The organism is Geodermatophilus sp. SYSU D00867, from assembly GCF_054050315.1.
Window position 1 is genome coordinate 1 of sequence record NZ_JBJGZC010000017.1, and the last position, 55,203, is coordinate 55,203.

58 protein-coding genes, 1 tRNA gene and 1 pseudogene (1 of these 60 only partly in view) are annotated in these 55,203 nt (G+C 76.4%); 18 read left to right on the forward strand and 42 right to left on the reverse strand.

Annotated elements, in window-relative coordinates; all coding sequences use genetic code 11:
* Nucleotides 1-354 precede the first annotated feature (354 nt).
* The 12 genes from ACI8AK_RS16440 to ACI8AK_RS16495 all read right to left on the reverse strand — a co-directional run bounded on the left by ACI8AK_RS16440 (nucleotide 355) and on the right by ACI8AK_RS16495 (nucleotide 11,317).
* A complete protein-coding gene (locus tag ACI8AK_RS16440; protein ID WP_456957121.1) occupies nucleotides 355-1,878 on the reverse strand; it encodes an FHA domain-containing protein in 1,524 nt (507 codons plus the stop codon).
* Complete coding sequence (locus tag ACI8AK_RS16445; protein WP_387985261.1) at nucleotides 1,878-2,312, reverse strand: hypothetical protein; 435 nt, start codon at nucleotides 2,310-2,312, stop codon at nucleotides 1,878-1,880. Before ACI8AK_RS16445 ends, ACI8AK_RS16440 begins: the two co-directional genes overlap by 1 nt.
* Nucleotides 2,313-2,368: 56 nt before the next feature.
* Nucleotides 2,369-3,925: a hypothetical protein gene (locus tag ACI8AK_RS16450; protein ID WP_456957122.1), complete on the reverse strand. Its 1,557-nt coding sequence runs from the start codon at nucleotides 3,923-3,925 to the stop codon at nucleotides 2,369-2,371.
* Nucleotides 3,926-4,085: 160 nt separating this feature from the next.
* Nucleotides 4,086-4,868: an isoprenyl transferase gene (locus ACI8AK_RS16455; RefSeq protein ID WP_456957124.1), complete on the reverse strand. Its 783-nt coding sequence runs from the start codon at nucleotides 4,866-4,868 to the stop codon at nucleotides 4,086-4,088.
* Entirely contained in the window at nucleotides 4,858-5,649 is a 792-nt protein-coding gene (recO, locus tag ACI8AK_RS16460) for a DNA repair protein RecO (RefSeq protein ID WP_387985269.1), read from the reverse strand. Before recO ends, ACI8AK_RS16455 begins: the two co-directional genes overlap by 11 nt.
* Nucleotides 5,649-6,563: a GTPase Era gene (gene era / locus ACI8AK_RS16465; protein ID WP_387985271.1), complete on the reverse strand. Its 915-nt coding sequence runs from the start codon at nucleotides 6,561-6,563 to the stop codon at nucleotides 5,649-5,651. Before era ends, recO begins: the two co-directional genes overlap by 1 nt.
* A 130-nt stretch (nucleotides 6,564-6,693) precedes the next feature.
* Complete coding sequence (locus ACI8AK_RS16470; protein ID WP_456948456.1) at nucleotides 6,694-7,026, reverse strand: cytidine deaminase; 333 nt, start codon at nucleotides 7,024-7,026, stop codon at nucleotides 6,694-6,696.
* A 6-nt stretch (nucleotides 7,027-7,032) separates the two neighbouring features.
* Nucleotides 7,033-8,364: a hemolysin family protein gene (locus ACI8AK_RS16475; protein WP_456957126.1), complete on the reverse strand. Its 1,332-nt coding sequence runs from the start codon at nucleotides 8,362-8,364 to the stop codon at nucleotides 7,033-7,035.
* Between the two features lie 4 nt (nucleotides 8,365-8,368).
* A complete protein-coding gene (ybeY, locus tag ACI8AK_RS16480) occupies nucleotides 8,369-8,872 on the reverse strand; it encodes an rRNA maturation RNase YbeY (RefSeq protein ID WP_456948458.1) in 504 nt (167 codons plus the stop codon).
* Between the two features lie 5 nt (nucleotides 8,873-8,877).
* The gene (locus tag ACI8AK_RS16485) at nucleotides 8,878-10,011 is read right to left on the reverse strand and encodes a PhoH family protein (protein ID WP_387985280.1); all 1,134 of its coding nucleotides are present in this window, start codon (nucleotides 10,009-10,011) and stop codon (nucleotides 8,878-8,880) included.
* Nucleotides 10,012-10,098: 87 nt separating this feature from the next.
* Nucleotides 10,099-10,926, reverse strand: a complete 828-nt coding sequence (locus tag ACI8AK_RS16490) for an enoyl-CoA hydratase/isomerase family protein (RefSeq protein ID WP_456957128.1) — start codon at nucleotides 10,924-10,926, stop codon at nucleotides 10,099-10,101.
* A gap of 31 nt (nucleotides 10,927-10,957) precedes the next feature.
* Nucleotides 10,958-11,317: a histidine triad nucleotide-binding protein gene (locus ACI8AK_RS16495; RefSeq protein WP_456957129.1), complete on the reverse strand. Its 360-nt coding sequence runs from the start codon at nucleotides 11,315-11,317 to the stop codon at nucleotides 10,958-10,960.
* A 117-nt stretch (nucleotides 11,318-11,434) separates the two neighbouring features.
* Between ACI8AK_RS16495 and ACI8AK_RS16500 the strand changes: the two genes are divergently transcribed.
* The 3 genes from ACI8AK_RS16500 (at nucleotide 11,435) to ACI8AK_RS16510 (ending at nucleotide 14,723) form a co-directional block, all read left to right on the forward strand.
* On the forward strand, nucleotides 11,435-12,382 hold the full coding sequence (locus ACI8AK_RS16500; RefSeq protein WP_456957131.1) for a putative selenate ABC transporter substrate-binding protein: 948 nt from the start codon (nucleotides 11,435-11,437) through the stop codon (nucleotides 12,380-12,382).
* 62 nt (nucleotides 12,383-12,444) lie between these two features.
* Complete coding sequence (locus tag ACI8AK_RS16505) at nucleotides 12,445-13,122, forward strand: phosphonate ABC transporter ATP-binding protein (RefSeq protein ID WP_456948461.1); 678 nt, start codon at nucleotides 12,445-12,447, stop codon at nucleotides 13,120-13,122.
* Entirely contained in the window at nucleotides 13,119-14,723 is a 1,605-nt protein-coding gene (locus ACI8AK_RS16510; RefSeq protein ID WP_456948462.1) for a PhnE/PtxC family ABC transporter permease, read from the forward strand. Before ACI8AK_RS16505 ends, ACI8AK_RS16510 begins: the two co-directional genes overlap by 4 nt.
* A gap of 6 nt (nucleotides 14,724-14,729) precedes the next feature.
* Here ACI8AK_RS16510 and ACI8AK_RS16515 read toward each other — a convergent pair whose 3' ends face one another.
* From ACI8AK_RS16515 to hrcA, 3 genes are read right to left on the reverse strand one after another with little or no spacing between them, the layout of a single operon-like run.
* A complete protein-coding gene (locus ACI8AK_RS16515) occupies nucleotides 14,730-15,503 on the reverse strand; it encodes a 16S rRNA (uracil(1498)-N(3))-methyltransferase (RefSeq protein WP_456957133.1) in 774 nt (257 codons plus the stop codon).
* The gene (gene dnaJ, locus ACI8AK_RS16520) at nucleotides 15,500-16,633 is read right to left on the reverse strand and encodes a molecular chaperone DnaJ (RefSeq protein ID WP_387985296.1); all 1,134 of its coding nucleotides are present in this window, start codon (nucleotides 16,631-16,633) and stop codon (nucleotides 15,500-15,502) included. Before dnaJ ends, ACI8AK_RS16515 begins: the two co-directional genes overlap by 4 nt.
* A gap of 14 nt (nucleotides 16,634-16,647) precedes the next feature.
* On the reverse strand, nucleotides 16,648-17,667 hold the full coding sequence (gene hrcA, locus ACI8AK_RS16525; protein ID WP_387985299.1) for a heat-inducible transcriptional repressor HrcA: 1,020 nt from the start codon (nucleotides 17,665-17,667) through the stop codon (nucleotides 16,648-16,650).
* A gap of 216 nt (nucleotides 17,668-17,883) precedes the next feature.
* Here hrcA and ACI8AK_RS16530 point away from each other — a divergent pair, with 216 nt between their 5' ends.
* Together ACI8AK_RS16530 and ACI8AK_RS16535 are read left to right on the forward strand one after the other, a co-directional pair.
* Entirely contained in the window at nucleotides 17,884-18,240 is a 357-nt protein-coding gene (locus tag ACI8AK_RS16530) for a type II toxin-antitoxin system VapB family antitoxin (protein ID WP_456904155.1), read from the forward strand.
* Entirely contained in the window at nucleotides 18,240-18,707 is a 468-nt protein-coding gene (locus ACI8AK_RS16535) for a GNAT family N-acetyltransferase (protein ID WP_387985302.1), read from the forward strand. Before ACI8AK_RS16530 ends, ACI8AK_RS16535 begins: the two co-directional genes overlap by 1 nt.
* Nucleotides 18,708-18,710: 3 nt before the next feature.
* On the opposite strand, the gene ACI8AK_RS16540 is transcribed toward ACI8AK_RS16535, so the two are convergent.
* The 3 genes from ACI8AK_RS16540 to hemW form a co-directional block, all read right to left on the reverse strand.
* Nucleotides 18,711-19,316, reverse strand: a complete 606-nt coding sequence (locus ACI8AK_RS16540; protein ID WP_387985304.1) for a response regulator transcription factor — start codon at nucleotides 19,314-19,316, stop codon at nucleotides 18,711-18,713.
* A complete protein-coding gene (locus ACI8AK_RS16545; protein WP_456957135.1) occupies nucleotides 19,313-20,425 on the reverse strand; it encodes a sensor histidine kinase in 1,113 nt (370 codons plus the stop codon). Before ACI8AK_RS16545 ends, ACI8AK_RS16540 begins: the two co-directional genes overlap by 4 nt.
* 141 nt (nucleotides 20,426-20,566) lie before the next feature.
* Nucleotides 20,567-21,790, reverse strand: coding sequence for a radical SAM family heme chaperone HemW (hemW, locus tag ACI8AK_RS16550; protein WP_387985309.1), 1,224 nt, complete (start codon nucleotides 21,788-21,790; stop codon nucleotides 20,567-20,569).
* A 48-nt stretch (nucleotides 21,791-21,838) separates the two neighbouring features.
* On the opposite strand from hemW, the gene ACI8AK_RS16555 reads away from it, so the two are divergent.
* Together ACI8AK_RS16555 and ACI8AK_RS16560 are read left to right on the forward strand one after the other, a co-directional pair.
* Nucleotides 21,839-22,621 (forward strand): enoyl-CoA hydratase-related protein, encoded by a 783-nt coding sequence (locus ACI8AK_RS16555; RefSeq protein WP_456957137.1) that lies wholly within the window; start codon nucleotides 21,839-21,841, stop codon nucleotides 22,619-22,621.
* 26 nt (nucleotides 22,622-22,647) lie between these two features.
* Nucleotides 22,648-22,803: a hypothetical protein gene (locus ACI8AK_RS16560; protein WP_387985315.1), complete on the forward strand. Its 156-nt coding sequence runs from the start codon at nucleotides 22,648-22,650 to the stop codon at nucleotides 22,801-22,803.
* Between the two features lie 57 nt (nucleotides 22,804-22,860).
* On the opposite strand, the gene ACI8AK_RS16565 is transcribed toward ACI8AK_RS16560, so the two are convergent.
* The 4 genes from ACI8AK_RS16565 to ACI8AK_RS16580 form a co-directional block, all read right to left on the reverse strand.
* Nucleotides 22,861-23,235, reverse strand: a complete 375-nt coding sequence (locus tag ACI8AK_RS16565) for a PH domain-containing protein (protein WP_387985318.1) — start codon at nucleotides 23,233-23,235, stop codon at nucleotides 22,861-22,863.
* 49 nt (nucleotides 23,236-23,284) lie between these two features.
* Complete coding sequence (gene selB, locus ACI8AK_RS16570) at nucleotides 23,285-25,045, reverse strand: selenocysteine-specific translation elongation factor (protein ID WP_456957139.1); 1,761 nt, start codon at nucleotides 25,043-25,045, stop codon at nucleotides 23,285-23,287.
* Nucleotides 25,036-26,346, reverse strand: a complete 1,311-nt coding sequence (selA, locus tag ACI8AK_RS16575) for an L-seryl-tRNA(Sec) selenium transferase (RefSeq protein ID WP_456957141.1) — start codon at nucleotides 26,344-26,346, stop codon at nucleotides 25,036-25,038. The genes selB and selA overlap by 10 nt, the downstream gene beginning before the upstream one ends.
* A 37-nt stretch (nucleotides 26,347-26,383) precedes the next feature.
* A tRNA-OTHER gene (locus ACI8AK_RS16580) sits at nucleotides 26,384-26,479 on the reverse strand.
* Nucleotides 26,480-26,502: 23 nt separating this feature from the next.
* Here ACI8AK_RS16580 and selD point away from each other — a divergent pair.
* The 3 genes from selD to ACI8AK_RS16595 are packed head-to-tail and all read left to right on the forward strand — an operon-like array spanning nucleotide 26,503 to nucleotide 28,815.
* Entirely contained in the window at nucleotides 26,503-27,510 is a 1,008-nt protein-coding gene (gene selD / locus ACI8AK_RS16585) for a selenide, water dikinase SelD (RefSeq protein WP_456957143.1), read from the forward strand.
* 10 nt (nucleotides 27,511-27,520) lie between these two features.
* Nucleotides 27,521-28,486, forward strand: coding sequence for a zinc-binding dehydrogenase (locus ACI8AK_RS16590; protein ID WP_456957145.1), 966 nt, complete (start codon nucleotides 27,521-27,523; stop codon nucleotides 28,484-28,486).
* A gap of 14 nt (nucleotides 28,487-28,500) precedes the next feature.
* Nucleotides 28,501-28,815, forward strand: coding sequence for a hypothetical protein (locus ACI8AK_RS16595; protein WP_387985332.1), 315 nt, complete (start codon nucleotides 28,501-28,503; stop codon nucleotides 28,813-28,815).
* Here ACI8AK_RS16595 and ACI8AK_RS16600 read toward each other — a convergent pair.
* From ACI8AK_RS16600 to lepA, 4 genes are all read right to left on the reverse strand, one after another.
* Entirely contained in the window at nucleotides 28,784-30,532 is a 1,749-nt protein-coding gene (locus ACI8AK_RS16600) for an MFS transporter (RefSeq protein WP_456957147.1), read from the reverse strand. The two genes, ACI8AK_RS16595 and ACI8AK_RS16600, sit on opposite strands and share 32 nt — an antisense overlap.
* Entirely contained in the window at nucleotides 30,501-31,202 is a 702-nt protein-coding gene (locus ACI8AK_RS16605) for an LppX_LprAFG lipoprotein (protein WP_387985337.1), read from the reverse strand. Before ACI8AK_RS16605 ends, ACI8AK_RS16600 begins: the two co-directional genes overlap by 32 nt.
* A 123-nt stretch (nucleotides 31,203-31,325) precedes the next feature.
* Entirely contained in the window at nucleotides 31,326-31,982 is a 657-nt protein-coding gene (locus tag ACI8AK_RS16610; protein WP_387985340.1) for an MOSC domain-containing protein, read from the reverse strand.
* Nucleotides 31,979-33,808: a translation elongation factor 4 gene (lepA, locus tag ACI8AK_RS16615; protein WP_387985342.1), complete on the reverse strand. Its 1,830-nt coding sequence runs from the start codon at nucleotides 33,806-33,808 to the stop codon at nucleotides 31,979-31,981. Before lepA ends, ACI8AK_RS16610 begins: the two co-directional genes overlap by 4 nt.
* Nucleotides 33,809-33,988: 180 nt before the next feature.
* On the opposite strand from lepA, the gene rpsT reads away from it, so the two are divergent.
* Complete coding sequence (gene rpsT / locus ACI8AK_RS16620) at nucleotides 33,989-34,249, forward strand: 30S ribosomal protein S20 (RefSeq protein ID WP_387985345.1); 261 nt, start codon at nucleotides 33,989-33,991, stop codon at nucleotides 34,247-34,249.
* Between the two features lie 85 nt (nucleotides 34,250-34,334).
* Here rpsT and holA read toward each other — a convergent pair whose 3' ends face one another.
* The 10 genes and pseudogenes from holA to ACI8AK_RS16670 all read right to left on the reverse strand — a co-directional run bounded on the left by holA (nucleotide 34,335) and on the right by ACI8AK_RS16670 (nucleotide 45,713).
* Nucleotides 34,335-35,336, reverse strand: a complete 1,002-nt coding sequence (gene holA / locus ACI8AK_RS16625; RefSeq protein ID WP_456957148.1) for a DNA polymerase III subunit delta — start codon at nucleotides 35,334-35,336, stop codon at nucleotides 34,335-34,337.
* A gap of 313 nt (nucleotides 35,337-35,649) precedes the next feature.
* Nucleotides 35,650-37,755: pseudogene (locus ACI8AK_RS16630) on the reverse strand (ComEC/Rec2 family competence protein); the annotation flags it as partial.
* Nucleotides 37,752-38,666: a ComEA family DNA-binding protein gene (locus tag ACI8AK_RS16635; protein WP_456957150.1), complete on the reverse strand. Its 915-nt coding sequence runs from the start codon at nucleotides 38,664-38,666 to the stop codon at nucleotides 37,752-37,754. The pseudogene ACI8AK_RS16630 and the gene ACI8AK_RS16635, both read right to left, overlap by 4 nt.
* 135 nt (nucleotides 38,667-38,801) lie before the next feature.
* On the reverse strand, nucleotides 38,802-39,656 hold the full coding sequence (locus ACI8AK_RS16640; protein ID WP_387985353.1) for a DegV family protein: 855 nt from the start codon (nucleotides 39,654-39,656) through the stop codon (nucleotides 38,802-38,804).
* A 70-nt stretch (nucleotides 39,657-39,726) separates the two neighbouring features.
* Nucleotides 39,727-40,479 (reverse strand): histidine phosphatase family protein, encoded by a 753-nt coding sequence (locus ACI8AK_RS16645; RefSeq protein WP_456902556.1) that lies wholly within the window; start codon nucleotides 40,477-40,479, stop codon nucleotides 39,727-39,729.
* Nucleotides 40,476-41,069 (reverse strand): ribosome silencing factor, encoded by a 594-nt coding sequence (gene rsfS / locus ACI8AK_RS16650; RefSeq protein WP_387985357.1) that lies wholly within the window; start codon nucleotides 41,067-41,069, stop codon nucleotides 40,476-40,478. Before rsfS ends, ACI8AK_RS16645 begins: the two co-directional genes overlap by 4 nt.
* The gene (gene nadD, locus ACI8AK_RS16655) at nucleotides 41,066-41,785 is read right to left on the reverse strand and encodes a nicotinate-nucleotide adenylyltransferase (RefSeq protein WP_456957152.1); all 720 of its coding nucleotides are present in this window, start codon (nucleotides 41,783-41,785) and stop codon (nucleotides 41,066-41,068) included. Before nadD ends, rsfS begins: the two co-directional genes overlap by 4 nt.
* Nucleotides 41,786-42,082: 297 nt before the next feature.
* Nucleotides 42,083-43,531, reverse strand: a complete 1,449-nt coding sequence (locus ACI8AK_RS16660; protein ID WP_456902554.1) for a vWA domain-containing protein — start codon at nucleotides 43,529-43,531, stop codon at nucleotides 42,083-42,085.
* Nucleotides 43,531-44,418, reverse strand: a complete 888-nt coding sequence (locus ACI8AK_RS16665; RefSeq protein WP_387985364.1) for an AAA family ATPase — start codon at nucleotides 44,416-44,418, stop codon at nucleotides 43,531-43,533. Before ACI8AK_RS16665 ends, ACI8AK_RS16660 begins: the two co-directional genes overlap by 1 nt.
* 26 nt (nucleotides 44,419-44,444) lie before the next feature.
* Entirely contained in the window at nucleotides 44,445-45,713 is a 1,269-nt protein-coding gene (locus ACI8AK_RS16670; RefSeq protein WP_456957154.1) for a glutamate-5-semialdehyde dehydrogenase, read from the reverse strand.
* 65 nt (nucleotides 45,714-45,778) lie between these two features.
* Between ACI8AK_RS16670 and ACI8AK_RS16675 the strand changes: the two genes are divergently transcribed.
* The 4 genes from ACI8AK_RS16675 to ACI8AK_RS16690 are packed head-to-tail and all read left to right on the forward strand — an operon-like array spanning nucleotide 45,779 to nucleotide 48,984.
* A complete protein-coding gene (locus ACI8AK_RS16675) occupies nucleotides 45,779-46,735 on the forward strand; it encodes a metal ABC transporter substrate-binding protein (RefSeq protein WP_456957156.1) in 957 nt (318 codons plus the stop codon).
* Nucleotides 46,732-47,535 carry a metal ABC transporter ATP-binding protein gene (locus ACI8AK_RS16680; RefSeq protein ID WP_387985370.1) on the forward strand — a complete coding sequence of 268 codons (804 nt, stop codon included), beginning with the start codon at nucleotides 46,732-46,734 and terminating at the stop codon, nucleotides 47,533-47,535. Before ACI8AK_RS16675 ends, ACI8AK_RS16680 begins: the two co-directional genes overlap by 4 nt.
* 1 nt (nucleotide 47,536) lies before the next feature.
* Complete coding sequence (locus ACI8AK_RS16685; protein WP_456957158.1) at nucleotides 47,537-48,577, forward strand: iron chelate uptake ABC transporter family permease subunit; 1,041 nt, start codon at nucleotides 47,537-47,539, stop codon at nucleotides 48,575-48,577.
* The gene (locus ACI8AK_RS16690; RefSeq protein ID WP_387985374.1) at nucleotides 48,574-48,984 is read left to right on the forward strand and encodes a Fur family transcriptional regulator; all 411 of its coding nucleotides are present in this window, start codon (nucleotides 48,574-48,576) and stop codon (nucleotides 48,982-48,984) included. The genes ACI8AK_RS16685 and ACI8AK_RS16690 overlap by 4 nt, the downstream gene beginning before the upstream one ends.
* On the opposite strand, the gene ACI8AK_RS16695 is transcribed toward ACI8AK_RS16690, so the two are convergent.
* The gene (locus ACI8AK_RS16695) at nucleotides 48,975-49,466 is read right to left on the reverse strand and encodes a MarR family winged helix-turn-helix transcriptional regulator (RefSeq protein ID WP_387985377.1); all 492 of its coding nucleotides are present in this window, start codon (nucleotides 49,464-49,466) and stop codon (nucleotides 48,975-48,977) included. The genes ACI8AK_RS16690 and ACI8AK_RS16695 overlap by 10 nt on opposite strands.
* A gap of 72 nt (nucleotides 49,467-49,538) precedes the next feature.
* Between ACI8AK_RS16695 and ACI8AK_RS16700 the strand changes: the two genes are divergently transcribed.
* Genes ACI8AK_RS16700 through ACI8AK_RS16710 form a run of 3 tightly spaced genes read left to right on the forward strand, consistent with a single transcriptional unit; the run spans nucleotide 49,539 to nucleotide 50,875 of the window.
* On the forward strand, nucleotides 49,539-50,195 hold the full coding sequence (locus ACI8AK_RS16700; RefSeq protein WP_456957160.1) for a maleylpyruvate isomerase family mycothiol-dependent enzyme: 657 nt from the start codon (nucleotides 49,539-49,541) through the stop codon (nucleotides 50,193-50,195).
* Entirely contained in the window at nucleotides 50,192-50,506 is a 315-nt protein-coding gene (locus tag ACI8AK_RS16705; protein WP_110007157.1) for a hypothetical protein, read from the forward strand. Before ACI8AK_RS16700 ends, ACI8AK_RS16705 begins: the two co-directional genes overlap by 4 nt.
* A gap of 33 nt (nucleotides 50,507-50,539) precedes the next feature.
* The gene (locus ACI8AK_RS16710) at nucleotides 50,540-50,875 is read left to right on the forward strand and encodes a hypothetical protein (RefSeq protein WP_387985383.1); all 336 of its coding nucleotides are present in this window, start codon (nucleotides 50,540-50,542) and stop codon (nucleotides 50,873-50,875) included.
* Nucleotides 50,876-50,884: 9 nt separating this feature from the next.
* Here ACI8AK_RS16710 and ACI8AK_RS16715 read toward each other — a convergent pair whose 3' ends face one another.
* The 5 genes from ACI8AK_RS16715 to rpmA all read right to left on the reverse strand — a co-directional run.
* On the reverse strand, nucleotides 50,885-51,667 hold the full coding sequence (locus ACI8AK_RS16715) for an isocitrate lyase/PEP mutase family protein (protein WP_387985385.1): 783 nt from the start codon (nucleotides 51,665-51,667) through the stop codon (nucleotides 50,885-50,887).
* 70 nt (nucleotides 51,668-51,737) lie between these two features.
* Entirely contained in the window at nucleotides 51,738-52,220 is a 483-nt protein-coding gene (gene def, locus ACI8AK_RS16720) for a peptide deformylase (RefSeq protein WP_456902547.1), read from the reverse strand.
* A complete protein-coding gene (gene proB, locus ACI8AK_RS16725; protein ID WP_456957161.1) occupies nucleotides 52,217-53,353 on the reverse strand; it encodes a glutamate 5-kinase in 1,137 nt (378 codons plus the stop codon). The genes def and proB overlap by 4 nt, the downstream gene beginning before the upstream one ends.
* Nucleotides 53,350-54,843, reverse strand: a complete 1,494-nt coding sequence (gene obgE / locus ACI8AK_RS16730; protein WP_456957163.1) for a GTPase ObgE — start codon at nucleotides 54,841-54,843, stop codon at nucleotides 53,350-53,352. Before obgE ends, proB begins: the two co-directional genes overlap by 4 nt.
* Nucleotides 54,844-55,001: 158 nt before the next feature.
* Nucleotides 55,002-55,203: the 3' portion of a 50S ribosomal protein L27 gene (rpmA, locus tag ACI8AK_RS16735; protein ID WP_387985394.1), read on the reverse strand. 56 nt of this gene lie beyond the right edge of the window; the window shows 202 of its 258 coding nt (coding positions 57-258); its start codon lies off the right edge, out of view; its stop codon occupies nucleotides 55,002-55,004.

Sequence of the window (55,203 nt, forward strand, 5' to 3'; positions counted from 1 at the left end):
CCTCCTGGCCCTCCTCACCTCCTGGCCCTCCTCACCTCCTGGCCCTCCTCACCTCCTGGCCCTCCTCACCTCCTGGCCCTCCTCACCTCCTGGCCCTCCTCACCTCCTGGCCCTCCTCACCTCCTGGTGGTCCCTGCCCCCGGTCGTCCCCGCTCCGACCGCTCGTGCTCTGCACACACCGGTGGGCAGAGCACGAGCGTGCGCAGGACCCCTCCCCCTCCCCGGCCCCCGGGCGCCGCGCCCTGACCGGTACAGAGCTCCACCGCGGGCGGGGCACCCGCGGGAGTCCCGGAACGCGACGGCGCCCGCCTCCCCGGGTGGGGAGACGGGCGCCGGAGCGGAGCGGGGTGCGGGTCAGTACCCGCCGTGCTGCGACTCGAAGGCGAACTGGCGACCGCCCATGCGGACCGCCGTGCCCGGGGTCAGCCGGATCGGCTGGTGCGGCACCAGCGAGGACCAGCCCGGGGCGCCGCGCGGGGCGACGAGCGTGCCGTTGGCCGAGCCGACGTCGACCAGCAGCACGTCCCAGCCCTCGAGCCGGATCTCGGCGTGGTGCCGGCTGACGCCGCCGGTCTGGTCGAGGACCAGCAGCGGCCGCACCCGGCCGGAGACGACGCGCTCGTCGGTCTCCGGCTCGCGGCCGAGCAGGTAGTCCATGTCCAGGCTCACCGTGGCGCCGTCGTCGAAGACGAGCAGCCCCAGCGGCGGGCGCACGCCCTCGACGACGACCGCCGTCTGCTGCGTCGTGCGGATGCCGCACAGCGCGCAGAACCCGGCCCGCGGGTCGTTGAGGTGGCCGTTCTTGCACAGGATGCCCTTGACCGTGGGCCGCTCGTCCTCCGGCTCCGCGGCGGCGGGCGCCGGCTCCTGGCCCGGGGTCGGCAGCGGCTGCCGCGCCGGCTCCGCCTCGGCGGCGGCACCGAACAGCAGGGACGACCGCTCCGGCGCCGGCAGCTCCACCGGCGCGGGCGGCGGCGCGACCGGAGCCGGGTCGACGGCGGGTGCCGGGGCCGCGAGGGGTGCCGGGGCCGCGTGCGCGTGCCCGGCGGAGTCGTGACCGGCGTGGTCGTGACCGGCGGAGGCGTGGCCGGCGTGGTCGTGGCCGGCCGGGGCCCCGGCGGGCGCGGCGGGCACCGGACGGGCCGGCGGCTTGGCCGTCGACAGCGGCACCCGGGCGTGCGGTGCCGGCAGCCGGACCTGCATGGTGCCCGACGGCGCCGGGGCGGCGGCCGAGGGCGCGGGGGCCGGTGAGAGCACCGCGGCCGCGCCGGGGACCGCGCCGGCCTCGAGGTCGGCGAGCGGGTGCGGCGCGGTGTCGGCGGGCGAGCCGGCCGACAGGTGCAGCGGGGCCGGCGGCCAGGTGACGAAGCGGTCGAGCACGAGGGTGCCGTTGTCCAGCTTCTCCCCCTGGGCCGGCGTGAGCCGCAGCCCCAGGTCGGGCACCTCGGCGCTGCCGCCGCCGACGAGCACGAGCGTCAGCCCGTCCTCGGTGGCGGCGGCGACCGCGAACGACGGCGGCTCGGTCACGGTGCCGAGCCAGGTCCGCAGCTCCTCGTGCAGCCGGCGGCCCGGGGCGCGGGAGCCGGCCGCCGACAGCCGGCGGCACAGCGCGACCAGCTCGCCGACGTGCGCGTCGCCGGCCGGGGCGGCCACGGGCGCGGGCGGGACCGGGGCCGAGCCCCAGCCGACCAGCGCCGGCCGGGCCGCCGGGGCGGCGGGGCCGGACGGCTGCGTGGTGACCCCGACGACCAGGAGCACCCCGGGCATCCGGACGACGAGGTCGGGACCGGGGGCGACCCGGACGGCGACCTGGTCGAACGGCGGCACGGTGGCCGGTGCGCCGGTCGTCCCGGTGAGCGGAGGCGTGGGGGCCGACATCAGACGAGCCTCCCGCCGTTGATCCGCCAGTGGATGAACGGCACGCGCATCGGGCCGTTGGCGACCAGCCACACGATCAGCCAGGTGCTGACGAAGTGGACGGCGAACGCCGGGCCGGGCAGCGAGTCGATCCACGGGATCGCACCGCCGGCGAAGAGGAACCACACGAGCAGGCCCTCGGGGATGCCGGTGAGCAGGCCGAACAGCGTCGGCCAGTCCTTCTCCCACCGGAACTGCTGGATGCCGTGGTAGACGAGCTCCCACAGCACGCCGAGCACCAGCACGACGAGCAGCACGGAGAAGGTGGCGCCGTAGGAGGCGCCGAGCGAGGCCCCGGTCGGGAGCACCGGGGTGATGATCAGGGTCCAGATCGAACCGACCACGGCCAGCAGGAAGATCCTGGTCTGGATGCGGCCGTTCAGGGTGGGCAGCACGGCGTCGTCTCTCTCGGTCGTCGCGGACGTCGGTCGGCGGGGTGAGGGCGGGTCGGTCAGATCTGCTCGTTCCGGACCCACTTCCACCACTGGCTGGTCGACCGGCCCGGCCCGAGCTTCTGCGCGAAGCCCTGCGCGATCAGGTCGTCGGCGATCTCCTGCGCGGCGATCTGCAGGCCGAAGAACGTGTCGACGCCGGGGAACGGGCCGCCGAGGGTGGCGCTGCCGGAGGCGTAGACCTTGCCGCCGTTCCGCGTGCCGGTGACCTCGAAGTTCCGCTGGACGTCGAGCCGGCCCACCGGGTTGCGGGTGGCGTTGGAGTGGTCGAGCAGGTCGGCCAGGACGCGGTGCTCGCGGATGTCGGCCTCGAGGCCGGTGCAGTCGATGACGGCGTCGAAGGTGCCGGTGTGCGGGCCCTGGTCCGGGGTGCTGACGGTGACCTCGACGAGGTCGCCGGCCGGCTTCATCTCCTCGATCCGGCCGATCATCACCCGGTACCAGCCCTCGGCGCGGCCGCGCTCGAGCTGCTCCTTCCAGTCCCGGCGGACGGGGGTGTTGGTGCCGCCCATCTCCTCGTACAGCCGCTTCCGGTCGGCGCCCTCGCTCTTGCGCACCTGCTGCTTGAGCTGGCCGCCCCACACCGACTTCGGGTAGTTGAAGCCCTGGTAGGCCCAGCCGTCGGCGCCCTTGCGGCGCTTGAGGATGCCGGTGCCGTGCGGCCTGTCCACGTAGGTGCGGAACAGGTGGACGATCTGGGTCTGCAGGCCGAGCCGGTCGCGGTCGTCGATCAGCCGCTGCAGGACGCGCGAGGCCACGATGCCGCCGCCGCGGACGAGGACGGTGCCCGGGCGCTGGTGCAGCCGCTCGTAGACCTGCTCGTGCCGCTCGTAGGCGTTGACGACCCTGCCGTAGTCGTTGTGCTCGTTGCGGTAGCGCTGCAGGTCGGGCAGGAACTTCAGGCCCGGGTAGCCGACGGCCACGTGCACCCAGGTGCTGCGGTAGGCGATCCGCTTGGTCGGCGTCGCGCCCTCGGGCGGGGTCAGGATGGTGAAGTACCCCCCGCCCACGCGGCGCCGGACCATGCGGACCTGGCCGTGGACGACCATCTCCGGGTACCGGATCCGGTACATCTCCTTCTCCATCGACTCGAACGCGTGCCCCGCCTTGGGCGTGTAGTAGTTCGCGAAGATCGGCTCGACCAGCACGTTCCAGGCCTGCTTGAGGTTGCCCTGCAGGGCCTCGCGGATGGCGTAGCTCGGGAAGCCCCAGATGTTGTCGGGGCAGGACGACGAGTCCGACCGCAGCCGCTCGCCGCGCGGGATCTGGGAGACCGTCGTCAGGTACTCGTAGCTCTCCCACGGCGTCTTCAGCGGGGTGAGCACGCGCATGGCGCTCGTCGGGACACCGCAGATCCGCAGGTAGTCGACCGTGACGAACGAGCCGATGCCGCCACCGAAGGTGACGAACGGGACGTCGACGACGGGGATGCCGGCGTCGGCCAGCATCTGGTCGGTCCAGAAGTCACTGGCGATCAGCTGGTCGTTCAGGTCACCGGGCTGCGGTGGTGCTGCCGGGGTCCGGGCGTGCTGGGACGCGATCGTGCTCTCGCTCACGGTGGGGGCTTCCGTCCTCTGTCGGGGGAGCCGCCACTGTCAGGGGGCGCGCACGCACTGTCAACGGATTCCGGCGCGGCAGCCGGAACCGCGTCCCGGCCTGCACGGACGTCCGGGGAGCGGTCCGGACGGTCCCCGTCGCGGACCCGCGGACGGGGGCCTACGCCTTGCCGAAGCGGCGCTGGCGACGGGCGTACTCCTCGCACGCCGCCCACAGGTGCCGGCGGTCGAAGTCCGGCCAGAGGGTGTCGAGGAAGACGAACTCGGCGTAGGCCGACTGCCACAGCAGGAAGTTGCTCGTCCGGTTCTCCCCGGAGCTGCGCACGAACAGGTCGACGTCGGGCATGTCCGGCTCGTCGAGGAAGCGGGCGACGGTGTCCTCGTCGACCTCGCCCGGGTCCAGCCGGCCGGCGGCGACCTCGCGGGCGATGGCCGCGGCGGCGTCGGCGATCTCGGCGCGGCCGCCGTAGTTGACGCACATGGTCAGCGTGAGGACGTCGTTGTCCCGGGTGAGGTCCTCGGCGACCTCGAGCTCCCGGATGACGCTGCGCCACAGCCGCGGCCGGCGGCCGGCCCAGCGCACCCGGACCCCGAGGTCGTGCATCTCGTCGCGTCGGCGGCGGATGACGTCGCGGTTGAAGCCCATGAGGAAGCGGACCTCCTCGGGGCTGCGCCGCCAGTTCTCCGTGGAGAAGGCGTAGGCGCTGATCGCCTTCACGCCGAGCTCGATGGCGCCCTCGACGCAGTCGAACAGCGAGGACTCCCCCGCCTCGTGCCCGGCCGTCCGGGGCAGGCCGCGCTCCTTCGCCCAGCGGCCGTTGCCGTCCATGACGATCGCGACGTGCCGGGGCACCTTGTCGGCGGGCAGCTCGGGCGGGCGGACGCCCGAGGGGTGCGGGTCCGGCGCCTTCACCTGCCGCGGCGCCGGGACCTCACGCCTCACTCAGCAGGCTCACTTCCCGGCGCGGGGCCGACGGGTCCGAGCGGTCGACCAGCGGCAGGGAGCGCAACCCACGCTCGAGGTGCCACTGCAGCAGCGCGGCGACCAGCCCGCTGCCCTCGCGGCACTGCGCGGCCTCGCTGGCCTCGGCGGTGGCCCAGTCGCCGGACAGCAGCGCCTCCAGGTGCCCGATGGTGACGGGGTTGGGCCTGCCCGCTCCGGCGGGGCGGCAGTCGAGGCACACCGAGCCGCCCGCGGGGACGGAGAAGTGCCGGTGCGGCCCCTCGAGGCCGCAGCGGGCGCAGTCGCCGAGCGCCGGCTCCCAGCCGGCCACCGACATCGCGCGCAGCAGGAAGGCGTCGAGCACCAGCCCGGCCGGGTGGGTCTGCTCGGCCAGCGCCCGCAGCGCGCCGACGACGAGCAGGAACAGCCGCAGCGAGGGCTCCTTCTCCTCCGCGGTCAGCCGGTCGGCGGTCTCGAGCACCGCGGTGCCGGCGGTGTAGGCGCGGTAGTCCGCGGCGATGACCGAGCCGTAGGAGCGGATGGACTCCGCCTGGCTGACGATGTCGAGGTTCCGGCCGGTGTAGAACTGCACGTCCACGTGGCTGAACGGCTCGAGCCGGGCGCCGAACTTGCTCTTGGTGCGGCGCACGCCCTTGGCCACCGCGCGCACCTTGCCGTGCCGGCGGGTGAGGACCGTGACGATGCGGTCGGCCTCCCCCAGCTTCTGGGTGCGCAGGACGATCCCCTCGTCGCGGTACAGCGACTTCGGCGTGGTGCTCATCAGTACCCGAGCCGGTTGAGCTTCTTGGGGTCGTCCTGCCACTCGCCGAGCACGGTGACGTGCAGGTCGAGGTGGACGCGCGCGCCGAGCAGCTGCTCGAGCCCGGCGCGGGCCTCGGTGCCGATCGCCTTGATGACCGACCCGCCCCTGCCCAGCAGCATCGGCTTCTGGCTGGGGCGCTCACAGTGCAGCAGCGCGTGCACCTCGACCAGCTCCGCGCCCTCCCGCTTGGGGTCGGGCCGACGGTTGAGCTCCTCGACGGTGACGGCGAGCGAGTGCGGCACCTCCTGGAACACCTTCTCCAGCGCCGCCTCGCGGATGAGCTCGGCGATCTGGCGGTCGGTGTCCTCGTCGGTGGTCTGCTCCTCGGGGTACAGCGGCGGACCCTCCGGCAGCAGGCCGACCAGCAGGTCCTCCAGCAGCTCGACCTGGTCGCCCGCGACCGCGCTCACCGGCACGACCTCGGCGGCCTCGACGAGCTGGCTGGCGGCCACCAGCTGCTCGGCGACCTGCTTCCTCGACGCGGCGTCGGTCTTGGTCACGACGACGACCACCGGCGCCGTGACCTCCTTCAGCTGGCGGGCGATGAAGCGGTCACCGGTGCCCACCGGCTGGTCGGCCGGGATGCAGAACACCACGACATCGACCTCGGACAGCGTGTCCCGGACGACGTCGTTGAGCCGGCGGCCCAGCAGGCTCCTGGGCTTGTGCAGGCCGGGGGTGTCGACGAGGACGAGCTGCCCGCCGGGCCGGTGCACGACGCCGCGGATCGCGTGCCGGGTGGTCTGCGGCCGGTTGCTGACGATGCCGACCTTCTCGCCGACCATGGCGTTGGTCAGCGTGGTCTTGCCCGCGTTGGGCCGGCCGACCAGGCAGGCGAAGCCGCTGCGGTACGGCTGGTCCGGCGTGCTCACCGGCCCAGTCTCCCACTGCGTGACGACATCGTCGGCCCACCGGCCGACACCGCGGCCACGTGCCGTCCGCCACAGGCGTGGAGCCCCACGGCCGCTCCTCGCGGAGGCCTCCGGCCCCCACTCGTCGCGGTCACGCCGTGGTGCGGAGCATCCCGTCGGGCCCGGCGAGGTGCACCGGCGCCGACGGCGTCAGGTCGTGCACGGCGGCCAGGCCCTCCTGCTCGACGGCGTCGGCGTCGGACACGATCGCCGCCGCCTCCAGGCCCTCGACGCCGCTGGAGACCGCCGCGGCGACGGCCGCCTGCAGCGCGGACAGCCGCAGCGAGGGCAGCGCGACGCTGGCGGCCACGTAGGTGCGCCCGTCGGTGTCGCGGACCGCGGCGCCCTCCGGGGCGCCGGTGCGGCCGCGCGCGGAGCGGGCGAGGGTGACGAGCTTGGCGTCCTCGGGCTGCAGGTCGGGCACGAGGGCTCAGCTTTCCACGCCGGCCGGGACCTCGGCCCGGGTGGCCCCGGACTGGTGCCCGGGATCGGCGTCGGGCACCCGCGTGACGACGATCGTGTCGATGCGGTTGCGCCGCCCGCCGGTGCTCTCGGCGACCAGCCGCAGCCCCGCGACCTCCGCCGACGACCCCTCGATCGGCACCAGCCCGAGCTCGCGGGCGAGCAGGCCGCCGACGGTCTCGACGTCGTCGTCGCGGGGCAGCTCGACGTCGAACAGCTCGGCGAGGTCCTCGACCGGCAGCCGGGCGGTGATCCGCACCGACCCGTCGTCGAGGTGCTCGACCGGCGGCCGCTGGACGGCGTCGTGCTCGTCGGCGATCTCGCCGACGATCTCCTCGAGGATGTCCTCGATGGTGACCAGCCCGGCGAAGCCGCCGTACTCGTCGACGACGATCGCGATGTGGGTGCGGCGGGCCTGCATGTCGCGCAGCAGCTCGTCGACCGGCTTGGACTCCGGCACGAACGCCGGCGGGCGCATGAGCTCCTCCACCTTCGGGCCACGCCCGTCGCCGAGGTTCTGCGACCGGCGCACGAGGTCCTTGAGGTAGACGACGCCGACGACGTCGTCGACGTTCTCCCCGATCACCGGGATGCGGCTGAAGCCGCTGCGCAGCGCCAGGGCCAGCGCCTGCCGGACGGTCTTGGTGCGCTCGATCCACACGACGTCGGTGCGCGGCACCATGACCTCGCGGGCGATGGTGTCGCCGAGCTCGAACACCGAGTGGATCATGTTCCGCTCGCCGGACTCCACGACGCCGCGCTCCTCGGCGAGGTCGACGAGCTCGCGCAGCTCGACCTCGGTGGAGAACGGGCCGTCCCGGTAGCCGCGGCCGGGGGTGATCGCGTTGCCGATCAGGATCAGCAGCGTCGTGACCGGGCCGAGCACCCGGCCCAGCAGCCGCACCACCCCGGCGGTGGTCAGGGCGAGGGGGTAGGCGTGCTGACGGCCCAGCGTCCGCGGCCCGACGCCGACCAGCACGTAGCTGACGACGGTCATCACGCCGGCGGCGGCGAGCACCGCCTGCCAGCCCATGCCCAGCACGCGGACCAGGACGACGGCGACCAGCACCGCGGCGACCATCTCGCAGACGATCCGCAGCAGCAGGAGCAGCGCCACCAGGCGGGCGCGCTCGTCGAGGACCCGCTCGAGGGTGGCCGCCCGCCGGACGCCGTCGCGGCGCAGCTCCTCGACCCGCGCCGCGGACACCCGCTGCAGGGCGGCGTCCATGGCGCCGAAGAGTCCGGCCAGCGGCACCAGGCAGATCGCGACCACCAGCAGCGTGACCGTACCGGCGCTCATCGCGTCACCGCGTCCCGGGACCCCGTTCGGCCGGCTCGCCGGTGACCGGCTGCCGCGGCGCCGCGCGCCAGCCCTCCAGCAGGCGGGTCTGCAGGCCGAACATCTCCCGCTCCTCCTCGGGCTCCATGTGGTCGTAGCCGAGCAGGTGCAGCACGCCGTGGGTGGCCAGCAGCAGCAGCTCGTCGTCCATGGAGTGGCCGGCGGCGCGGGCCTGCCGGACGGCGACCGAGGGGCACAGCACGACGTCGCCGAGCAGCGCGGGGCCGGGGTCGGGGTCGTCGGGGCGGGCGGTGTCGAGCTCGTCCATGGGGAAGGCCAGGACGTCGGTCGGGCCCTTCTCCCCCATCCAGCGCTCGTGCAGCACGGACATGTAGTCCGGGTCGACGCACAGCACCGACAGCTCGGCCATCGGGTTGACGCCCATCTCGGCGAGGACGTACCGGCAGATGCCGGTCAGCTCGGCCTCGTCGACGGCGATCTCGGACTCGTTGGCGACCTCGACGGGCACGGCGGTCAGCTCCCCTGCCGGCGGGTCGGCCGCGCGGGCCGGGCCGGGCCGGCGGGACGGCCGGCGCCCTGCTGGTGGGCGGCGTCCCACCGCTCGTAGGCGTCCACGATGTCGCCGACCAGCCGGTGACGGACGACGTCGGAGCTGGTCAGGTTGGCGAAGTGCACGTCGTCGATGCCGTCGAGGATCTCGCGCACGACCTTGAGGCCGCTCTGCGCGCCGCCGGGCAGGTCGACCTGCGTGACGTCACCGGTGACGACGATCTTCGAGCCGAAGCCGAGCCGGGTGAGGAACATCTTCATCTGCTCGGCGGTCGTGTTCTGCGCCTCGTCGAGGATCACGAACGCGTCGTTGAGCGTGCGGCCGCGCATGTAGGCCAGCGGCGCGACCTCGATGGTGCCGGACTGCATGAGCCGCGGGATCGACTCGGGGTCGACCATGTCGTGCAGCGCGTCGTAGAGCGGGCGCAGGTACGGGTCGATCTTCTCGCTGAGCGTGCCGGGCAGGTAGCCCAGCCGCTCGCCGGCCTCGACCGCGGGGCGGGTGAGGATGATCCGGTTGACCTGCTTGGTCTGCAGCGCCTGCACGGCCTTGGCCATCGCCAGGTAGGTCTTGCCGGTACCGGCGGGACCGATGCCGAAGACGACCGTGTGCGCGTCGATCGCGTCGACGTAGCGCTTCTGGTTCAGCGTCTTGGGCCGGATCGTGCGGCCGCGGCGGCTGATGATGTCGAGGCTGAGGACGTCGGCCGGCCGCTCGGAGCCGCCGCTGCGCAGCATGCCGATGACCCGGCGCACCGAGTCCGGGCGCAGCGCCTGGCCGGTGCCGAGCAGCGCGATGAGCTCGTCGAACACGCGGACGGCGAAGGCGTTGTCGGCCGGCTGCCCGGTCACGGCGATCTCGTTGCCGCGGACGTGCACGTCGGCGTCGAGCTCGGACTCGACCAGCCGGAGCAGCTCGTCACCGGAGCCGAGCAGGGCGACCATCGAGACGGAGTCGGGGACCGTGATGGTGGCGCGGACCGCGGCGGGGGTGGCGCTCGCGAGGGTGCTGGCGCTGTCCGCGGCGACGGCCTGCGCGGAGGCCTCGCGGGACGTGGGGGCGCCCGGCACGGGGACGTTCGGGGAGGTGTCGGGCAAGAACCCTCGACCCTGCCTTCCTGGCACGGGGACTGAACGGCTCGACTCTACCCGCGCCCCGCCACCGGAACCGCGCTCGCAGGCGGGTCACCGCCCCGAGTAGGTCGCCTTCCCCGGCCCGTCGGCCAGGAAGGAGGCGACGGCGCCGCGCAGGTCGTCGGTGGCGAACAGCGGCCCGGAGACCTGCGGGGTGATCTCGTCGGCGGCCCGCGCGCCGTGCCGCACCGCCGTCGTCACGAGGCGCTTGGTGGCCGCGTGCGCGAGCGTGGGGCCGGCGGCGACCCGGCGCGCGTAGTCGCGGGCGGCCTCGGCGAAGCCGTCGTCGGGCAGCACCCGGTTGACGACGTCCCACCGCTCCAGCACCGCGGCCGGGTAGCGCTCGCCGGTGAAGATGAGTTCCTTCGCCCGCGCCGGGCCGGCCCGCTCGGCCAGCCGCTGCGGCCCGCCCATCGACGGGGTGAGCCCGACGCGGATCTCGAGCAGCCCGAACGAGGCCTTCTCCGCGGCCAGCAGCACGTCGCAGGCCAGCGCCAGCTCGAAGGCGGCGGTGAGGGTGAGCCCGTGCGCGGCGAACACGGTGGGGACGGGCAGGTCCTCGAGGGTCTGGGCGATGCGCAGCAGCCGCGCCCACAGCGCCGCGCCGCGCTGCGCGGGCTCGGGCCCCTCGGCGATCTCCTGGAAGGCGTGCACGTCGACGCCCCCGGAGACGACCTTCCCGCGGGCCTCGAGCAGCACCGCGCGGGCGCGGTCGGGCCGGCCGGGCGCGGTGAGGGCGACCAGCTCGGCGGCGACCCGCTCGAAGGCGGCGAACACCGACTCGTCGAAGAGGTTGAGCGGCGGTGCGTCCAGCACGACGACGGCGACGTCGCCGTCCCGCTCGATTCGGACGGGGGCGGCGCTGCCGGCGTCGGTCATGCCGGCCACCCTGCCAGGCGGCCCGCCCGGCTCAGCCCGGGGGCCAGTGCAGGTCGCGGCCGCCGAGGACGTGCAGGTGCAGGTGGTGGACGGTCTGCCCGGCCTGCGGGCCGGTGTTGGCCACCAGCCGGTAGCCGGGCTCGGTGCCGTCCTCGCTGGCCAGCCCCTCCTGGATCGCCACCGCGTGCGCCGCGGCCACCACGTCGGCGAGCAGCTGCGGGTCGGCGCCGACGAGCAGCCCCACCGTCGCGTGGTGCTGCTTGGGGATGACCAGCACGTGCGTGGGCGCCTGCGGGTTGACGTCCCGGAAGGCCAGCGTGCGGTCGGTCTCGTGCACGACGTCGGCCGGGATCTCCCCGGCGACGATCCGGCAGAACAGGCAGTCGGTCACGCGCCGACACTAGGACGCGCGCCGCCCGGGCACGCGCGACACGATGGGCCGGTCCCCCTCCCCCGCCCGTCCCCGGAGGTGCCCCGTGCCCGTCCCCCCGCGGCCCAGCAGGACGTAGTGACCAGCTGCAGCGCTCTCCGGTCGGGGAGCCCCGGAGTCCACCCGTCCCGCCGCGCGTTCCTCGCCGGCACCGCTCTCGCCCTCGCCACCGCCGCGTGCGGCCGCTCCTCCCCCGTCGGCGCCGCCCCCTCCTCCGGCGCGACGGCCACCATGCGCATCGGCGCGATCCCCGACCAGGACCCCGAGGTCCTGCAGCGCCTCCACGGCACCCTCGCCGACTCGATGTCCGCCGCGCTCGGCCTCGACGTCACCTACGTGCCGGTCACCGACTACGCCGCCGCGGTCTCCCTCTTCCGCACCGGCGACCTCGACCTCGTCTGGTTCGGCGGGCTCACCGGGGTGCAGGCGCGGCTGCAGGCGCCGGGTGCGCGGCCGGTCGCCCAGCGCGACATCGACACGGCGTTCCACTCGCTCTTCGTGGTCCACACGGCCACCGGTCTCGCGCCGTCGGACGACCTGCGCCCGCTGGCCGGGCTGCGGTTCACCTACGGCAGCGAGACCTCGACGTCGGGCCGGCTGATGCCCGCGTACTTCCTGCAGCAGGCCGGCGTCGACCCGCAGGGCTTCCCGGGCGGGCCGGGGTTCTCCGGCTCGCACGACGCGACCATCCAGCTCGTCGCCTCGGGCACCTACCAGGCGGGGGTGCTCAACGAGCAGGTGTGGACCTCCCGCTCCGAGGCGGGCGCGGTGGACCCGGCGGTCGTGCGGTACGCCCGGACCCCGGCCTACCACGACTACCACTGGCTGCTCGGCCCGCGGGTGCCCGAGCGCTTCGGCGACGACGTCGCCGGGCGGCTCACCGGCTACTTCACCGGGCTGTCGGCCGGGGACCCGGACGACGCCGCGGTGCTCGAGCTGTTCGGCGCCGGCTCCTTCGTCCCGGCGCGGGCCTCTGACCACGACCGGATCGAGGAGATCGGCCGCGGCCTGGGGCTGGTCACCTGAGCGCCGTCCTCCGGCTGACCGGCGTCACCGTCCGGTTCGGGGCGGCGACCGCGCTGGAGTCCGTGGACCTCACCGTCGGTCCCGGCGAGCGGGTCGCCGTCGTCGGGGCCTCGGGCGCCGGGAAGTCGACGCTGCTGGCCGTGGCCAACGGCGCGGTGCCGCCGTCGTCCGGCACGGTCGAGGTGCTCGGGCAGGACCCCGCGGCCCTGCGCGGGCGGGCGCTGCGCCGGCTGCGCGCGCGGGTGGGGACCGTCCACCAGCACCTCGAGCTGGTGGGTCCGCTGCGCGTGGTGCACAACGTCAACGCCGGCCGGCTCGGCGGGTGGCCGGCGGCCCGGGCGGCGTGGTCCCTGCTGCGGCCGCAGGGCCTGCCCGAGGTCCTCGCCGCCCTGGAGCGGGTGGGGCTAGCCGACCGCGTCTTCGACCGCACCGGCGCCCTGTCCGGCGGGCAGCGCCAGCGGGTCGCCGTCGCGCGGCTGCTGGTGCAGGACCCCGAGCTGGTCCTGGCCGACGAGCCGGCCTCCGCGCTGGACCCGGCGCTGTCCGGCCGGGTGCTGGAGCTGCTGGGCGGGCCGGCGTCCCGGGGCGGCGCCCTGCTGGCCGCGCTGCACGACCCGGCGCTCGCGCTGCGGTGCTGCGACCGGGTGGTCGGGCTGGCCGCCGGCCGGGTGGTCCTCGACGTCCGCGCCGCCTCGCTGTCGGTCCGCGACCTGGCCGACTTCTACGGGGCGGCCGCGTGACCGCGGTGCTGTCCCGCCCGGCGGCGCCGCCGCTGCGGCGGGACCGGCGCCGCTGGGCGTGGGGGCTGGCCGCGCCGGCCGCCGTCGGCTGGGCGCTCGCGAGCGCGCTGGACGGCGGGGTGCTCAACCCGGCCGGCGGCACGCAGCTCGGCCGGTTCGCCGGGGCGGCGCTGTCCCCGGCGCTCGACGGCGCCTTCCTCGGCGTGCTCGGCACCGCGGCCCTGGTGACGGTCGCCTACGCCGTCCTGGGCACCGCGCTGGCCCTGGTCCTCGGCGCGGCGGGGGCGGTGCTGCTCACCCGCACCACCTGGGGCGGCCGGCGGCTGGGCTGGGCGGCGGCCCGCGGCGCGCTCGCGGTGCCGCGCGGTCTGCACGAGGCGGTGTGGGGCCTGCTGCTGGTGAACCTGCTCGGGCTGGACCCGTGGGTCGGCGTGCTGGCGATCGGCCTGCCCTGCGGCGCCGTGACCGCGAAGGTGTTCGCGGACCTGCTCGACGAGGTGCCCCGCGGGCCGTACGACGCGCTGCTCGCGCAGGGCTCGGGACGGGTCGCCGCCGCGCTGTACGGGCTGGTCCCCCAGGCGGCCGGCGGGCTGCTGTCGTACGCGTTCTACCGCCTGGAGTGCGCGGTCCGGTCCGCCGTCGTGCTGGGGCTGGTCGGCGCCGGCGGGCTGGGCTACCAGCTGTCGCTGTCGTTCTCGTCGCTGCGCTGGCCCGAGGTCTGGACCGCCGTCCACGCGCTGGCCCTCCTGTGCCTCGCCGCCGACGTCGCCGGGCGCGCGGTGCGCCGCCGGGTGGCCGCCCCGAGGCGGCGCGCCGGCACCCTCTCCCGCGACCGCGTGCTGACCGCGGCGGCGCTCGCGGTGCCGGCCGCCGTCGCGTGGGCGTGGTGGTTCCTGGCGCTGTCGCCGGCGTCGCTGGTGTCCGCGCGCGCCCGCGAGCAGGCCGGCTACGTGCTCGGCGCGGCCTGGCCCCCGGCCGGTGGCGGCGACCTGCTGCGGGAGGTCGCCCGGCAGGCGGTCGTCACGCTGCAGACGTCGGTGCTGGCGATCGCGGTGGCGACGGCGGGCGCGGTCCTGGTGGCCGGGCCGGCCGCGCGGCTCGCTGGGCGGTCGGCGCCCGGGCGGGTCGCCGGGGCGCTCGCGCGCGCGGCCCTGCTGCTGCTGCGGGCGGTGCCCCCGCCGGTGTGGGCGCTGGTCCTGCTGTTCGTGCTGCTGCCCGGCGTCCTGCCCGGGGCGCTCGCGCTCGGGGTCTACACGCTCGGGGTGCTCGGGCGGCTGTCCGCCGAGGTGGTGGAGGAGGCCGACGCCCGGCCGCGGTCGGCGCTCACCGCCCTGGGCGCCCGCCCGGCGGGGGCGTGGCTGTACGGGGTGGCGCCGCAGGCGGCCGGGCCGGTGCTGGCGTTCGCGCTGTACCGGTGGGAGGTCGCCGTCCGGGACACGCTGCTGGTCGGGCTGCTCGGCGCCGGCGGGCTGGGCGCGCTGCTGGCCTCGCGCCTGGCGGTCTTCGACTGGCCCGCCGTGACGACGGTGCTGCTGGCCACGATCGCGCTGACCCTCGCCGTGGACCTGGTCAGCGAGCGGGCGCGGCGGGCCCTGCGCTGAGCGTGCTCAGGCCCAGCGGGTCCGGACCGACAGGGCGGCCAGCGCCGCGGCGCCGGCGGTGGAGGTCCGCAGCACCTCCGGCCCGAGCCGCACCGGCTGGGCGCCGGCCGCGCGCAGGGCCACGACCTCGCCGTCGGTGAGCCCGCCCTCGGGGCCGACGACGACGGCGACCGTGCCGCTGGCGGGGACATCCACCCCGGCGAGGGGACGGCGGGCCTGCTCGTGCAGCACCAGCGCGAGGTCGACGTCGGCGAGCTCCCCGCACACCTGCCGGGTGGTCATGAGGTCGCCGATCTCGGGGACCCGCGGCCGCCGCGACTGCTTGGCCGCCGCCCGGGCCGCGGCCCGCCACTTCGCCAGGCCCTTCTCGACGCGGTCCTCGCGCCAGCGGGTGACGCAGCGCGCGGCCGCCCACGGGACCACCCGGTCGACGCCGAGCTCGGTGGCCAGCTCCACGGCCAGCGGGCCGCGGTCGCCCTTGGGCAGGGCCTGGACCAGCACGAACTCCGGCTCGGCCGGGGGCACGTCGTGGCGGGCGGTGACCTGCACGCGCAGCCCGGCCGGCCCGGCGTGGAGCACGGTGCCCTCGACGACCGCGCCGCGGCCGTCGCCGACCCGCACCGCCTCGCCGGCGGCCAGCCGCAGCACGTCGACGGCGTGCCGGCCCTCGGCGCCGCCGACGAGCACCTCGTCCGCCCCGTCACCCGCCAGCTCGTCGAGGAGGAACAGCGGGGAGCCGTCGAGGGCCGGCCGGGCGTCGTCGGGGGCCGGGACGCTCACTTGAACGAGTTCCGGACCCGGGAGAACAGGCCGCCCTGCGTCTCCGCCGGGCCGGGGCGGTCCTCGCCGCGCAGCACCGCCAGCTCGCGCAGCAGCTTCTCCTGCTCGGCGTCGAGTCGCGTCGGCGTCTGGACGTCGACGTGCACGTGCAGGTTGCCCCGGCCGGTGGCCCGCAGCCGTGGCGCGCCCTGGCCGCGGAGGGTGAGGACGGTGCCCGCCTGGGTGCCGGGGCGGACGTCGACGTCGGTGTCCTCGCCGTCGAGCAGGGTCAGCGGCAGCGTGGTGCCCAGCGCCGCGGCCGTCATCGGCAGCGCGACGTGGCAGTGCAGGTCCTCGCCGTCGCGGGTGAACACCGGGTGCGGGCGCTCGCGGATCTCCACGTACAGGTCGCCGGCGGGGCCGCCGCCGGGGCCGACCTCGCCGCGGCCGGTGAGCCGGATCCGCATGCCGTCCTCGACGCCGGCGGGCACCTTGACCTGGATGTCCTGCCGTGCGCGGACCCGGCCCTCGCTGCCGCACTCGGGGCAGGGGTCGGGGATGACCTGGCCGGTGCCGGCGCAGGTCGGGCACGGCCGGCTGGAGACGACCTGGCCGAGGAACGAGCGCTGCACGCTCTGCACCTCGCCGCGGCCGGAGCAGGTGACGCAGGTGGTCGGGTGGGTGCCCGGCGCGGTGCCGGCGCCGGCGCAGGTGCCGCACAGGACGGCGGTGTCGACGGTGATCGTCTCGGTGGTGCCGAAGACCGTCTGCTCGAGGTCGAGCTCCAGCGCGATCAGGGCGTCGTCGCCGGCGCGGACGCGGCTGCGCGGCCCGCGCGTGCCCATCCCGCCGCCGAAGAAGGCGTCCATGATGTCGCCGAGCCCGCCGAAGCCGGCCCCGCCGAACGGCGAGCCCGCGGCGGCGCCGGCGCCGCTGTCGAACGGGTCCCCGCCGAGGTCGACGATGCGCCGCTTGTCCGGGTCGGTCAGCGCCTGGTAGGCCCGGCTGACCTCCTGGAAGCGCTCCTTGGCCTCCGGGTCGGGGTTGACGTCGGGGTGCAGGTCCCGCGCCAGCCGCCGGTAGGCCTTCTTGATGTCGGCGTCGGAGGCGCCCCGGGAGAGCCCGAGCACGCCGTAGTAGTCGGTTGCCATCAGGGGTCGAGACCTCAGCTCCCGGCCAGCAACTGGCCGACGTAGCGGGCCACGGCTCGCACCGCGGCCATGTTGCCTGGGTAGTCCATGCGGGTCGGGCCGACGATGCCCAGCCCGCCCAGCGCCCGGTCACCGGTGCCGTACCCCACCGAGACGACCGACGCACCGGCCAGCGCCTCGTGGGCGTTCTCCTCGCCGATGCGCACGAGCACCGCGCCGCTGCTGTCGACCTCGCTGATCAGCTTGAGGACGACGACCTGCTCCTCCAGTGCCTCCAGCAGCGGGCGCAGGCTGCCCGGGTCGAGCGCGACGCGCGCCAGGTTCGCCGTCCCGCCGATGACGAGACGGTCCTCCCCCGGCTCGACCAGGGTCTCGACCAGCGCGGCGCTGACCGCGGCGACCAGCGCCCGCAGGTGCTCCGGCGCGGTCTCGACGAGGTCGGGGACCTTGCTGCCGGCGTCGGCGAGCCGGGCGCCGGTGAACGCGGCGTTGAGCGTGGCGCGCAGGTCCGAGACGTCGTCGCGGCTGACGTCGACCGGGCAGTCGACGACCCGCTGCTCGACGCGGCCGGTGTCGGTGATGAGCACCAGCAGCAGCCGCGAGCCGGTCAGCTGCACCACCTCGAGGTGGCGGACCGCGCTGCGCGACAGGGTCGGGTACTGGACGACGGCGACCTGGTGGGTCAGCTGGGCGAGCAGGCGCACCGTGCGGCCGAGGACGTCGTGCAGGTCGACCGCGCCGTCGAGGAACCGCTCGATGGCGCGGCGCTCGGCGGGCGACAGCGGCTTGACCGCCGAGAGCCGGTCGACGAACAGCCGGTAGCCCTTGTCGGTGGGCACCCGCCCGGCGCTGGTGTGCGGCTGGGTGATGTAGCCCTGCTCCTCGAGGACGGCCATGTCGTTGCGGATGGTCGCCGGCGAGACCCCGAGGTCGTGCCGCTCGGCCAGGGCCTTGCTGCCCACGGGGTCGTTGGTGGAGACGAAGTCCTGCACGATCGCCCGCAGGACCTGCAGGCGCCGTTCGTCGTGCGCCACGGTGACACCTCCCCGAACCGGTCGACGTCGCCGTGCGGGGAGCCGCGGGGGCTCCGGCCCGCCCTCGCCGGGTGCCCGGCCGGGTTGGCACTCGCACGGACCGAGTGCCAATCCAGCATACGACCAGGGAGCCGTTCCGTCGCGGACGTGACGGGGTCCACCACCCGGTGGGGGCCCGGCACGGCGGGCGGCGGGCCGATACGCTCGGACGCGTCGGTGCCGGTACGGGGCAGGTGTTGGACGGAGGTCGGGTCCCTGATCTTCAAAGCGGTGCGGAACGGGCGCCCCTATCCCGAGCACGGGTTGTCCACCAGGGACTGGGCGATGATCCCGCCCCGGCAGATCCGGCTCGACACCCTCGTCACCACCAAGCGCGAACTGGCGCTGGACACCCTGCTCGCCGACGACTCGACCTTCTACGGCGACCTGTTCCCGCACGCCGTCCAGTGGCACGGCGACCTCTACCTCGAGGACGGCCTGCACCGCGCGCTGCGGGCGGCCCTGCAGCAGCGCTCGGTCATCCACGTCCGGGTGCTCGACCTCGACGCGCTGATGCCCGCCAACCTGGCCTGATGGACCCGGCCCGGCTCGACGGCGGGGTGCTGCTGCGGGAGGCGACCGCCGGGGACCTGCCCGCAGTGGTCGCGCTGTTGGCCGACGACCCGCTGGGCGCGACCCGGGAGTCGGCCGACCCCGTCCCGTACGAGCGGGCGTTCGCCGCCGTCGACGCCGACCCCGCGCACCTGCTGGTCGTGGCCGAGGACGCCGGCGCCGTCGTCGGCACCCTGCAGCTGTCGTTCCTGCCCGGGCTGTCCCGCGGCGGCGCGCTGCGCGCACAGGTGGAGGGCGTGCGGGTGGCCGCGGCCGCCCGCGGGCGGGGGCTCGGCGAGGCGATGCTGCGGTGGTGCGCCGCGGAGTCCCGCCGCCGCGGCGCCGCCCTGCTGCAGCTGACCACCGACGTCCGCCGCCCCGACGCGCACCGCTTCTACGAGCGGCTGGGCTTCGTCGCCTCACACGTCGGCATGAAGCTGGAGCTCTAGCCGCTACAGCCAGCCCTTGTCGGCGGCGACGCGGGCGGCCTCCACCCGCGTGCGGGCGCCGGTCTTGCCGATCGCCGAGGACAGGTAGTTGCGCACCGTGCCCTCGGACAGGAACAGCCGCCGGGCGATGTCGGCGACGGTGGCGCCGTCGGCGGCCTCCCGCAGCACGTCGGCCTCGCGCGCGGACAGCGGCGTCGCGCCGATCGCCAGCGCGGCGGCGGCCAGTTCCCGGTCGATCACCCGCTCCCCCGCGACGACGGCGCGGATCGACCGGGCGAGCTCGGCGACCGGCGCGTCCTTCACCAGGAAGCCCGCCGCGCCCACCTCCATGGCGCGGCGCAGGAACCCCGGCCGGCCGAAGGTGGTGAGGACGACGGCGCGCACGCCCGGCAGCTCGGCGGCCAGCTCGCGGGCGGCCTCCAGACCGTCCCGCCCGGGCATCTCGATGTCGAGCAGCGCGACGTCGGGGGCGTGCTCCCGGGCGGCGGCCAGCACCTCGTCGCCCCGGCCCACCTCGGCGACGACGGTGATGTCGGGCTCCAGCTCCAGCAGCGCCCGCAGCGCGCCGCGGACCATCGACTGGTCCTCGGCCACCAGCACCCGGATCACCGGGCCACCGCCGCGTGAGCCGGCACCAGCGGCAGGACCGCGCGCAGTTCGTAGCCGCCGTCGCGGCCGGCGCCGCCGGTGAGCCGGCCGCCGAGCGCCCCCACCCGCTCGGACAGGCCGGTGAGCCCGGAGCCGGGCCCGGTGTCGTCGGCGGGGCCGCGGCCGTCGTCGGTGACGGTGAGCACCGCGTCGGTGCCGTCGTCGGCGAGGGTGACGGTGACCGTCCGGGCGCCGCTGTGCCGCAGCACGTTCGTCGTCGCCTCGCGGACCACCCAGCCCAGGGCGGCGTCGACCGGGCCGGGCAGCACGGGCACCCGGTCGGGCAGGCGGGCGGCGATCCCCGCGCCGGACAGCGCCGCGCGCGCCTCGGCCAGCGCCTGCGCGCAGCTGACCTGGCGGTAGCCGCTGACCGCGTCGCGGACCTCGGCCAGCGCGCGGCGGGCGGCGGCCTCGACGTCGGCCATCTCGGTGCGCGCCCGTGCCGGGTCGACCTCGGCCAGCCGCCCGGCGAGCTCGCTCTTGAGCGCGATGAGCGACAGGCTGTGGCCGAGCAGGTCGTGCAGGTCGCGGGCGAAGCGCAGCCGCTCCTCGGCGACCGCGTTGCGCGCCAGCTCCTCGCGGGCCGCGGCGAGCTCGGTGTTGACCTCGACCAGGTGGCGGGTGCCGCGCATCGCGAACGCCGTGAGCAGACACATCACCGGGAGGATGAACAGGTTCGCGAGCTGGCCGTCGGCCGCGACGACCCCGGCGCACACCGCGGCGGCGGCGAGCACCGCCGGCCACACCCAGCGCCGCGGCAGTGCCGCCGCCGAGGCCGCCGACACGTAGATCAGCAGACCCGCCCACGCCGGGCCAAGCCAGACGGCGAGGCCGGCACCGAGCGCCGCGATCACCGCCAGCCGGCCGAGCGGTCCGCCCGGGTCGCAGCTGGTGAACGACCGGCGGAACACGTCGAGGTAGACGGCGGTGAACACCAGCAGCGCGGCGCCGGCGACCACCCGGACCGCCGTCGGCCGGTCGGTGGTCAGCAGGTCGGCGAGGGGGAAGGCCTGGAACAGCAGCCAGGGCAGGGACCAGCCGATCTGCCGCCACCGGGAGTGGGCGTCCACGGCGCCCGACCGTAGACCTGCCGATCCCGGTACCGGACGTGCCGGACGTCGTCGGCCCGGGCTGACATCCGTCAGGTGCTGTCCCCGCCTTCCGCGCGCGAGAGGCAGAGGTGCTGCCTCTCGCGCGCGAGAGGCGGAGCCTCAGTCCGTCAGGTCCCGGACGACGGCGTCGGCGAGCAGGCGGCCGCGGTCGGTGAGCACCGCCCGGCCCCCGGCGTGCGCGGCGGGCTCCAGCAGGCCGCGGGCGACGGCGTCGGCGGCGCGGGCCCGGCCGGTGTCGGACAGCGCGGTCAGCGGCAGCCCGTCGCGCAGCCGCAGGCCGAGCATGACCGTCTCCAGCGCGCGGTCGGCGGGCTCGAGCACCTCGCGGTCGGCCACCGGGCCCTCCCCCGCCGCCAGCCGCTGCGCGTACGCCGCCGGGTGCTTGACGTTCCACCAGCGCACGCCGCCGACGTGGCTGTGCGCGCCCGGGCCCACGCCCCACCAGTTGGCGTTGGCCCAGTACAGCTCGTTGTGCCGGCAGCGGGCGGCGTCCCCGCGCGACCAGTTGCTGACCTCGTACCAGTCGAACCCGGCGCCGCGCAGCACGGTGTCGGCCTGGACGTAGCGGTCGGCGAGGACGTCGTCGTCGGGCATCGGCAGCTCGCCGCGGGCGATGCGGCGGGCCAGCCGGGTGCCGTCCTCGACGATGAGCGCGTACGCGCTGACGTGGTCGACCGGCGCGGCCAGGACGGCGTCGAGCGAGGCGGCCCAGTCGGCGTCGGTCTCGCCCGGCGTGCCGTAGATCAGGTCCAGGTTGACGTGCTCGAAGCCGGCCGCGACCGCCTCCCGCGCGGCCTGCGCCGCGCGCCCCGGGGTGTGCCGCCGGTCGAGGACGGCGAGCACGTGCTCGGCGGCGGACTGCATCCCGAGGCTGAGCCGGGTGAAGCCGGCCGCGCGCAGGGTCGCCAGCGACCGCGGGGTCACCGACTCGGGGTTGGCCTCGGTGGTCACCTCGACGCCGTCGGCGACCGGGAACAGCTCGCGGACGGCGGCCAGCACGGCGGCGAGGTCCTCGGCGGGCAGCAGCGTCGGGGTGCCGCCGCCGACGAAGACGGTGGAGACCGTCGGCAGGTCGGGGCCGAGGACCCGCGCGGCGCGGTGCAGCTCGGCGATCGCGGTGCCCGCGTACTCGGCGCGGTTGGCGCCGGGGCCGAGCTCGTCGGAGGTGTAGGTGTTGAAGTCGCAGTAGCCGCAGCGGGTGGCGCAGAACGGCACGTGCACGTAGAGGCCGAACGGCGTCGTCGTCAGGTGCTCGCGGGCACCGACCGGCAGGTCGTCGTCCGCGGGCGGACGCGCCGGCAGCAGCGGCAGGGTGGTGGTCATCTGCTCCCAGTGTGCCGCGCCCCCGCCACCCCGGGGCAGGATGCCCGGGTGAGCTCTGCGCCCGTGGACGAGGACCGGCTGCTGCAGGTGACCGTCGCGGGGGGCGTGGCCCGGCTGGTGCTGGACTCCCCCGGCAACCGCAACGCGCTCTCCCGGGCGCTGCGCGCGCAGCTGCGCGAGGCCCTCGACGCCGCGCTCGCCGACGACGCGGTGCGCGTGGTCGTGCTCGACCACGCCGGGCGGGTGTTCTGCTCGGGGATGGACCTGTCCGAGGCGGCCGGCGCCGGGGCCGGGGACCAGGGGGTGCGCGAGCTCCCCGACCTGCTGCGGACGATCTGGACCGCCCCCAAGCCGGTGGTGGCCGCGGTGCGCGGGCCGGCGCGGGCCGGCGGGGTCGGCCTGGCCGCGGCCTGTGACGTCGTGGTGGCCGCGTCCTCGGCGACGTTCGGCATGTCGGAGGTGCGGCTCGGGCTGGTGCCCGCCGTCACCTCCGCGGTCGTGCTGCCGCGGATGCTCCCGCACGTGGCGCACCGGCTCATGCTCACCGGCGAGGTGTTCGACGCCGCCACCGCCGCGGCCGGCGGGCTGGTGGACCTGGTGGCACCCGACGACGGGGTCGACGCCGCCGTCGACGGGCAGGTGCTGGCGCTGGCCGCCGGGTCGCCGTGGGCGCTGGCCGAGACCAAGCGGCTGCTGCGCGCCGGCGGGCTCCGCGGCTCCTTCGACGACCTGCTCGAGCTCTCGGCGCGGGCCTTCGCCGGCGAGGACGGTCAGGAGGGCATCGCCGCGTTCCGGGAGAGGCGCCCGGCGCGCTGGGTCCCCTCGCTGTAACCGGTCCGGCGCGGGATGCTGCGGGCGTGACCGTTCCCGAGGACCCGCGCGAACGCTTCCGCACCCTGCCCGAGCCGGTCGACCTCGAGGACACCGTGGAGACCGTCGACGCCTCCTCCGCGCAGCCGGTGCTGACGGAGAGCGACGAGCGCGACGCGCTGCTCCGCCAGGCCGGCGGCTGACCTGTCCCGTGCGCGGTCGTGCTCTGCCCCGCGGGTGTGTGCAGAGCACGACTGCGCTCAGAGCACGTAGGTGGCGATCATCTGGCCGAGCTGGCGGATGTCGGAGTTGCCCTTGAACTCCAGCCGCACCTTGCCCAGCCCGCTGAACCACAGGTCCAGCTCGGCGTCGAGGTCGAAGGTGCCCGCGGTCTCCACCGAGAAGGCCTGGATCCTGCTGTAGGGCAGCGAGGTGAAGTCCTTCTTGCGGCCGGTCATGCCCTGGACGTTCACCGCGATCAGCCGCTTGTCGGTGAAGACGACGAAGTCCCGCACCGTCTTGAACGCGAAGTACAGCTGCTCGCCCGGGATGAGCAGCGGGGCGACGTCGCCGGCGACGTCCTGGGGGTTGCACTGGCTCAGCTTGAACACCGAGCCGCTGGAGAAGTCGATCACCGGGACACGCTAGGTCAGCGGAACGTCACGGCCCGTGTCCCACGCCGGGTCAGCGGAGCCGGCGGGTGGCGTCGGGCAGCCGCTGGGTGACCTCGCGCGCGTCGAGCCACTCCATGAGCGGTACGGCCACCCGCCGCGTCGTCCCCCACGCCGAGCGCGCCTGGCTGAGCGTGAACGGCTGCGGCACCGCGGCCAGCCGCGCGCGGGCGGCCTCCTCCACGCCCGGCGCCAGGTAGACGCCGTCGGCGATGCGCACCAGCTGCCCGTCGCGCACCGCGGCCGCCAGCTCGCGGGGTCCGAGGCGGGCGGCGCGCAGCTCGTCGGCGTCCGGGGCGGCGAACGGATCGGCGGCCAGCCGCGCCCGGATGGCGTCGACCGCCCGCTGCACCGCCGGCGGCAGGCCGGCGGCGGCCACGACGACCCGGCCCTCGCGCAGCGCCAGCGGCGGCCGCACGACCAGGGCCACCAGGTCGTCGTCGGGCAGGTCCAGCTCCCGGCGGACGACGGCGACCGGCGGCCCGGGCTCCAGCGGGTGCGCCTGCCGGTGCGCGGCCACCAGCCCCGGCACCCGTCGGGCCAGCTCGCCGACCAGCCCCGGCGCCAGCAGCCACGGTCCGGCGCGGACGGCGTCGCCGGGCACCGGCCAGCCCATCGCGGTGAAGTCGTCGGCGCGCACCACCCGGCGGCGGGCGAGGTCGGCGGCGGCACCGGCCGGCCCGGCCTGCTGGCGGCCCAGCTCGCCGGCCCGCTGCCGGGCCGCCCCGCGGCGGCGCAGCTCCGGCGGCGCGACGTCGCGGACGTCGGCGCCGAGCACCCGCCGGGCCCCCGGGTCGCGCAGCAGGACCCGGTCCCCCACCCGCAGCGGCAGGGGGGCGGCCAGCCGCAGCCGCACCGCCCGCCCGTCGAGCGGGCGCAGCCGCACCGGCACCGCCGCCGAGCCGACGTGCAGCACCGCCTCGGCCGGCAGCCGCCCCTCGGGCGCGCGGGCCAGGACGACGTCGGCCTCCGCGGTGGTCCGGAACGCGCCGGGGGTGAGCAGCGCGTCGCCGCGGGAGAGGTCCTCGACGGCGATCCCGCGCAGGTTCAGCGCCACCCGCGCGGTCGCCGTCGCCCGCTCCACCGGACGGCCCAGCGACTGCACGCCGCGCACGCCCACCTCGCGGTCGCCGAGCCGCAGCCGGTCGCCGGGTGCGACGGACCCGGCGGCGAGCGTCCCGGTGACCACGGTGCCGGCGCCGCGGATCGGGAACGCGCGGTCGATCCACAGCCGCACCGGCGCCTCGGCGTCCGGCGCGGGCAGCCCGGCCAGCAGCGCCTCGAGGGCGGCGGTCAGCTCGGCGACGCCGCGGCCGGTCGGCGCGCTCACCGCCACGCCGGGGACGGCGCCCATCGACGTCGCGGCCAGCCGCTCGGTGGCGTCGGCGAGCACGGGCGCGGGGTCGGCGAGGTCGGCCTTGGTGACGGCGAGCAGCGCGTGCCGCACGCCGAGCGCGTCGAGGACGGCGACGTGCTCGGCGGTCTGCGACGACCAGCCGTCGTCGGCGGCCACCACGACCAGCGCGGCCGGCACGGACCCGACGCCGGCGAGCATGTTGCCGACGAACCGCTCGTGCCCCGGCACGTCGACGACGGCCAGCACCCGGCCCGAGGGCAGCGTCGTCCAGGCGAAGCCGAGGTCGATGGTCAGACCGCGGCGGCGCTCCTCCTCCCACCGGTCGGGCTCCATGCCGGTGAGCGCGCGGACCAGCGTCGACTTGCCGTGGTCCACGTGCCCGGCGGTGGCGATCACGTCCATGCCGCTCAGGGCCACCGCTGCGCCACCTCCAGCACCGCGGCGGCGAGGTCGTCGTCGGCCGACGGCGGCACGCTGCGCAGGTCGAGCAGGGTGCGCCCGTCGGCCACGTACCCGACGACCGGCCGCGCACCCCGCCGCAGCGGCTCGGCGAACGGCTCGGGCAGCGAGACCGCCGCGCTGGGCAGCGGGTGCTCGGGCGCCCCTCCCCCGCCGACCCGGGCGGCGGAGTCGACGGCGTGCGCGTCGACCCCGGCGGCGGCCAGCCGGCCGGCCAGCGCGCGCGCCCGGGCGCGCAGCCCGTCCACGTCGGCGGCGAGCATCTGCTGCACCGGAGGCTGCGGGCCGCGCAGGGTGGCCTCCAGCGCGGCGAGCGTCGTCTTGTCCACCCGCAGCGCCCGGTACAGCGGGTGCCGGCGCAGCCGCTGCACCAGGTCGGCGCGGCCGAGCACCAGGCCGGCCTGCGGGCCGCCGAGCAGCTTGTCCCCGCTGGCGAGCACCAGGTCGGCGCCGTCGGCCAGCGTCGTCTGCAGGTCCGGCTCGTCGGGCAGCGCCGGGTGCGGCCGCAGCAGCCCGGAGCCGACGTCGGCCACCAGCGGCACGCCGCTGTTCGCCAGCGCCTCGGCCAGCTCGTGCACCGGCACGGCCCGCGTGAAGCCGCGGACGACGAAGTTCGACGGGTGCACCTTGAGGACCGCGCCGGTGTCGTCGTGCAGGGCGTCGCGGTAGTCGTCGAGGGTCACCCGGTTCGTCGTCCCCACCTCGCGCAGGCGGGCGCCGGTCGACTCGAGCAGGGCGGGGATGCGGAAGCCGTCGCCGATCTCGACCAGCTCGCCGCGGGCGATGACCAGCTCGCCGCCCAGCGCCGTGGCCACCAGCGCCAGCGCGGCCGCGCAGTTGTTCACCACGATCGCGGCCCCGGCGGCGGGGACGGCGGCCAGCAGCGCGGCGATCGCCGCCTCGCCGCGCGGCCCGCGGCGGCCGGTGGACAGGTCCAGCTCGACGTCGGTGGTGCCGCTGGCCGCGACCACCGCCTCGACGGCCGCGGCCGACAGCGGTGCCCGCCCGAGGTTGGTGTGCACGAGGACGCCGGTGGCGTTGAGCACCGGGCGCAGGGCGGACGCGGTCGACGGCAGGCCGGCGAGGACGGCGGCGACCGCGTCGTCGGGCGCGAGCTCGCCCGCGCGGATGCGGGACTGCACGGTGCGGACGGCGTCCTTGACCAGCTCCCGGCCCAGGCGCGAGGCGGCGTCGGCCAGCGCCGGGTCGGCCAGCAGCGTGTCGGTGCGGGGCACTGCCCGCCGCGGGTCGGCGCTCATCGCTGCGGAGCGTATGCGCGCCGGCCCGCGGGGAGGCTGGCGGAGGCGGACGGGAATCGAACCCGCCTGACCGAGCTGCTCGGCCACGTCGGCTTTAGAGGCCGCGGGGGCCACCAGGCGCCCTGACGCCTCCGCCGGCCAGCCTACGGTGGGGCCGTGACCAGCGCGCCCGCACGGATCCGCCTCACCCAGTACGCGCACGGCGGCGGCTGCGCCTGCAAGATCCCGCCCGGGGAGCTCGAGGCCGTCGTCGCGGGGCTCACGCACACCGGCCCCGTCGACCCGGCCGCCGAGCTCGTCGTCGGCCTCGGCGACGGCGACGACGCGGCCGTCGTCCGCACCGCCGGCGGGCAGGGGCTGGTGCTCACCACCGACTTCTTCACCCCGGTCGTCGACGACGCGTACACCTTCGGCCGGATCGCCGCGGCGAACGCGCTGTCCGACGTCTACGCGATGGGCGGCACCCCGGTGGTCGCGGTCAACCTGCTCGGCTGGCCGCGGGACGTGCTGCCCGCCGAGCTCGCCGCCGAGGTGCTGCGCGGCGGGCTCGAGGCGGCGCAGGAGGCCGGCTGCCACGTCGGCGGCGGGCACTCGATCGACGACCCCGAGCCCAAGTACGGCATGGCCGTCACCGGCGTCCTCGACCTCGACCGGGTCATCCGCAACGACGCCGCCGTCGCCGGGACGCCGCTGTCGCTGACCAAGCCGCTGGGCGTCGGCGTGCTCAACAACCGGATGAAGGCCACCGGCGAGGTCAGCGAGGAGGCGGTGGCCTCGATGACCGCGCTCAACCGGGACGCCTCGCGCGCCGCCCTGGCCGCCGGCGTCCGCGCGGGCACCGACGTCACCGGCTTCGGCCTGCTCGGTCACCTGTACAAGATGGCGCGCGCCAGCGGGGTGACCGCAGTGGTCGACGCCGCCGCCGTCCCCTACCTGGCCGGCGCCCGCGAGGCGCTGGCCGCGGGGTTCGTCTCCGGCGGGACCCGCCGCAACCTCGACTGGGTGCGCCCGCACACCGACCTGTCCGCCGTGGGGGAGGACGAGGCGCTGCTGCTGGCCGACGCACAGACCTCCGGCGGGCTGCTGCTGGCCGGCGAGGTGCCCGGCGCCCCGGTGATCGGCGAGTTCGTCCCGCGGCAGGAGCACGTCCTCGTCGTCCGCTAGCGTCCGCCGCATGCGCGCCGTCTTCGTCTCCACACCCTCGCCCGACGACCCGCTCTCCGTCCTGGAGGTCGGCGACCGGCCCGAGCCGGAGGTTCCCGACGGCTGGACGACGGTGCAGGTCGAGGCCGTCTCCCTCAACCACCACGACCTGTTCAGCCTGCGCGGCGTCGGCCTGCCCCAGGAGCGGATGCCGATGATCCTGGGCACCGACGCCGCCGGGCTGGACGAGGACGGCAACGAGGTCGTCGTCCACGGCGTCGTCGCCAGCCCCGGGTGGACCGGCGACGAGACGCTCGACCCGAAGCGCACGCTGTTCTCCGAGCTGTACCAGGGCACGATGGCCGAGCGGGTCGCCGTCCCCCGGCGCAACGTGCTGCCCAAGCCCGCGGAGCTGTCCTTCGCCGAGGCCGCCTGCCTGCCCACCGCCTGGCTGACCGCCTACCGGATGCTGTTCGTCCGCTCCGGTCTGCGGCCCGGCCAGACGGTGCTCGTGCAGGGCGCCAGCGGCGGCGTCGCCACCGCGCTGGTCGTCCTGGGGCGGGCCGCCGGCTACCGGGTGTGGGTGACCGGCCGCAGCGAGGAGAAGCGCGCGGCCGCGCTCGAGCTCGGCGCCGACCGGGCCTTCGAGACCGGCGCCCGGCTGCCCGAGCGGGTCGACGGCGTCATGGAGACGGTCGGCAAGGCGACCTGGAGCCACAGCGTCAGGTCCCTGAGGCCCGGCGGCGTCATCGTCACCTCCGGCGCCACCACCGGCTACGACCCGGGCGCCGAGCTCAACCGGGTGTTCTTCACCCAGCTGTCGGTGGTCGGGTCCACCATGGGCACCCGCGACGAGCTGGAGTCGCTGGTCCGGATGTGCGCGGTGACCGGCGTCCGCCCGGTCATCGACGTCGAGCTGCCGCTCGAGGAGGCCCGCGAGGGCTTCAGCCGCATGCTCGAGGGGCGCACCGCCGGGAAGATCGTCTTCACGCTCTGACGAGGAGGCCGGCCGTGGCCAGGACAGCGCGGGTGTGGCGGGGCTGGGTCCGCACCGGGGACGCCGACGCCTACGCCGCCTACGTCGAGGAGACCGGGGTCGGCGAGTACCGGCGGACGCCGGGCAACGAGGGCGCCTGGGTGCTCACCCGCGACCTCGGCGACGGCCGCACCGAGGTCGTCGCGCTGAGCCTGTGGGAGTCGCTGGACGCGGTCCGCGGGTTCGCCGGCGACGACCTCGAGGCCGCCGTCTACTACCCCGAGGACGACCGCTTCCTGGTGCAGCGCGAGGACACCGTCACGCACTACGCGGTGCACGAGCCGCGCTGACCTCGCGCAGCAGCACCAGCGCCGCGACCGCCGCCAGCGCGGCGGCGACCGCGGCGCCGGCGAAGACGGTGTGCAGCTGGGTGAGGACGGCCTGGTCGACGGCCGCCTCGTAGGCGGGGCAGTCGGCCGGGGTGTCCGGGCAGACGGTCAGCGGCGAGCCGAGCGCCGCCACCTCGGCGGTGAACCGGCGCAGCGCCACCGCGGTGAGCAGCGACAGCCCGACCAGCATCCCCACGGTCCGGGCGACGACGGCGAGCGCGCTGGCGCTGCCGTGCACGGCGGGCCCGGTGACCGCCAGCAGCACCGCGTTGACCGGCGCGATCGCCAGGCCGAACCCGAGCCCCGCGGCCAGCAGCACGACCGTGGACCCCCACCGGTCCAGCGACGTCTCGCCCCAGCCGGTCATCGCCCACAGCGCCAGCGCGGCCAGCACCGTGCCGCCCGCGGCGACCAGCCGCGGGGGCAGCACCCGGCACAGCCACCCGCCGGCGACCGCGCCCACCGGGACCGCCACCAGCAGCCGCACCAGCACGAGCGCGGCGCCGAGCTGGTCGCCGGGCGTCGTCGTGGCGCGGGCGAACAGCGGGACGTCGACCAGCGCGGCCACCAGCGCCACCCCGACCAGCAGGTTGACCAGCAGCGCGCCCCACGCGCCGGCCGGTCGCAGCGCGCCCAGCGGCAGCACCGGGTCGGGCGCGCGCCGCTCGTGCAGCCAGAAGCCGGCGGCGGCCAGCGCCGCGACCGGCAGCAGCACCGGGCCGTGGGCGACGACCTCGGTGGCCGGGTCGGCCGCGGCGAAGGACCACACCAGCGCCCCGAGCGCGACGACGGCGAGCAGCGAGCCCAGCGCGTCGACCTCGCGGACCAGCCGCGGCGCCCCGCGCAGCGGCAGCACCGCGCCGTCGGGGTGCGCGAGGCTCCGCGCGACCAGCGCCAGCCCGGCGGCCACGGCGGCCAGCACCAGCGGCGTGGAGGCGGCTCCGCCGTCGGCCAGCGGCACCCAGGCCAGGCCGAGGGTGACGTCCTCGGCCAGCGCGGCCGGCTCGGCCAGCTGCAGGCCCGCGGCGGCGCCGGTGAGCAGCAGCAGGACCAGGCCGACGGGGTCGGGCCGCCGGCGGCCGCCGGTGAGCACCACCCCCGCGGCGAGGACCAGCCCGAGCAGCAGGTTGAGCCAGAAGACCGCCCGCCAGTCGCCGACCGCGAGCACCGCGGCGCCGGCCAGCGGGCCGAGCACCGCGCCGGCCTCCTGCACCGCGCCGACCACGCCCAGCGGCACCGCCCGGCGCTCGGGCGGCCATCGGTCGGCGACCAGTGCCAGCGTGGCCGGGACCAGCCCGCCGGCGCCCACGCCCTGCAGCCCGCGGCCGGCGACGGCGAGGCCCAGGTCGGTCGCCGTGGCGGTCAGCAGGGAGCCCAGCGCGAACAGCAGCAGGCAGCCGGCCAGCACCGGGACCCGGCCGCGCAGGTCGGCCAGCCGGCCCAGCAGCGGCAGCGTGGCGGTGTAGCCGAGCAGGAAGCCGCCGACGATCGGCGTCGCCCGCTGCAGCTCGTCGATGCCGACGCCGACCCCGGTGAGGATGTCCGGCAGCGCCAGGACGACGACGTAGGTGTCGGCCGCGGTGACCAGCACCGCCAGGGTGGCGAGGACGACCAGCGGCAGCCCCGGGACCGCGGGCGCCTGCGGCTCAGCCGACAGGCGGTGCGGTGATCTCGACATCGTCGCCGGGGTCGGAGAACTCGATGGTGAAGGTGGCGTCCTGGTCGGCCGCGTAGAACGGGCCGGTCAGCTCGGCGCGGCGCAGCTGGCCGGACTCGGTCGCCACGGAGAAGCGGGCCTCCACCGGCTGGCTCGGGTCCTCGCTGGTGAGCACCTGCTCGACCAGGTCGCCGGGGATCTCCGCGGTCACCTCGCGCACCACCTCGCCGTCGACCCGGCGCTCCTCCCCCAGCTCGGCGGCGTCGGACTGGGCGAGCAGCTGCGAGATGCCGGTGTCGGGGTCCAGCAGCGCGCCGGGGTCGCCGAAGCCGAACTGCGCGGGGTCGACGACGCTGTAGCCGCTGGTGAAGGGCAGCTGCGCGTAGACGGTGCCGTCGACCGAGACGACGGCGAGGTCGAGCGCCGAGCCGACGGCCAGCACCTGCAGCGTGCCCTCGAACGAGGCCGGGCGGAGGACGTCGCCCTCGCCGCCGACCAGCGCGGTGCCGGTGGTGGGGGCGCCCTCGCTGGTCAGCACGAAGTGCAGCGACTCGGTCTCGTCGAGCGTGGTCTTCGCGCGGGCGAGCAGGTCGCCGGCGGACTCCTCCGGCTCGCTCCCGCCGCAGCCGGCCAGCGCGGACACCGCGACCACCAGCCCGGCCACCGTCGCGGCAGCACGGCGCAGCACCATCGTCGTCCTCCCCGCTCCCGCCGGTCGGCTCCCGGCGCGGGCACGGTAGCGCGTCGCGGTGGCCGGCAGACGCAGGCGGCGGGGGTCCCGGGGACGGGGCGGCCGGTCCACGCCGGCGCCGCGTCAGGCCGGGGCGGCGGCCCTCGCGGCGATCCGCGCGGCGAGCCTTGGCTGGTCCTTGACCGGGAACGACGCCAGCGCGGGCTCCAGCTGGGCGATCCGGTACCGCTGGGTGGTGAGCGCGCGGAAGGCCAGGCCGGCGGTGACCCCGTGCTCCGGCCGGTCGACGACGGCGACCTCGTCCCCCGTGCCGACGTCGCCGGTCTCGAGCACCCGCAGGTAGGCGCCGGTGGCGCCGTGCGCGGTGAACCGCTTGACCAGGTCCGGGACGTCCCAGAAGCGGGCGAAGTTGGCGCACGGGATGCGCGGCGCGGTCACCTCGAGCAGCGCCGTCCCCACCCGCCAGCGCTCGCCGATGACCGCCTCGGTGAGGTCCAGGCCCGCCGTCCGGAGGTTCTCGCCGAAGCGGCCCGGCGGCAGGTCGCGGCCGAGGTCGGCGGCCCACCAGTCGGCGTCCTCCTGGGCGTAGGCGTAGACCGCCTGCCCTTCCCCGCCGTGGTGCTTCCGGTTGACCTGGACGTCGCCGTCCAGGCCCAGCTCGCCGACGGCGACGCGGCCGGGCCTCGGCCGCTTGTCGATGCCGCTGCGGTCGGGCCGGCGCCCGGGCAGGGGCAGCAGGTCGGAGCCGGAGACGCAGACGGCGAGCAGCCGGCCGCTCACTTCTTGGCGGCGGAGGGCTCGTTGGTCGACAGCGCGGCGACGAAGGCCTCCTGCGGGACCTCCACGCGGCCGACCATCTTCATCCGCTTCTTGCCCTCCTTCTGCTTCTCCAGCAGCTTCCGCTTGCGGGTGATGTCACCGCCGTAGCACTTGGCGAGGACGTCCTTGCGGATGGCGCGCACGGTCTCGCGGGCGATCACCCGGGAGCCGACGGCGGCCTGGATGGGCACCTCGAACTGCTGCCGCGGGATGAGCTCGCGCAGCTTGCCGGCCATCATCACGCCGTAGCTGTACGCCTTGTCCTTGTGGACGATGGCGCTGAACGCGTCGACGGCCTCGCCCTGCAGCAGGATGTCCACCTTGACCAGCGAGGACTCCTGCTCGCCGGCCTCGGCGTAGTCGAGGCTCGCGTAGCCGCGGGTGCGCGACTTCAGGGCGTCGAAGAAGTCGAAGATGATCTCGCCGAGCGGCAGGGTGTAGCGCAGCTCGACGCGGGACTCGCTCAGGTAGTCCATGCCGCCGAGCTGGCCGCGCCGGCTCTGGCAGAGCTCCATGATCGCGCCGGTGTAGTCGCTGGGCGCGATGATCGTGGCGTTGACGATCGGCTCGTAGACCTTGTCGATCTTGCCCTCGGGCCAGTCGCTGGGGTTGGTGACGGTGTGCTCGGTGCCGTCCTCCATCACCACCCGGTAGACGACGTTGGGCGCCGTGGAGATGAGGCTGATGCCGGCCTCGCGCTCGAGCCGCTCGCGGACGATCTCCAGGTGCAGCAGGCCGAGGAAGCCGACGCGGAAGCCGAAGCCGAGCGCCGCGGAGGTCTCCGGCTCGTAGGTCAGCGCCGCGTCGTTGAGCAGCAGCTTGTCCAGCGCCTCGCGCAGCAGCGGGTACTCGCTGCCGTCGATCGGGTAGAGGCCGGAGTAGACCATCGGCTTGGGGTCGCTGTAGCCGCCGATCGGCTCGGCGGCCGGGCGGTGCTGCAGCGTGACGGTGTCGCCGACGCGGGACTGGCGGACGTCCTTCACCCCGGTGATGAAGTAGCCGACCTCGCCGACGCCGAGGCCGTCGACCGGCTTGGGCTCGGGCGAGATGACGCCGATCTCGAGCAGCTCGTGGGTGGCGCCGGTCGACATCATCCGGATGCGCTCGCGGCTGGAGATCCGCCCGTCGACGACGCGGACGTAGGTGATGACGCCGCGGTAGATGTCGTAGACCGAGTCGAAGATCATCGCGCGGGCCGGGGCCTCGGCGTCGCCCTCCGGCGCGGGGATCTGCGCGACGATCGCGTCCAGCAGCTCCGGCACGCCCTCGCCGGTCTTGCCGCTGACCTTGAGGACGTCCTCGGGCTCGCAGCCGATGATGTGCGCGATCTCGGCGGCGTACCTCTCGGGTTGCGCGGCCGGCAGGTCGATCTTGTTGAGGACGGGGATGATCGTGAGGTCGTTCTCCAGGGCCAGGTAGAGGTTGGCCAGGGTCTGCGCCTCGATGCCCTGCGCGGCGTCGACCAGCAGGACCGCGCCCTCGCAGGCGGCCAGCGACCGGGACACCTCGTAGGTGAAGTCGACGTGGCCGGGGGTGTCGATCATGTCGAGGACGTACTCGGTGTCCCCGACCTTCCAGGGCAGGCGCACGTTCTGCGCCTTGATGGTGATGCCGCGCTCGCGCTCGATGTCCATCCGGTCGAGGTACTGCGCGCGCATCTGCCGCGCCTCGATGATCCCGGTCACCTCGAGCATCCGGTCGGCCAGCGTCGACTTGCCGTGGTCGATGTGGGCGATGATGCAGAAGTTCCGGATCCGGGCGGGATCGGTGGCAGCGGGAGTCGTCACAGTGCCGCCATCGTCCCACGCCGGGGCACGGCGGTGGAGCACCGTGCCGGGGAGGTCCCCCCGCGGCCGGGTTGGGACGGCGCGCCGCACGCTGGTAACCTGGCAGGCCGGTCCGCTGACGCATGCCGTCCGGACGCACCGACAGACCCTTTCCCTCCTGCGAGACACCGAGGCTCACGCGTGGCGAACATCAAGTCCCAGATCAAGCGGAACAAGACGAACGAGAAGGCGCGCCAGCGCAACGTCGCCGTCAAGTCCGCCCTGAAGACGGCCGTCCGCCGCTTCCGCGAGGCCGCCGCCGCCGGCGACACCGAGGCCGCGACCACGGCGCTGCAGAAGGCCAGCAAGGCCCTCGACAAGGCCGCCAGCAAGGGCATCATCCACAAGAACCAGGCCGCCAACCGCAAGTCGGGTATGGCCAAGCAGCTGACCAGCCTCTGAGCTGCGTCCCAGCGCTCCCGGGCCCTCGTCCTCCCCACCGGAGGACGGGGGCCCGTCGCTGTGCGGGGCGGGCCGGCCCGGCCGCTCAGTAGCCGGCGCGGACCCGGCCGCGGCCGGTGGTGGCGCGGATGTCGACGATCCGGCGGATGGCCCGCTCGAGCGCGTAGTCGGCACTCGCGGCGACGCCCTTGACGTCGGCGTTGAGCTCGGCGGCCACCCCGATCGCCTGCTGCAGGCCCTCGATGCTCCAGCCGCGCGCCTGCGTCTGGGCCTTCTTCACCTTCCACGGCGGCAGCTTGAGCGCCCGCGCGAGGTCACCGGTGTTGGTGGTGTTCAGCGAGGTGACCCGGGCCGCGGTCCGGATGCCGTCGGCGATCGCGTCGGCGATGAGCACATGCGCGACGCCGCGGTCCAGCGCCCAGCGCAGCGTCTCCAGCGAGCCCTGACGGTCCCCCACCAGCACCTTCTCGGCGACGGTGAAGCCGGTGACCTCGGCCTGCCCGCGGTGGAAGCGGGCGACGGCGTCGGCGTCGATGGTCCCGCCGAAGTCGGCGACCAGCTGGGTGGCCGCCGACGACAGCGCCCGCAGGTCCGCGCCGACGGCGTCGACCAGGGCGGCCACCGCGTCGGGGGTGATCCGGCCGCCGGCCGCGCGCACCTCGTTGCGGACGAACGACGCCCGGTCGCCGGGCGAGGAGATCTTGGCGCACTCGTCGAGCGCCGCACCGGCCGCGGTGAACGCCTTGACCAGCGCCTCGTTGCGCTTGCCGCCGGGGTGGACGACGACCAGCGTGAGCTCCGGGTCGGGGTCCTTGCAGTAGCCGGTCAGGGCGTCGACCAGGGCGCCCGCGGCCTCGTGCACCCCGCTGACGACGACCAGGCGGTGCTCGCCGAACAGCGACGGCGCCAGCACGTCGGCGAGCTGCCCGACCGGCAGGCCCGCGGCGACCAGCTCGTGCACCTCCGCGGCGGGGTGGCGCTCGAGGACGGCGGCGCGCACGGCGGCGACGGCGCGGGAGCGCAGCAGCTCCTCCTCGCCGACGACGGCCCGCAGGCGGGAGGTCGGTGCCGGGGGTGCCGCTGCCACGCCCCGATGGTGTCACGGCCCGCCGACGGTCCGGCCGCACCGCGGGTCCTCCCGGCACGCCGTCGTCGCCGGGGTGCACCGCTCCGGCCTGCGCCCCCGGAGCGCCGCGGGCGGCGACGCCCCACTCCCCCACCGAGCCGACGACGGCCAGGTCGCCCTCCCGGTCGGTGCGGTGCACCCGCACCCCGTCCCGGGCCAGCAGCGACAGCAGCCGCGGCGCCGGGTGCCCGTAGGTGTTCTCCGCGCCGACGCTGACCAGCGCCACCCGGGCGCCGGTCGCGGCGAGGAAGGCCGGGTCGACGTCGGCACTGCCGTGGTGCGGGACCTTCAGCACGTCGGCGCGCAGGTCCACGCCCCGGTCGAGGACCCGCGCCTCGGCCGTCGCGCTCAGGTCGCCGGTGAGCAGCACCCGCACGCCGCGCACGGTGACCCGCACGACCAGCGAGAGGTCGTTGGGCTCGGCCGCGGCGGTGGCGATCTCCGGCGGCGGCGCCAGCACCTCGAGCCGGGCGCCGCCGACGTCGCGGCGGTCGCCGGGGACGAGGACCTCGCGGCGAGCGCCCGCCCGGGCGGCGGCGCGGGCCAGGTCGCCGGCCCGGTCGTCGGCCGGGGACAGCGTGCCGGTGGCGACGGAGCCCACCTCCCGCCCGTCCAGCGCCCCGGCCAGCCCGCCGACGTGGTCGGCGTCGAGGTGTGACAGCAGCACCAGCGGCAGCCGGTCGACGCCCAGTCGGTCCAGGCAGCGGTCGACCGCGCCCACCTCCGGGCCGGCGTCGACGAGCACGGCCTCGCCCGGGCCGGTCGGCAGGACCAGCGCGTCGCCCTGGCCGACGTCGCAGGCCACCAGCACGGTCCCCGGCGGCGGCCAGCCGTCGGCCACCTGGCGCAGCGGCCAGCCGAGCAGCACCAGCCCGAGCAGCGCGGCCAGCCCCACCGGGCGCAGCCGCCGGTACCGCCACAGCGCCAGCCCGGCGGCGAGCAGCAGGACGGTCAGCAGCAGCGCACCGCCGGTGCCGGCCGGCCAGCCGGTCGCGCCGTCGGGCAGGGCGGCCGCGGTGCGCGCCACGGCGACCAGCCACCGCACCGGCCAGCCCGCCAGCCACACCAGACCGTCCCCGGCTTCCGGCACGACCGGTCCCACGACGGCGGCCAGTAGGCCGAGCACCGTCGCCGGAGCCACCGCCGGCGCGGCGAGCAGGTTGGCCGGGAGCGACACCGGGCTGACCAGCCCGGACAGGCCCGCCACCAGCGGCGCGGTGGCCAGCCCGGCGGCCGCCGCGACCGCCACCGCGTCGGCGGGGGTGCGCGGCCAGCCGCGGCGCCGCAGCCGGTGCGACCAGCGGGGCGCCAGCAGCACGATCGCCGCCGTCGCCGCGACCGACAGGGCGAAGCCGGCGTCGCGGGCCAGGCGCGGGTCGAGCAGCAGCAGCACCGCGACCGAGGCGGCCAGCGCGGGGACCGCGGCCCGCGCCCGGCCGGAGGCCAGCGCCAGGAGGGTGACCGCGCCCATGGCCGCCGCCCGGAGGACGCTGGCGTCGGGCCGGACCAGCACCACGAAGCCGGCGAGGACCGCGAGGGCCACGACCGCCTGCACCCGGCGGTCGACCGCCCGTCGGCGCAGCGGCGCGAGCACGCCGGTGAGGACGATCGCCACGTTGGCGCCGGAGACCGCGGTGAGGTGGGACAGGCCCGCGCGGCGGAAGTCCTCCTCCAGCACCGGGTCCAGGCCCCGGGTGTCGCCGACGACCAGGCCGGGCAGCAGCCCGTCCGCGGGTGCGGGCAGCACGCGCCGGGCGGTGGCGGCCAGCCCGTCGCGGACGGCACCGGCGGCGCGCTGCAGCCGGGACGGCTCCTCGACCGGCTCCGGCGGGCCGCGGGCCGACAGCCGCGCGACGACACCGTCGGTGGCGGGCGCGGTCGCCACCGCCACCCGGGTGCGCACCACCTGCCCGGGCAGCACGCCGGTCCAGTCCGGCGCCGGCGCGAACAGCACCGCCCCGGCGGTCAGCGACACGGTGGCCGCCCGGTCGGTCACCGCGGTGACCGTGACGTCGAGGACCAGCCGAGGCGGGCCGGTGCCGGCGACGCGCCGCGGGTCGCCGTCGACCTTCAGGACCGCGTCGACCGTGCGGCCGGCGGCGACGTCGGCGAGCGGGGAGGCGGCGCGGGCGGCGCCGCGGACGGCGGCGACGGTCGCGGTGGTGGCCACGGCGGCGAGCACGGCGAGCAGCACGAGGACGCCGGCCCGTCCCCGGCGCCGGACGAGCAGCAGCGCCGCGAGCGTGGCCGCGCCGGCCAGGACGAGCAGGGCCGGGGGCGACAGCAGGCCGGCGGCGAGGGTGACCGCCCACACCGCGGCGGCGACCGGGACCAGGCGCAGGTCCAGCCACGACCAGCGCCGGTCCGGGCGGGCGCTCACACCCGGACCAGGTCGGCGAGCTCGCCGTAGACGGCGGGGCCGATGCCCGGGACGTCGTCGAGCTGCTCGACGCTGGTGAACCGGCCGTGCTGCCCGCGGTGGTCGACGATGCGCTGGGCGAGCACCGGGCCGATGCCGGGCAGGGCGTCGAGGTCGGCGACCGTGGCGGCGTTGAGGTCCAGCGGGCCGGGCGGGGCGGCTCCCCCGCCGGCCGGCGCGGCGGCCGTGCCGGGGACGCCGACGGCGATCTGCTGCCCGTCGCTGACGACCGCGGCCAGGTTGACCGAGGCGGGATCGGCCTCGGGCAGGAGGCCGCCGGCCGCGGCCACCGCGTCGGCGACGCGGGCGCCCTCGGGCAGCGTCACCAGGCCGGGCGTGACGACGAGGCCGACGACCGAGACCACGACGGTCGTGCGGGCCCCGGCCGCCTCCGCGGGCGCGGGCTCCGTGTCGGCGGCCGGGGCGGGCTCGGGAGCCGGTTCCACCTCCGGCCGCTGCAGCCAGGTCCACCCGGCGAGCAGCAGCGCCGCCACAAGGCCGGTGAGCCACAGCGCCGCGCTGCCTCGGCGGCCGGGGTCCACCCGCACCGCGCGCCCGGGCGCCCGGTGCCGGCCGAGCCCGCCCGGCAGCCGCCCGTCCGCCGGGTCGTCGTCGCGGTCGCCGTCGAGGTCGTCGTCGAGGTCGTCGTCGAGGTCGTCGTCGAGGTCGTCGTCGAGGTCGTCGTCGAGGTCGTCGTCGACCCGGTCCCCACGGGGCTCCGGGCGGCGGAGGAGGGCGACGCCGGTGCGCGGCGGGAACTCGAGCGGGTCGTCGTCGGGCAGCCAGCCCGAGCGCCGGCCCTCGTCGAGCAGCACCCGGAGACGGGCACGGATGACGTCGGCGGCGGGGTCGCGGCGGGAGGTCAGGCGCACGCGGCGGACGCTAGGGAGACCGCCCGCCCGGGAGGACCGGTCCGCGGGGACTGTGGACGGCGGTGCGGGCTGTGGACGGGCGCGGGCCGCCCGGCGGGCGCCGGGTGCACGCTGCGCGCCGTGTCCGCCCTCCGCTCAGTCCCCCTCCGCCGGGGTCACCACGACGCCGACCGCGCCCGGCCCGACGTGCGCGCCGACCGCCGCCCCCAGCTCGCTGACGTGCAGCTCCCGGACGCCGGGCACGGCGCGCTGCAGCTCGGCGGCCAGGCGCTGCGCGCGCTCGGGCGCGGCCAGGTGGTGGACGGCGAGGGAGGCGCCCGGGCCGCCGGCGGCCTCCTCCGCGCGCTTCACCAGCCGGGCGAGGGCGCGCCCGGAGGTGCGCACCCGCTCCAGCGGGACGACCCGCCCCTCGGCCACGTGCAGCACCGGCTTGACCGCCAGCGCGGTGCCCAGCAGCGAGGCGGCCGAGCCGATGCGGCCACCGCGGCGCAGGTGCTCGAGGGTGTCGACGACGAACAGCGTGCGGGTGCGCGCGGCGGTCCGCGCGGCCACGGCGGCGACCTCGGCCGCGGTGGCGCCGTCGGCCGCGGCGCGGGCGGCGGCGAGGACGGGGAAGCCGGTGCCCATCGCCGTCGACCGCGAGTCGACGACGGTCACGAGGTGCTCCCCCACCTGGGCGGCGGCCAGCCGGGCGGCGTCCCAGGTGCTCGACAGCTCGGCGGACAGGTGGATCGACACCACCCGGTCCGCGCCCTCGGCGAGCCGGCGGCGGTAGGCGGCGACGAAGTCGCCGGGGGTCGGCCGCGAGGTCGAGACGTGCTGCCCGCGGGAGGTCAGCGCCCGGGCGACGTCCTCCGGGGTGATCTCGGTGCCCTCCCGGCCGGAGTGCCCGGCGAGGACGACGTAGAGCGGGACCACCTCGATGCCGTACCGCGCGACGAGGTCGGGCGGCAGGTAGGCCGTGGAGTCGGTGACCACGGCGACGGACACCAGGGGAGGCTAGCCCGACGCCGACCGGCGGCTGACGCGCAGGCGGACGGCCGGTGGCCGGCGGGTGACCTCAGAGGACCGCGTCGGCGTCCTGGGTCGGCGGGGGCGCGGCGCCCTCCGGGGTGGCCGCGGCGTCGGCCGGGACCGGCGCCGGGGCGCCGACGGCCGGTCCCTCGACCCGGCCCGGCAGGGCGGCGACGACGGCGTTGTGCCGCATCAGCCGCCATCGGTCCCCCTGCCGGGCGAGCTCGCTCCAGCCGCAGTTGGCCAGCGGGCCGAACACCCGACGGTGCTGCGGGCCGAGCTCGAGCAGGGCCTCGACGAGCCGGCCGGCGGTCCCGCCGTGGGTGACGACGACGGCCACCTCGGCCGGCGGCAGGTCGCGCAGGGCGGCCAGCGCGCGGCGGGCGACGTCGGTGGCCTCCTCGCCGCCGCGGCCCTGCACCGGCCGGCCCGCGAGCCAGTCGGCGTACTGCTCGGGGTGGCGCTCGGCGACCTCGGCGCGGGTGAGCCCCTCCCAGCAGCCCAGCCCGTGCTCGCGCAGCCGCTCGTCCAGCCGCAGCGGCACGCCGAGCAGGCCGGTCAGGGCGGCGGCGGTGTCGGCGGCGCGGACCAGGTCGCTGGCGACCACGACGGTCGCCTCCGGCGCCAGCCCGGCCGCCACCAGGTGGGGCGCGGTGCGGGCGGCCTGGGCGCGGCCCTCCGCGTCCAGCGGCGGGTCCATCTGGCCCTGGAAGCGCCCGGTGGCGTTCCACTCGGTCCGTCCGTGCCGCCAGACGACCAGCCGGGGCACCGGCAGGTCGAGGGCGGCGGGAGCCGTCACCGGCCGGTCGTCCCCGCGTCCCCGTCGGCGGCGCCGCCGAGGGGCTCCTCCTGGAGCGGGTCGCCCTCGAGGGCGTCCTCGTCGGCCAGTTCGTCGTCGGTGAGGTCGTCCTCGGTGAGGTCCTCGGTCGGGTCGGGTGCCAGCGGGACGGGGTCGGAGCTGCCCGGGTCGACGTCGTCGGTGGACAGCGTGCCGGTCGCGGCGGGCGCCCCGTCGGCGGCGGGCGGGGCGGCGCGGTCGACGAACGGGATGGTCGGGCAGTCCTTCCACAGCCGCTCGAGGGCGTAGTAGGCGCGCTCCTCGGCGTGCTGGACGTGCACCACGACGTCGACGAAGTCCAGCAGCACCCAGCGGGCCTCGGCGACGCCCTCGCGGCGGACCGGCTTCACGCCGTGCCGGCGCAGCCGCTCCTCGACCTCGTCGACGATCGCCTGCACCTGGCGCTCGTTGGGCGCCGCGGCGAGCACGAACGCGTCGGTGATGGCCAGGCGGTCGCTGACGTCGACGATCGAGACGTCGGTGGCGAGCTTGTCCGCGGCGGCCTGGGCGGCGAGCAGCGCGGTCTCCCGGGCCTCGGCGGAGGCGGTCATCGGGGCACCTCCCGGAGGTGGGCAGACGGTGGGTCGGTGGGGTCGGGGTCGGCCGGGTCCGCCTGCGCGGCGGGCGGGGGGCGGTCGTGGGTGGGCCGGTCGCCGCGCGGGCCCGGCGAGCGCCGGCCGCCGGCGCGGTACAGGCCCCGCTTCTCGATGTACTGCACCACGCCGTCGGGCACGAGGTACCAGACCGGCATGCCGCGGGCCACGCGCTCGCGGCAGTCGGTGGAGCTGATCGCCAGGGCCGGGACCTCGACCAGGCTGACCGCGCCCTCGGGCAGGTGCCCGTCGGCGAGGGCGAAACCGGGGCGGGTGACCCCGATGAAGTGGGCCAGCCGGAGGAACCGGTCGCTGTCGCGCCAGCTGAGGATCTGCGCCAGCGCGTCGGCGCCGGTGATGAAGAACAGCTCGGCGTCGGGACGCTGGGCGTGCAGGTCGGTGAGCGTGTCGATCGTGTAGGTCGGGCCCTCGCGGTCGACGTCGACCCGGCTGACGGAGAACCGCGGGTTGGAGGCGGTGGCGATGACGGTCATGAGGTACCGGTCCTCGGCGGGGCTGACCTCGCGCTCGGTCTTCTGCCAGGGCTGGCCGGTGGGGACGAAGACCACCTCGTCGAGACCGAACAGCCCGGCCACCTCGCTGGCGGCGACCAGGTGACCGTGGTGGACGGGGTCGAACGTCCCACCCATCACGCCGATCCGGGTACCAGCCACCGATCGAGCCTAGCCGGGCACCGCACCGGCGGCCCGGGTGCACCCGGCGGATCCGGTCCCGGACGGCCGGGCGCGGGGCGCCGCCGCACCCGGCCGTCGGGACGGGACCGTCCCGGTCGCGACCGGCACCCCCGTGCCGTCGGTCGCGCCGTCCGCGCTCCCGACCGCGACGACGGGAGCACGGGCCGGGCACCGTGTCGCGTCTCGGTGCCCGCGCTGACCAACGGCGCTGCCGGCCACCGGTTACGCGCGGTCTCGCAGAGGGTCCCCCGGGCGTGTCGCCGGGACCGGGTGGTGTCAGAGCGTGGTGACGAACTCCGCCAGCTGGGTGGCGTTGCGGCACTCGACCATGTCGACGACCTCGCCGTAGCGGTCGGCGGCGGAGTCGCCGCTGCCCCACAGCCGCCGCGGCTCGGGGTTGAGCCAGTGCGCCGAGCGGGCGCGGCGGACCAGGTCGGCGAGCACCGGCAGGCCGGGCTGGCGGTAGTTGGTCCGCCCGTCGCCGAGCACCAGCAGCGAGGTCTTCGGCCCGACGGCGGTGGGCCAGCGGTCGGCGAACACCTCCAGGGCGTTGCCGTAGTCGCTGTGCCCGTCGAAGGCGACGACGTCGGCCTCGCGGCCGATCCGCGCGACGGCGCCGGCGACGTCGGCGCCGGGCCGGAAGAACCGGGTCACCTCGTCGGTGGAGTCGACGAAGGCGAACGCCCGGACGCCGGAGAAGTGCTCGCGCAGCGCCTGGGTGAGCATCAGCGTGAAGTGGCTGAACCCGGCCACCGAGCCGCTGACGTCGCAGAGCACGACCAGCTCGGGCTTGTGCACCTTGCGCGGCCGGTGGTGGGTGACCACCGGCACCCCGCCGGTGCCGAGGGAGGCGCGCACGGTCCTGCGGAAGTCCAGCCGGCCCTGGCGGCCCATCCGCCGCCGCGCCGACAGCCGCACCGCGAGCCGGCGGGCCAGCGGCGCCACCGCCCGCCGCAGCTCGGCGAGGTCGGACTGCTGGGCGCGCAGGAAGTCGACCTGCTCGGCCAGCGGCCGCACCGCGCTCTTCGCCACCCGGTCGCGCCCGCGGTCGGCCGCGGCCCGGCGGCGCACCTCGGCGTCGACGGCGGTGCGGAAGGCGGCCAGCCGCTCGCGGACGGTCTGCCGGGCCACCTGCTCGGCCAGCCCGCCGCGGCCCCCGTCGCCGAGCAGCCCGGCCAGGAGCTGCGTGACCAGGGTGTCCGGCGACAGCGCCCGCATCACCCGGTAGCCGAAGTAGGACTGCCCCGACGGCGACGCCGGCGCCCGCCCGAGCTGCTCGACCGCCTGGCGGGCGAAGCGGCGCAGCGCCTCGTCGTCGCCCTCGAGCAGCAGCCGGGCCAGCTGCTCGCGCATCCGCTGCGCGAGGTCGCGCTCGTCGCCGTCGCCGTGCCCGTCGGGCAGGTCCAGGGTCGACCCGTCGGCCTGCGGCTCGCCGTCGGCGGGGTCCGCGTCGTCGCCGGCGGGGCCGGGAGCGGGCCGGTCCGACAGCGGCCACCACAGGTCGAACAGCACGTCGTAGGCCGGGCGCTGCGAGGCGCGCTGCAGCAGCACCGCCGCCAGCCCGTGCCGCAGCTGTTCGCGGTCGAGCAGGTCGACGACGGTGAGGATCTCCGCGGCGTCGACGGCCTGGCTGATCCCGACCGGGATGCCGGCCTCCCGCACCGCCCGCACGAAGCCGTCGAGGTGACCGGCCAGCCCCCCGGCGGGCGCCGACGGCGCGGACATCAGTTGAGCCGCAGCTCGGCGGCGGCGCGGTCCTGGTCGCTGGCGTGCTTGAGCACCACGCCGAGCGTCGAGCGCACCGCGGTCTCGTCGAGGGTGTCCAGGCCGAGCTCGAGCAGGGTCTGCGCCCAGTCGAGGGTCTCGGAGATCGACGGCGACTTCTTCAGCTCCATCGCGCGCAGCGCCCGGATGGTGCGCACCAGCTGCTCGGCCAGCCCCGGCGCGAGGTCGGGCACCCGGGAGAGCACGATCTCCCGCTCCCGCTCGGCCGAGGGGTAGTCCAGCGACAGGTACAGGCAGCGCCGCTTGAGCGCCTCGGACAGCTCGCGGGTGGCGTTGGAGGTGAGGACGACGGTCGGCCGGCGGGTGGCGGTCACCGTGCCGAGCTCGGGGATCGTCACCTGGAAGTCGCTGAGCACCTCCAGCAGCAGGCCCTCGACCTCGACGTCGGCCTTGTCGGTCTCGTCGATGAGCAGGACGGTCGGCTCGGTGCGCCGGATCGCGGTCAGCAGCGGCCGGGAGAGCAGGAACTCCTCGCCGAAGATGTCGTCGTGGACGGTGTCCCAGTCCGCGCCGTCCCCGCCCTGCGCCGCCTGGATCCGCAGCAGCTGCTTCTTGTAGTTCCACTCGTACAGCGCCCGCGCCTCGTCCAGGCCCTCGTAGCACTGCAGCCGGATCAGCTCCGAGCCCGTGGCCGCCGCCAGCGCCTTGGCCAGCTCGGTCTTGCCGGTGCCCGCCGGGCCCTCGACCAGCAGCGGCTTGCCCAGCCGGTCGGCGAGGAAGACCGTCGTCGCGATCTGCGCGTCGGGCAGGTACCCGGCGGTCGACAGCCGCTTGCTCACGTCGGCCACCGAGGAGAACTGGGGCGACTGCGTCGGCGGGCGGGGCATGCGACTCCTCGGATCGGAGGCCGGGATCAGCGGGTGTGGCCGTTCCCGGTGACGACGTAGGTGGTGCTGGTCAGCTCGGGCAGGCCCAGCGGCCCGCGCGCGTGCAGCTTCTGGGTGGAGATGCCGATCTCGGCGCCGAAGCCGAACTCGCCGCCGTCGGTGAACCGGGTGGAGGCGTTGACCAGGACGGCGGCGGCGTCGACCCCGGCGGTGAACGCCGCGATGGCCGACGCGGAGTCGGCGACGATCGCCTCGCTGTGCCCGCTCCCCCACGTCGCGATGTGCCCGAGCGCGGCCGGCAGGTCGTCGACGACGCGCACCGCCATGTCCATCGACAGGTACTCGGTGGCCCAGTCCTCGTCGGTGGCCGGGACGACGGCCTGGAGACCGGACTGCGCAGCGGCGTCGATCGTCGCCTGGTCGCCGTGCAGGGTGACGCCGGCGTCGACCAGCGCCGACAGCAGGCGCGGGAGGAACGGCACGTCGCGGTGCACGAGCAGCGTCTCCGCGGAGTTGCAGACGCTCACCCGGTGGGTCTTGGAGTTGAGCACGATCGCCTCGGCCATCGCCGGGTCGGCGGAGGCGTCGACGTAGACGTGGCAGTTGCCGACGCCGGTCTCGATCACCGGGACCTGCGCCTCGCGGACCACCCGCTGGATGAGCGAGGCGCCGCCGCGCGGGATGACCAGGTCGACGTGCCCGCGCGCGGACAGCAGCTCGCCCACCGAGGCGCGGTCGGCCGGCAGCAGCTCGACCGAACCCTCGGGCAGCCCGGCCTTCTGCCCGGCCTCCATGAGCACGGTGACCAGCGCGAGGTTGGTGCGGTACGCCGAGGCCGACCCGCGCAGGAGCGCCGCGTTGCCGCTCTTGAGGCACAGGCCGGCGGCGTCGACGGTCACGTTCGGGCGGGCCTCGTAGACGATCCCGACCACGCCGAAGGGCACCCGGACCTGCCGCAGCTCCAGCCCGTTGGGCAGCCGCGAGCCGCGGACGACGTCACCGACCGGGTCGGGCAGGGCGACCAGCTCGCGCAGTGCGGCGGCCACCCCGGCCACCCGCCCGGCGTCCAGCCGCAGCCGGTCGAGCACCGACGGCGGCGTGCCGTCGGCCTCGGCGGCCGCGACGTCCTGGGCGTTGGCGGCCAGCACCTCGTCGGTCCGCTCGACCAGCGCCTCGGCCATCGCGGTGAGCGCGGCGTCCTTGACGTCGGTCGGGAGGGTGCGCAGGACGCGGGACGCGGCGCGGGCACGCAGCGCGGCGGCCCCGATCAGCGGCAGGTCGGCGGCGTCGGACACGCCCCGCAGGGTACGCGCCGCCCCCTCCGGCCGGGCACCTCCGCCGCTGTGTGAGAATGGTTCTCATGAGCACGACGACGCGCGCCCTCGCCGCGACCACCGCCGCCGCCACCGTCCTGCTGCTGGCCGCGTGCGGCTCCTCCGGGGAGGACGAGGCCGCAGCCGCGGACGGCGTCTCGGTCCAGGCCGCCTTCTACCCCCTGCAGTGGGCGGCCGAGCGGGTCGGCGGTGACCGCGTCGATGTCGAGTCGCTGACCCCGCCGGGCGCCGAGCCGCACGACCTGGAGCTCACCCCGCAGGACGTCGCGTCACTGACGGAGGCCGACCTCGTCGTCTACCTCGCCGGCTTCCAGCCCGGCCTCGACGACGCCGTCGCCGAGGCCGGGGACGCCGCCTGGGACGCCGGCGAGGCCGCCGACCTGTCGCTGACCGCCGAGGAGCACGACCACGAGGGCGAGAGCGAGGCGGAGCACGCCGAGCACGCCGGCGAGGAGGGCGAGGCCGTCGACCCGCACTTCTGGCTCGACCCCACCCGGCTGGCCGACGTCGGCGACGCCCTGGCCGACCGGCTGGCCGAGGTCGACCCCGACGGCGCGGACACCTACCGGGAGAACGCCGCGGCGCTGCGCACCGACCTCGAGGCGCTCGACGCCGAGATGGAGCAGGGGCTGGCGGACTGCGCGGTGACCACGCTGGTCACCGCGCACGACGCGTTCGGCTACCTCGGCGAGCGGTACGGCCTCGACGTGGTGGGCGTCAGCGGGCTGAGCCCGTCGACCGAGCCCAGCCCGGCGCAGCTGGCCGAGATCTCTACGCTGGTCCGGGAGCGCGGGGTGACGACCGTCTACACCGAGACCCTCGTCGACCCCGCCGTGGCCGAGACCGTCGCCGAGGAGGCCGGTGTGCGAACCGCCGTCCTCGACCCGATCGAGGGCCTGACCGACGAGTCGGCCGGCGAGGACTACCTCGCGGTCATGCGCGCGGACCTCGCCACGCTGCAGGAGGGACAGGGCTGCGCATGAACGACGCCGCGCTCCGGCTGGCCGGCGCCACGATCGGCTACGGCGACGTGGCCATCGTCCGCGACGCCGGCCTGACCGTCCGGCGCGGCGAGGCCGTCGCGGTCCTCGGCTCCAACGGCTCGGGCAAGACCACCCTCATGCGGGGCGTGCTGGGCCTGGCCACCGTCCTGGGCGGCACGGTCGAGGTGCTCGGCGCCCCGGTCGGCCGGCTGCGCGAGCGCGGCCGCGTGGGCTACGTCCCGCAGCGGCACACCGTCAGCGGCGCGATGCCGGCCACCGTGCGCGAGGTGGTCGGCGTCGGGCGGCTGCCGCGGCTGGGACTGTTCCGCCGGCCCGGCCCGCGCGACCGGGCGGCCGTCGCCGAGGCGGTCGACGCCGTGGGCCTCGCCGACCGGCTCGAGGACCCGGTCGCCTCCCTCTCCGGGGGCCAGCAGCGCCGGGTGCTGGTGGCGCGGGCGCTGGCCGCCGAGCCGGAGCTGCTGGTCATGGACGAGCCGACCGCCGGCGTCGACGCCGCCAGCCAGGCCGCGCTGGCCGCGGTGCTGACCCGCGTCGCGGCCGCCGGGACGACACTCGTCGTCGTGACCCACGAGACCGGCCCCCTCGCTGGCGTCCTGGCGCGCGCGGTCGTCGTCGACTCCGGCCGGCTCACCTACGACGGGCCGCTGGCCGGCGCCGGCCCCGCCGGCCCCGACTGCCACCACCCCGGGGAGAGCACCGAGCCGGCGGCGCGCGGCTACCGCCTGGACCAGCCGCGGCCGGCGCCGGACGCCGTGCGCGTGCGCGACGGGAGCCGCTGACGTGGAGCTGCTCGAGTACGGGTTCATGCAGCGGGCGCTGCTGGCCTCGCTGATGGTCGGGCTGGTCGCGCCCGCCGTCGGCGTCTTCCTGGTGCAGCGCCGGCTGTCGCTGCTCGGTGACGGCCTCGGGCACGTGGCGCTGACCGGCGTCGGCATCGGGGTGCTCACCTCCACCGCGCCGGTGGGGACGGCGCTGGTCGCCGCCGTGCTGGGCGCGGTGCTCATCGAGCTGGTCCGCGCGCGCGGGCGGACCAGTGGCGACGTCGCCCTCGCGGTGCTGTTCTACGGCGGCATCGCCGGCGGCGTGGTGCTGCTGTCGCTGGCGCCGCGCGGGCAGGCCACCAACCTCGACGCCTACCTGTTCGGCGCGATCACCACGACGACCGGCGCCGACGTCGCCGTCTTCGGCGTCATCACCGTCGTCGTCCTCGCGGTCGTGTGGCTGCTCGGCCGGCGGCTGTACGCGGTCAGCGACGACGAGGAGTACGCCCGGGCGGTCGGCCTGCCGGTGCTGCCGCTCAACGTGGTGCTGGCCGCGCTGGTCGCCTCGACCGTCGTCCTGTCGATGCGCGTGGTCGGCCTGCTGCTGATCAGCGCGCTGATGATCCTGCCGAGCGCGGTCGCCCAGCTGGTCGGGCGCAGCTTCCGCGCCACGCTGCACCTGGCCTGCGCGATCGGCCTGGTGGTCAGCGTCGGGGGGACGGCGGCGTCGTACTACACCGGCACCCCCTCCGGCGGCACGATCGTGCTGCTGGCCATCGCCCTGTTCCTGCTGGTCACGGTGGTCGTGGCGCTGCGCGAGGCGACGGCGCGGCGCCGGCACGGGCGGCGGGTGCAGGTGCACGCCGCGCACCCGCACGAGCACGGCGACGGCTGCGGGCACCGCCCGGTGCCGCACGGCGACCACGTCGACTACGACCACGACGGGCACCTGCACGCGCCGCACCGCACCGGCACGGGCGTGCACTACGACGAGCACGACGGGCCTGCCCACCCGCCCGCCGCCGCCGTCCCGCCGACGGTGGGGACGGAGCGGCCGTGAGCGCACCCGAGGTCCCGGTCCGCCGCCAGACCCGCCAGCGGACCGCGGTCATGGCCCTGCTCGAGGAGCTCGACGGGTTCCGCACCGCCCAGGACCTGCACGCCCTGCTGCGCGAGCGCGGCGACGCGGTCGGCCTGGCCACCGTCTACCGGGCCCTGCAGGCGCTGGTGGACGACGGCCTGGTCGACGTGCTGCGCGGCGAGGACGGCGAGGCCGCCTACCGGCGCTGCTCGCCGGTGCACCACCACCACCTGGTCTGCCGCTCCTGCGGGACCACCGTGGAGGTCGCCGACCCGCCCGTGGAGCGCTGGGCCGCGAGGGTGGCCGCCGAGCACGGCTTCGCCGACGTGCAGCACCAGCTGGAGGTCTTCGGCACCTGCGGCAGCTGCACCGCCGCTCAGCGGTAGGGGTCGGTCACCTCGCGCAGCCGGGTGAGCGCCGCACGGAGCTGGGCCGTGGCCTCCTCGCCGAGGTGGGCCGTCCACTCGGCCTCGACCTCGGCCTCCACCCGGCGGGCGATCGCCACCAGCTCCCGCCCGCGCTCGGCGATCTGCACCAGCCGGGCGCGGGCGTCGGTGGGGTCGGGGACGCGGCGGACGTAGCCGGCACGCTGGAGCTGGTCGACCAGGTGACCGGCGGTCTGCTTGGTGACCAGCGCCTGCGCGGCCAGGTCGGTCAGCCGGGTGCCGGACGGGCCGATCCGGGCGGCGACGCGCGCCTGGGCGAGGGTGAGGTCGTCGTGGCCCTCGGCCGCCAGCGTCGCGAGGAGCCGGGCCTCCATCGCCCGGTGCGGGTAGAAGCACAGCAGGGCCAGGTTCTGGTACCCCTGCTCCCCGTCGTCCCGGCCCGGGCGGTCCCCGTCCTGCCGGACCTCGTCGCGAACGCTCACGCCGCCCCTTGACGTTGGTCAGATGATCTGACTGAATGGTCAGACCATCTTACCAACACCGGGGAGGTCGTCGTGGACCTCGACGACGTGTGGCGCACCATCGACGCCCAGCGCCTGAGCCTGGCCGACCTGCTCGACGACCTGTCGCCGGCCGAGTGGGAGACCCCGTCCCTGTGCGACGCCTGGCGGGTGCGCGACGTCGCCGCGCACCTGACGCTGGCGCAGATGGGCCCGTGGCCCCTGACGGTCGCCGCGATCCGGGCGGGCGGCAGCTTCAACCGGATCATCCGGGACACGGCCCTGCGCGTCGGCCCGCTGCCCGACGACGAGTACGGCCGGCGGATCCGGGCGATGGTCGGCTCCCGGCGGCGGGCGCCGTTCGTCTCCCCCATCGAGCCGCTCACCGACGTCCTCGTGCACAGGCAGGACATCGCCCTGCCGCTGGGCCGCGAGCGGCCGGTCCCGCCGGTCCCCGCGGCCGTGTCGGCGAGGCGGGCCTGGGCGATGAGCTTCCCGTTCGGGGTGCGGAAGCGGCTGGCCGGCCTGCAGCTGCGGGCCACCGACAGCGACCTCGTGCTGGGCGAGGGTGCTCCGGTCGAGGGCACGACCGGCGACCTGCTCCTGCTGATCACGGGGCGCACCGCCACGGTGCACCGGCTCTCCGGCGAGGGCCGGCAACGGCTGCCGGCGGCGGACGGCCGCCGGGAGGAGTCGAGGAGGACGACATGACCCTGGGCGTGATCACGGACGTGTCCGCACCCGTGGAGCTCTACGACGCCGTGCACGCGGCGATGCTCGAGCGGATCGAGCAGATCGGCCCGGCCCTCGACGGGCTGCTGCTGCACCTGGCCCGCCCCACCGCGGACGGCTTCCAGGTGATCGGGGTGTGGGAGTCGCGCGAGGACTACGAGCGCGGGAACCGGGAGGTGGTCGGACCGGTGTTCGCCGAGGTCCTGCGGGGGCAGGCACCCCCCGCTTCCGTGGACACCGAGTTCGAGGTCCGCGGCCTCGTGCTGCCGCGGGCCGGCGTCGCGGTCTGACGTCGCGCTCTCGTCGGAGAGGGGGACGAGGTCATGTGGGCGGTGATCGAGGACGCGTCCGCACCGGCGGAGCAGCCGTACGACGTGGTGGAGCTGTACGACACCGTGCACCGGCTGCACCTCGAGCGCACCGGTGGGGAGGTCGACGGGCGGCTGGTCCAGCTGGCCTGGGCGACCGCCGACGGGTTGCGGGAGGTGGCGGTGTGGGAGTCCCGCGAGCAGTACGACCGCTACGGCCGCGAGGGCATCGGGCCGCTGGTCGCGGAGGTCCTCGCGGGGCGGCCGTGGCCGACCGTGGTGGTCACCCCGTTCGACGTCCGCGGCCTGGTCGTCCCGGCCGGCGGGGTGGCACTCCCCGCCGGCCGGTGACCCGCCGGTTCAGTTGAGGGCGCGGGTGCCGGGCGGCAGGACGCCGCCGCCGACCATCTCGACGACGGCGTCCTGCAGCGCGGTGAGCGCGACCCGCTGGGTGAACGGGCCGGTGGAGACGCGGGCCACGCCGAGCTCCTGCATCTCGCGGGCCGGCAGCGACGCGCCGGGCACGCTGATCAGCGTCAGCCTGTTCCGCCCCAGGCCCTCGACCACCGCGGCGATCTCGTCGCGGTCGACCAGGCGGGGCACGAACACGACCGGCGCGCCGGCCTCCAGGTAGGCCTTCCCCCGGCGGATCGCCTCGGCGACCAGCTCGCCGCGGTCGGCGCCCTGGGGAGCGCGGACGAAGGCGTCGGTGCGGGCGTTGAGCACGAAGTCGATGCCGGCGTCGCGCCCGGCGCGCACCACCGCCTCGACGGCGGCCACGGCCTCGTCCAGCGGCTTCATCTGGTCCTCGAGGTTGCCGCCGACGACGCCCTTCCCGATGGCCCGCCGGGCGGTCTCGCCGGCGTCGCCGTAGCCGGCCTCCATGTCCATGCTGACCGGCAGGTCCACCGCGGCGGTGATCCGGCCGACCATGTCCAGGTGCAGGTCCAGCGGGATGTTCTCGCCGTCCTCGTAGCCGAAGGTGGCGGCGATGCCGTGGCTGGCGGTGGCCAGGGCCCGCACCCCGTCGGTGGCCGCCACCACCTGCGCGGAGACGACGTCCCACACGTTGGTGAGGACGAGGATCTCCGGGGCGGTGTGCAGGTCGAGCAGGGTCCGGGCGCGGGTGGCGAGGTCGGTCACGGGACCCGACCGTACGGCCTCGTCCAGAGGCTCGCACCGGGCTCGCGAGGGGTGAGGAGGACGAGGTCCTTCACCGGTCGCGCAGCGCGCGCAGGGCGGCCTTGCGGGCCTCGCCGGCGAGCCGGTCGAGGAACACCTTCCCGTCGAGGTGGTCCACCTCGTGCTGCAGGCAGCGGGCCATGAGCCCGGTGCCCGCCAGCCGCAGCGGCTCCCCGTGCACGTCGAAGCCCTCGACGACGGCGGACATCGCGCGCACCGTGGGCGCCCAGAGCCCCGGGATGGACAGGCAGCCCTCGTCGCCGTCCTGGGTCTCCTCCGACAGCTCCACGACCCGCGGGTTGACCAGGTGGCCGATCTCGCCGTCGACGTTGTAGCTGAACACCCGGGCGCTCACCCCGATCTGCGGGGCGGCCAGCCCGGCGCGGCCGGGGTGGTCGACGGTCTCCTCGAGGTCGCGGACCAGGGCGGCCAGTTCCTTGTCGAAGGCCCGCACCTCGTCGGCGGGCGTGCGGAGCACGGGGTCACCGAGCTCGCGGATGGGGCGGATCGTCACCCGGGCAGTCTCGCAGCCGTCCGCGGCCGCCCGACCAGCACCATCTCGTCGCGGTGCACCACCTCGCGGCGGTACTCCGGGTCGAGGTCGGTCGTGCGGCGGCCGAGCAGCGCCGGCAGCTCCCGGGCGTCGTAGGCGACCAGTCCGCGGGCGACGACGGTGCCGTCGGGCCCCACGAGCTCGACCGGGTCGTCGGCCAGGAAGTCGCCGTCGACGCCGGTGACCCCGGCGGCCAGCAGCGAGGCGTGCCGCTCGCGGACCGCGCGCACCGCGCCGTCGTCGAGCACCAGCCGCCCGCGCGGCCGGCTGGCGTAGCGCAGCCAGAACTGCCGGCCCGAGGGACGGCGGCCCGAGGGCTCGAACAGCGTGCCGACCCGCTCGCCGGCCAGCGCGGCCGCGGCCTGCGGCGTCGAGGTGACCACGACCGGCACGCCCGCGCCCGAGGCGATCAGCGCCGCCTCGACCTTGGTGGCCATGCCGCCGGTGCCGACGCCGTTGCGCCGGGCGGTGCCGAGGGTGACCGCGGCGAGGTCCCCCGGGCCGCGGACGGTGTCGAGCAGCTGCGCCGGGCCGGTGCGCGGGTCGCCGTCGTAGACGCCGTCGACGTCGGACAGCAGCACGAGCGCGCCGGCGGCGGCCACGTGCGCCACCAGGGCGGCGAGCCGGTCGTTGTCGCCGAAGCGGATCTCGTCGGTGGCGACCGTGTCGTTCTCGTTGACGATCGGGATCACGCCGAGGGTGAGCAGCCGCTCCAGCGTCTGCCGGGCGTTGCGGTAGTGCCCGCGGCGGGTGAGGTCGTCGGCGGTCAGCAGCACCTGCCCGACGGTGACGCCGTGCCGGTCGAAGGCGTCGGCGTAGGTCTGCACCAGCCGCAGCTGGCCGACGCTGGCCGCCGCCTGCGCCGTCGCCAGGTCCCGCGGCCGGCCCTCGACGCCGAGCGGCGCCAGGCCCGCCGCGATCGCGCCGGAGGACACCAGCACCACCTCGCGGCCCTGCGCCCGCACCGCCGCGAGGACGTCGACCAGCGCGGCGAGCCGGTCGGCGTCCAGCCCGCCGGGCAGCGTGGTCAGCGACGAGGACCCGACCTTGACGACGACCCGGGAAGCGCCGGCGACCTGCGGACGGGCGGTCACTCGGTCTCCCCGGGCAGGTCGTCGTCGGTCCACGTCTCGGTGAGCTCGTAGGGCACCCGGCGGGCCTTCTTCGCCGCCAGCCGCTCGGCCGCGCGCACGCGGTGCGGCGCGTCGATGCGGTTGTCGGTGCCCCGGCCGCCCAGGCCCGCGGTCTCCTCGGCCAGCGGCGTGCCGGCGGGCAGGCTGGGCGCGAAGTCGAAGGCCACGTCGCCGATGACGACGGTGTCGCCCTCCTGCGCGCCGAGCTCCGTCAGCTCGTCCTCGACGCCGAGCCGGTTGAGCCGGTCGGCGAGGTAGCCGACCGCCTCGTCGTTGGTGAAGTCGGTCTGCCGCACCCAGCGCTCGGGCTTCACGCCGCGGACGACGTAGGCCTCGTCCTCGGCGTCGAAGGCGACGGTGAACCCGGAGTCGTCGACGGCGCGCGGGGTGAGCGTGACGCGGGCGGGCTCGGGCGCCGGCAGCGCGGCGCGGTGCTCCTCGACGGCGGCGGCCAGCGCGTAGCCGAGCTCGGGCAGCCCCTCCCCGGTCGCGGCGCTGACCGGGAACACCCGCAGCCCGCGCTCCTCCAGCGCCGGGCGGACGAGGTCGACCAGCTCGCGGCCGTCCGGCACGTCGATCTTGTTGAGGACGGCGAAGCGCAACCGGCCCACCAGGTCCAGCTCGTCGCCGCCGGCCGCGCCCTCGGAGTACTGGGCGAGCTCGCGCTCCAGCGCCTCGATGTCGCTCTCCGGGTCCCGGCCGGGCTCGAGCGTCGCCGTGTCGACCACGTGCACGAGCACCGCGCAGCGCTCGACGTGGCGGAGGAACTGCAGGCCCAGGCCCTTGCCGGTGGCCGCGCCCGGGATCAGCCCCGGCACGTCGGCCATCGTGAACACGGTGTCGCCGGCGCGGACGACGCCGAGGTTGGGCACCAGCGTGGTGAACGGGTAGTCGGCGATCTTGGGCCGGGCCGCGGACATCGCCGCGATCAGCGAGGACTTGCCCGCCGAGGGGAACCCGACCAGGCCGACGTCGGCGACGCTCTTGAGCTCGAGGACGGCGTCGAAGCCCTCCCCCGGCTCCCCGAGCAGCGCGAAGCCGGGGGCCTTGCGCCGGGGGTTGGCCAGCGCGGCGTTGCCCAGCCCGCCCTTGCCGCCGTGCGCGAGCACGACGCGGGTGCCGGCACCCATGAGGTCGGCGACCACCTCGCCGCCGACGCTGACGACGGTGCCCTCGGGGACGCGCAGCACGCGGTCCTCGCCGCGGGCGCCGTGCCGGTGGCTGCCGGCGCCGGGCCGGCCGTTGCCCGCCCGCTGGTGCGGGCGGTGGTGGAAGTCGAGGAGCGTGTGGACCGAGGGGTCCACCTCGAGGACGACGTCGCCGCCGTCCCCTCCGTTGCCGCCGTCGGGGCCGCCGAGGGGCTTGTACTTCTCGCGGTGCACGGACGCGACGCCGTGACCGCCGTTGCCCGCGGCGACGTGCACGACGACGCGGTCGACGAACGCGGCCATGTCTGCTCTACCTGCTCACTGCTCGCTCAACGACGACGAGCGCACGGGCCCGAAGCCCGTGCGCTCGTCCTCGTGCTGTCCGTGGTGACCTCACGGTCGGCCCCGCCGCAGGGCCCCGCCCCGAGCGGAGCGAGGGGTGGGGGCGGTGGGGTCCTTCCTCAGGCCTCGACCGTGGTGATCGAGACGGTCTTGCGGCCCCGGCTGGTGCCGAAGGTGACCGCACCGGGGGTCAGCGCGAACAGCGTGTCGTCGCCGCCGCGGCCGACGCCCAGGCCCGGGTGGAAGTGGGTGCCGCGCTGGCGCACGATGATCTCGCCGGCCTTGACGACCTGGCCGCCGAAGCGCTTGACGCCGAGGCGC

Coding starts and splice junctions, on each gene's coding strand:
- ACI8AK_RS16535 (WP_387985302.1), top strand. CDS start 18,240: ATGGACCCGGCCCGGCTCGACGGCGGGGTGCTGCTGCGGGAGGCGACC.
- ACI8AK_RS16710 (WP_387985383.1), top strand. CDS start 50,540: ATGTGGGCGGTGATCGAGGACGCGTCCGCACCGGCGGAGCAGCCGTAC.
- selA (WP_456957141.1), bottom strand. CDS start 26,346: ATGAGCGCCGACCCGCGGCGGGCAGTGCCCCGCACCGACACGCTGCTG.
- ACI8AK_RS16665 (WP_387985364.1), bottom strand. CDS start 44,418: ATGCCCCGCCCGCCGACGCAGTCGCCCCAGTTCTCCTCGGTGGCCGAC.
- ACI8AK_RS16490 (WP_456957128.1), bottom strand. CDS start 10,926: ATGACCGACGCCGGCAGCGCCGCCCCCGTCCGAATCGAGCGGGACGGC.
- hemW (WP_387985309.1), bottom strand. CDS start 21,790: ATGACCACCACCCTGCCGCTGCTGCCGGCGCGTCCGCCCGCGGACGAC.
- ACI8AK_RS16475 (WP_456957126.1), bottom strand. CDS start 8,364: ATGAGCGCCGGTACGGTCACGCTGCTGGTGGTCGCGATCTGCCTGGTG.
- ACI8AK_RS16660 (WP_456902554.1), bottom strand. CDS start 43,531: ATGTCCGCGCCGTCGGCGCCCGCCGGGGGGCTGGCCGGTCACCTCGAC.
- rsfS (WP_387985357.1), bottom strand. CDS start 41,069: ATGACCGCCTCCGCCGAGGCCCGGGAGACCGCGCTGCTCGCCGCCCAG.
- dnaJ (WP_387985296.1), bottom strand. CDS start 16,633: ATGGCAACCGACTACTACGGCGTGCTCGGGCTCTCCCGGGGCGCCTCC.
- ACI8AK_RS16605 (WP_387985337.1), bottom strand. CDS start 31,202: ATGGTGCTGCGCCGTGCTGCCGCGACGGTGGCCGGGCTGGTGGTCGCG.
- ACI8AK_RS16675 (WP_456957156.1), top strand. CDS start 45,779: ATGAGCACGACGACGCGCGCCCTCGCCGCGACCACCGCCGCCGCCACC.
- obgE (WP_456957163.1), bottom strand. CDS start 54,843: ATGGCCGCGTTCGTCGACCGCGTCGTCGTGCACGTCGCCGCGGGCAAC.
- ACI8AK_RS16680 (WP_387985370.1), top strand. CDS start 46,732: ATGAACGACGCCGCGCTCCGGCTGGCCGGCGCCACGATCGGCTACGGC.
- ACI8AK_RS16600 (WP_456957147.1), bottom strand. CDS start 30,532: ATGTCGAGATCACCGCACCGCCTGTCGGCTGAGCCGCAGGCGCCCGCG.
- ACI8AK_RS16705 (WP_110007157.1), top strand. CDS start 50,192: ATGACCCTGGGCGTGATCACGGACGTGTCCGCACCCGTGGAGCTCTAC.
- ACI8AK_RS16590 (WP_456957145.1), top strand. CDS start 27,521: ATGCGCGCCGTCTTCGTCTCCACACCCTCGCCCGACGACCCGCTCTCC.
- ACI8AK_RS16440 (WP_456957121.1), bottom strand. CDS start 1,878: ATGTCGGCCCCCACGCCTCCGCTCACCGGGACGACCGGCGCACCGGCC.
- recO (WP_387985269.1), bottom strand. CDS start 5,649: ATGAGCACCACGCCGAAGTCGCTGTACCGCGACGAGGGGATCGTCCTG.